Annotated in this window: 49 protein-coding genes (1 of these 49 only partly in view); 23 read left to right on the top strand and 26 right to left on the bottom strand. The window is 62.3% G+C overall.

Annotation, left to right across the window (positions count from 1 at the left end; genetic code table 11):
* Nucleotides 1–119 (top strand): transposase (locus tag TU75_RS27005; protein ID WP_156422791.1); only part of this gene is annotated, 119 nt, incomplete at its 5' end.
* A gap of 126 nt (nt 120–245) precedes the next feature.
* On the opposite strand, the gene TU75_RS21160 is transcribed toward TU75_RS27005, so the two are convergent.
* Nucleotides 246–632 carry a TIGR03067 domain-containing protein gene (locus tag TU75_RS21160; RefSeq protein ID WP_003234900.1) on the bottom strand — a complete coding sequence of 129 codons (387 nt, stop codon included), beginning with the start codon at nt 630–632 and terminating at the stop codon, nt 246–248.
* Between the two features lie 271 nt (nt 633–903).
* On the opposite strand from TU75_RS21160, the gene TU75_RS21155 reads away from it, so the two are divergent.
* Nucleotides 904–2,247, top strand: a complete 1,344-nt coding sequence (locus tag TU75_RS21155; protein WP_032870809.1) for an LPS O-antigen chain length determinant protein WzzB — start codon at nt 904–906, stop codon at nt 2,245–2,247.
* 252 nt (nt 2,248–2,499) lie between these two features.
* Nucleotides 2,500–3,399, top strand: a complete 900-nt coding sequence (lpxO, locus tag TU75_RS21150) for a lipid A hydroxylase LpxO (protein ID WP_015371927.1) — start codon at nt 2,500–2,502, stop codon at nt 3,397–3,399.
* A gap of 235 nt (nt 3,400–3,634) precedes the next feature.
* On the opposite strand, the gene ku is transcribed toward lpxO, so the two are convergent.
* Complete coding sequence (gene ku, locus TU75_RS21145) at nt 3,635–4,474, bottom strand: non-homologous end joining protein Ku (protein WP_003234906.1); 840 nt, start codon at nt 4,472–4,474, stop codon at nt 3,635–3,637.
* A gap of 185 nt (nt 4,475–4,659) precedes the next feature.
* Here ku and TU75_RS21140 point away from each other — a divergent pair, with 185 nt between their 5' ends.
* A complete protein-coding gene (locus tag TU75_RS21140) occupies nt 4,660–4,974 on the top strand; it encodes a hypothetical protein (RefSeq protein ID WP_060550018.1) in 315 nt (104 codons plus the stop codon).
* A gap of 13 nt (nt 4,975–4,987) precedes the next feature.
* Nucleotides 4,988–6,145, top strand: a complete 1,158-nt coding sequence (locus TU75_RS21135) for a PQQ-dependent sugar dehydrogenase (RefSeq protein ID WP_003234910.1) — start codon at nt 4,988–4,990, stop codon at nt 6,143–6,145.
* A 58-nt stretch (nt 6,146–6,203) separates the two neighbouring features.
* Here TU75_RS21135 and TU75_RS21130 read toward each other — a convergent pair whose 3' ends face one another.
* Nucleotides 6,204–6,683 (bottom strand): nuclear transport factor 2 family protein, encoded by a 480-nt coding sequence (locus TU75_RS21130; protein WP_060550017.1) that lies wholly within the window; start codon nt 6,681–6,683, stop codon nt 6,204–6,206.
* A gap of 150 nt (nt 6,684–6,833) precedes the next feature.
* Between TU75_RS21130 and pssA the strand changes: the two genes are divergently transcribed.
* Entirely contained in the window at nt 6,834–8,177 is a 1,344-nt protein-coding gene (gene pssA, locus TU75_RS21125; protein WP_060550016.1) for a CDP-diacylglycerol--serine O-phosphatidyltransferase, read from the top strand.
* Between the two features lie 62 nt (nt 8,178–8,239).
* Here pssA and efeO (TU75_RS21120) read toward each other — a convergent pair whose 3' ends face one another.
* From efeO (TU75_RS21120) to efeU, 4 genes are read right to left on the bottom strand one after another with little or no spacing between them, the layout of a single operon-like run.
* Nucleotides 8,240–9,058, bottom strand: a complete 819-nt coding sequence (gene efeO, locus TU75_RS21120) for an iron uptake system protein EfeO (RefSeq protein ID WP_060550015.1) — start codon at nt 9,056–9,058, stop codon at nt 8,240–8,242.
* 16 nt (nt 9,059–9,074) lie between these two features.
* Complete coding sequence (efeB, locus tag TU75_RS21115) at nt 9,075–10,379, bottom strand: iron uptake transporter deferrochelatase/peroxidase subunit (RefSeq protein WP_060550014.1); 1,305 nt, start codon at nt 10,377–10,379, stop codon at nt 9,075–9,077.
* A gap of 13 nt (nt 10,380–10,392) precedes the next feature.
* Nucleotides 10,393–11,595: an iron uptake system protein EfeO gene (gene efeO / locus TU75_RS21110; protein WP_060550013.1), complete on the bottom strand. Its 1,203-nt coding sequence runs from the start codon at nt 11,593–11,595 to the stop codon at nt 10,393–10,395.
* 10 nt (nt 11,596–11,605) lie between these two features.
* Nucleotides 11,606–12,451 carry an iron uptake transporter permease EfeU gene (efeU, locus tag TU75_RS21105; protein ID WP_015371932.1) on the bottom strand — a complete coding sequence of 282 codons (846 nt, stop codon included), beginning with the start codon at nt 12,449–12,451 and terminating at the stop codon, nt 11,606–11,608.
* Between the two features lie 168 nt (nt 12,452–12,619).
* Here efeU and TU75_RS21100 point away from each other — a divergent pair, with 168 nt between their 5' ends.
* Nucleotides 12,620–13,645, top strand: a complete 1,026-nt coding sequence (locus tag TU75_RS21100) for an AraC family transcriptional regulator (RefSeq protein WP_060550022.1) — start codon at nt 12,620–12,622, stop codon at nt 13,643–13,645.
* A 211-nt stretch (nt 13,646–13,856) separates the two neighbouring features.
* Nucleotides 13,857–14,240: a hypothetical protein gene (locus TU75_RS27470; RefSeq protein ID WP_141719162.1), complete on the top strand. Its 384-nt coding sequence runs from the start codon at nt 13,857–13,859 to the stop codon at nt 14,238–14,240.
* A 53-nt stretch (nt 14,241–14,293) separates the two neighbouring features.
* Here TU75_RS27470 and TU75_RS21095 read toward each other — a convergent pair whose 3' ends face one another.
* From TU75_RS21095 to TU75_RS21055, 9 genes are all read right to left on the bottom strand, one after another.
* Nucleotides 14,294–14,818 (bottom strand): hypothetical protein, encoded by a 525-nt coding sequence (locus TU75_RS21095; protein WP_060550012.1) that lies wholly within the window; start codon nt 14,816–14,818, stop codon nt 14,294–14,296.
* A 349-nt stretch (nt 14,819–15,167) separates the two neighbouring features.
* Nucleotides 15,168–15,692 (bottom strand): hypothetical protein, encoded by a 525-nt coding sequence (locus TU75_RS21090; protein ID WP_060550011.1) that lies wholly within the window; start codon nt 15,690–15,692, stop codon nt 15,168–15,170.
* Nucleotides 15,693–15,900: 208 nt separating this feature from the next.
* Nucleotides 15,901–17,316 carry an efflux transporter outer membrane subunit gene (locus tag TU75_RS21085; RefSeq protein WP_060550010.1) on the bottom strand — a complete coding sequence of 472 codons (1,416 nt, stop codon included), beginning with the start codon at nt 17,314–17,316 and terminating at the stop codon, nt 15,901–15,903.
* A complete protein-coding gene (locus TU75_RS21080; protein ID WP_060550009.1) occupies nt 17,313–20,492 on the bottom strand; it encodes an efflux RND transporter permease subunit in 3,180 nt (1,059 codons plus the stop codon). The genes TU75_RS21085 and TU75_RS21080 overlap by 4 nt, the downstream gene beginning before the upstream one ends.
* Nucleotides 20,493–20,507: 15 nt before the next feature.
* Nucleotides 20,508–21,749, bottom strand: a complete 1,242-nt coding sequence (gene mexE, locus TU75_RS21075) for a multidrug efflux RND transporter periplasmic adaptor subunit MexE (protein ID WP_060550021.1) — start codon at nt 21,747–21,749, stop codon at nt 20,508–20,510.
* 247 nt (nt 21,750–21,996) lie between these two features.
* Nucleotides 21,997–22,443: a response regulator gene (locus TU75_RS21070; protein WP_003234930.1), complete on the bottom strand. Its 447-nt coding sequence runs from the start codon at nt 22,441–22,443 to the stop codon at nt 21,997–21,999.
* Nucleotides 22,440–24,770 (bottom strand): ATP-binding protein, encoded by a 2,331-nt coding sequence (locus TU75_RS21065; RefSeq protein ID WP_060550008.1) that lies wholly within the window; start codon nt 24,768–24,770, stop codon nt 22,440–22,442. The genes TU75_RS21070 and TU75_RS21065 overlap by 4 nt, the downstream gene beginning before the upstream one ends.
* Nucleotides 24,767–25,420 carry a response regulator gene (locus tag TU75_RS21060; RefSeq protein WP_003234932.1) on the bottom strand — a complete coding sequence of 218 codons (654 nt, stop codon included), beginning with the start codon at nt 25,418–25,420 and terminating at the stop codon, nt 24,767–24,769. The genes TU75_RS21065 and TU75_RS21060 overlap by 4 nt, the downstream gene beginning before the upstream one ends.
* Entirely contained in the window at nt 25,417–26,595 is a 1,179-nt protein-coding gene (locus TU75_RS21055) for a sensor histidine kinase (RefSeq protein ID WP_060550007.1), read from the bottom strand. Before TU75_RS21055 ends, TU75_RS21060 begins: the two co-directional genes overlap by 4 nt.
* Before the next feature lie 155 nt (nt 26,596–26,750).
* On the opposite strand from TU75_RS21055, the gene TU75_RS21050 reads away from it, so the two are divergent.
* Nucleotides 26,751–27,269 carry an SgcJ/EcaC family oxidoreductase gene (locus TU75_RS21050; RefSeq protein WP_003234934.1) on the top strand — a complete coding sequence of 173 codons (519 nt, stop codon included), beginning with the start codon at nt 26,751–26,753 and terminating at the stop codon, nt 27,267–27,269.
* A 127-nt stretch (nt 27,270–27,396) separates the two neighbouring features.
* Here TU75_RS21050 and TU75_RS21045 read toward each other — a convergent pair whose 3' ends face one another.
* From TU75_RS21045 to TU75_RS21025, 5 genes are all read right to left on the bottom strand, one after another.
* Nucleotides 27,397–29,403, bottom strand: coding sequence for a TonB-dependent receptor (locus TU75_RS21045; RefSeq protein ID WP_060550006.1), 2,007 nt, complete (start codon nt 29,401–29,403; stop codon nt 27,397–27,399).
* A gap of 144 nt (nt 29,404–29,547) precedes the next feature.
* Nucleotides 29,548–29,928, bottom strand: a complete 381-nt coding sequence (locus TU75_RS21040; RefSeq protein ID WP_003234936.1) for a DUF2946 family protein — start codon at nt 29,926–29,928, stop codon at nt 29,548–29,550.
* Between the two features lie 208 nt (nt 29,929–30,136).
* Nucleotides 30,137–30,691 carry a cytochrome b gene (locus TU75_RS21035; protein WP_060550005.1) on the bottom strand — a complete coding sequence of 185 codons (555 nt, stop codon included), beginning with the start codon at nt 30,689–30,691 and terminating at the stop codon, nt 30,137–30,139.
* Between the two features lie 17 nt (nt 30,692–30,708).
* Nucleotides 30,709–32,175: an aldehyde dehydrogenase family protein gene (locus TU75_RS21030; RefSeq protein WP_060550004.1), complete on the bottom strand. Its 1,467-nt coding sequence runs from the start codon at nt 32,173–32,175 to the stop codon at nt 30,709–30,711.
* 281 nt (nt 32,176–32,456) lie between these two features.
* Nucleotides 32,457–33,833, bottom strand: a complete 1,377-nt coding sequence (locus TU75_RS21025) for an aspartate aminotransferase family protein (RefSeq protein WP_060550003.1) — start codon at nt 33,831–33,833, stop codon at nt 32,457–32,459.
* Between the two features lie 209 nt (nt 33,834–34,042).
* On the opposite strand from TU75_RS21025, the gene TU75_RS21020 reads away from it, so the two are divergent.
* Nucleotides 34,043–35,011 carry a helix-turn-helix domain-containing protein gene (locus tag TU75_RS21020; protein ID WP_060550002.1) on the top strand — a complete coding sequence of 323 codons (969 nt, stop codon included), beginning with the start codon at nt 34,043–34,045 and terminating at the stop codon, nt 35,009–35,011.
* A 255-nt stretch (nt 35,012–35,266) separates the two neighbouring features.
* Here the strand turns inward: TU75_RS21020 and TU75_RS21015 are convergent, their stop codons facing one another.
* Together TU75_RS21015 and TU75_RS21010 are read right to left on the bottom strand one after the other, a co-directional pair.
* Nucleotides 35,267–37,405, bottom strand: a complete 2,139-nt coding sequence (locus TU75_RS21015; RefSeq protein ID WP_060550001.1) for a methyl-accepting chemotaxis protein — start codon at nt 37,403–37,405, stop codon at nt 35,267–35,269.
* An 89-nt stretch (nt 37,406–37,494) separates the two neighbouring features.
* A complete protein-coding gene (locus TU75_RS21010; protein ID WP_015371942.1) occupies nt 37,495–38,970 on the bottom strand; it encodes an MFS transporter in 1,476 nt (491 codons plus the stop codon).
* Between the two features lie 308 nt (nt 38,971–39,278).
* Here TU75_RS21010 and TU75_RS21005 point away from each other — a divergent pair, with 308 nt between their 5' ends.
* The 3 genes from TU75_RS21005 (at nt 39,279) to TU75_RS20995 (ending at nt 43,572) form a co-directional block, all read left to right on the top strand.
* Nucleotides 39,279–40,727 (top strand): APC family permease, encoded by a 1,449-nt coding sequence (locus TU75_RS21005; protein WP_060550000.1) that lies wholly within the window; start codon nt 39,279–39,281, stop codon nt 40,725–40,727.
* Between the two features lie 82 nt (nt 40,728–40,809).
* Entirely contained in the window at nt 40,810–42,231 is a 1,422-nt protein-coding gene (locus TU75_RS21000) for an aldehyde dehydrogenase family protein (RefSeq protein ID WP_015371944.1), read from the top strand.
* 18 nt (nt 42,232–42,249) lie between these two features.
* Nucleotides 42,250–43,572, top strand: a complete 1,323-nt coding sequence (locus TU75_RS20995; RefSeq protein WP_015371945.1) for an alginate export family protein — start codon at nt 42,250–42,252, stop codon at nt 43,570–43,572.
* Nucleotides 43,573–43,580: 8 nt separating this feature from the next.
* Here the strand turns inward: TU75_RS20995 and TU75_RS20990 are convergent, their stop codons facing one another.
* Nucleotides 43,581–44,345, bottom strand: coding sequence for an IclR family transcriptional regulator (locus TU75_RS20990; RefSeq protein WP_060549999.1), 765 nt, complete (start codon nt 44,343–44,345; stop codon nt 43,581–43,583).
* Nucleotides 44,346–44,554: 209 nt separating this feature from the next.
* Between TU75_RS20990 and TU75_RS20985 the strand changes: the two genes are divergently transcribed.
* From TU75_RS20985 to TU75_RS20945, 9 genes are all read left to right on the top strand, one after another.
* Complete coding sequence (locus TU75_RS20985; RefSeq protein ID WP_060549998.1) at nt 44,555–46,096, top strand: acetolactate synthase large subunit; 1,542 nt, start codon at nt 44,555–44,557, stop codon at nt 46,094–46,096.
* 11 nt (nt 46,097–46,107) lie between these two features.
* The gene (locus TU75_RS20980) at nt 46,108–47,598 is read left to right on the top strand and encodes an aldehyde dehydrogenase family protein (protein ID WP_060549997.1); all 1,491 of its coding nucleotides are present in this window, start codon (nt 46,108–46,110) and stop codon (nt 47,596–47,598) included.
* A 27-nt stretch (nt 47,599–47,625) separates the two neighbouring features.
* A complete protein-coding gene (locus TU75_RS20975; protein WP_003234955.1) occupies nt 47,626–48,420 on the top strand; it encodes an SDR family NAD(P)-dependent oxidoreductase in 795 nt (264 codons plus the stop codon).
* A gap of 12 nt (nt 48,421–48,432) precedes the next feature.
* Complete coding sequence (locus TU75_RS20970; protein WP_015371948.1) at nt 48,433–49,473, top strand: WD40/YVTN/BNR-like repeat-containing protein; 1,041 nt, start codon at nt 48,433–48,435, stop codon at nt 49,471–49,473.
* A gap of 11 nt (nt 49,474–49,484) precedes the next feature.
* Nucleotides 49,485–49,943, top strand: coding sequence for a VOC family protein (locus tag TU75_RS20965; RefSeq protein WP_003234957.1), 459 nt, complete (start codon nt 49,485–49,487; stop codon nt 49,941–49,943).
* Nucleotides 49,944–49,958: 15 nt separating this feature from the next.
* Entirely contained in the window at nt 49,959–50,561 is a 603-nt protein-coding gene (locus TU75_RS20960) for an amino acid synthesis family protein (RefSeq protein ID WP_060549996.1), read from the top strand.
* A gap of 61 nt (nt 50,562–50,622) precedes the next feature.
* Nucleotides 50,623–52,230 (top strand): bifunctional 3-(3-hydroxy-phenyl)propionate/3-hydroxycinnamic acid hydroxylase, encoded by a 1,608-nt coding sequence (locus TU75_RS20955; RefSeq protein WP_060549995.1) that lies wholly within the window; start codon nt 50,623–50,625, stop codon nt 52,228–52,230.
* A complete protein-coding gene (locus TU75_RS20950) occupies nt 52,227–53,027 on the top strand; it encodes a 2-keto-4-pentenoate hydratase (RefSeq protein ID WP_060549994.1) in 801 nt (266 codons plus the stop codon). The genes TU75_RS20955 and TU75_RS20950 overlap by 4 nt, the downstream gene beginning before the upstream one ends.
* Nucleotides 53,028–53,059: 32 nt before the next feature.
* Nucleotides 53,060–54,001, top strand: coding sequence for a helix-turn-helix domain-containing protein (locus tag TU75_RS20945; RefSeq protein WP_003234965.1), 942 nt, complete (start codon nt 53,060–53,062; stop codon nt 53,999–54,001).
* A gap of 643 nt (nt 54,002–54,644) precedes the next feature.
* Here the strand turns inward: TU75_RS20945 and TU75_RS20940 are convergent.
* Nucleotides 54,645–55,553 carry an ABC transporter six-transmembrane domain-containing protein gene (locus TU75_RS20940; RefSeq protein WP_060549993.1) on the bottom strand — a complete coding sequence of 303 codons (909 nt, stop codon included), beginning with the start codon at nt 55,551–55,553 and terminating at the stop codon, nt 54,645–54,647.
* A 130-nt stretch (nt 55,554–55,683) separates the two neighbouring features.
* Nucleotides 55,684–56,511, bottom strand: coding sequence for an AraC family transcriptional regulator (locus tag TU75_RS20935; protein ID WP_060549992.1), 828 nt, complete (start codon nt 56,509–56,511; stop codon nt 55,684–55,686).
* Between the two features lie 184 nt (nt 56,512–56,695).
* Here TU75_RS20935 and TU75_RS20930 point away from each other — a divergent pair, with 184 nt between their 5' ends.
* On the top strand, nt 56,696–57,573 hold the 5' portion of the coding sequence (locus TU75_RS20930; RefSeq protein ID WP_003234971.1) for an ornithine cyclodeaminase family protein. It continues 262 nt past the right edge of the window; only the first 878 of its 1,140 coding nucleotides appear in the window; its start codon is at nt 56,696–56,698; the stop codon falls past the right edge of the window.

Genomic DNA, 57,573 nt, shown 5'->3' with positions numbered 1-57,573 from the left:
CGGGTCAGTTGGAAGGAATAAACAATCGAATAAAGGTCATCAAGCGGATGGCGTACGGTTACCGGGATAGCGAATTCTTTTTCATGAAGATCAAGAACGTCTTTCCCGGTAATCCGTGAAGAACCAAAAAAAAGCCCGCGAGGAGAGGCGGGCAAGTGATTCACTGGAGTAGGTAGGCCTCACCCTATAGGTCGTGAAGTGAAGGCTTTGTGAAAATCCTGTTGTGAATTCGGATGCTGTGGTGATCAGGATCTGCGCACAAAAGTGCGCATGGTTTGCCCTGGCCCGGTGCTGAATGAGGCAGGACGCGGCTGGCCCGCATCCGCAGCAATGAACACGAAGGTGTCGCCATCAAGGCGATAGCTGGCGGGAAGCGGCTTACCGGCGTCATCGCCGATGGCGTCTACCCAGGTAATGCTTTTGGGGCGCTGGCTGCTGTCCAGCGTGAATCGCCCAGCCAACAAGACCTCGCCATCAACGGTGACCACCTCAAAGCGATCTGCGGCGATTGTGGTAATTGCACCGGGTGCGCTGTGGGCATCCGCAGGGTTGAGCACGCCACTGTCTTCGAGCGAGGTCTGCTCCCAGGTGCCCTGGAGGGCGTGGTAATCCGGGTCGGTGAGGGTCTGCATATAAAGTCCTTTTAATTTTCCCTTTGTCGGCAACTATTTATCGATCTTTTTACTACGCTTGTGATTAGAATAATCCTACGTCGTGTGTGTCTTTGCTAACGTCTATTTAAATACGACGGAAAGAAACTACGGCGGCATGGGATTTTTCTTCTAGACCCGGTGGTCAGACCTCAATTGGCGAGCCTTGTTATCGGCGTCAGGGCGTTGTCTCTGATGGGTATTCGAGGTTGTCGTGATGGCTCTTTGATATTGGCTTTAAGGTGCATACATTTTGAATCGAACTTCCCCACCCAATACTTCCCCCGCGTCAGATGAAATTGACCTGTTTGAATTGATGCATGCTGTTTGGCGGCAGAAAAAGCTGGTATTGGGTTGTGCGCTGCTAACGGGCGTACTCGGGGCAGGTTATGCGTTTCTGGCGCCTAAAACGTACGAAGTCAGCAGCGTTCTGCGCCCGGCCGCCATTAACGAGCTGGATGCGCTGAACCGCTCCGAGGTCTACAAGCTGCCGCCGGCGGATGCGTTGGCCAAAGTCGGCGCGCAATTGGATTCCTACGAAGCGCGGCTTGGCTTCTTTCGCTCCCACGAGCAGTTGTTTACCGCCTTTCAAAAGCCGGGGCAGAGCCTTGAGCAAAGTTTTGAGGACTTCAACCGCAACTCGGTCAACCTGATCCTGCCGGACCCCAAGAAGTCCGACTCCTTGAGCAGCTACATCCGTCTGGAATTGCAATATCCCGCCGACGTGGATGGCGTGGCCATTCTCAACGGGTTTGTCGACTACGCCATTGCCTCCGAGCGTGAGCAGGTGGGCGCCGACCTCAAGGTAATCGTCAATAACCGCCTGAACGAGCTGAAGGGCAAGATCGACGCGGCGCGTGCCAATTATGAGACCGAGAAAGAATCCAAGATTGCCAAGCTGCTGGAGGATGACCGCCTCAAGCGTGCCCGGTTGCAGGATGAGCTGAGCGCCTTGCGCCTGCAGATGAAAATGGAACGTACCAATCGCCTGGCCGAACTGGCTGAGGCGATCTCGATTGCCAAGTCCATGGGCATCAAGACGCCGACCACGCCTTCCTCCATGGCTGACGCCACCCGAAGCGGTTCGAGCCAGGTGATGCGTACCGAGGTCAATAACCAGCAGATTCCCTTGTATTTCCTCGGTACCGAGGCCCTTGAGGCCGAGCGCACGGCGCTGCAGCAACGCACCAGTGACGACTTCACCAACCCGCGGATTGCCCAGATTGGCAAGGAGCTGCAGTTGCTCGAGGCCAACCGCGAGGTCGAAGTGCTGCGCAAGCGTGGCAACGAGGACATTTTCCTGCAGGACGTAGAGCCGTTGCGTGCCGAGGTCGCCAGGTTGCGCAATCTGAACATCGACATGAGCAACCTGAAGTTGGTCACGGTTGACCGCCGCGCCCAGGAACCACTGGCGCCGATCAAGCCGAAAAAAGCCATCATTCTGGCGGTGAGCCTGATCGCAGGTTTGGTCATCGGCACGCTGATCGCGCTGATCCGTCACCTGATCAGCTCGCGCAATCAGCCTGTGCCTTATTCGTCGCTTGAAGATGGACGCTTCGCCCGTCGCGAGCGCAAAGACGACGAGCCGGCGGCTTAACGCGCAGGGCCTGCCGCGTGGCAGGCCCTGACTTCTTCGCAGCACACGTCGTCGACGCTTTTTCACAATTCTTGGTTAACCTTTGGTTACAAAGTGTGGCTAAATAACGGCCAATGGCCGTAAAGCGGTTTGCCATCAAATCGCTGACTATCGCCTGTCTGTAAATTGTGAAATCAGATGCTGCTATCCAATCCTCGGCCGTCGTGGGCGCGCAGGAGCAGCCTGTTCTCTACTGACTTGTGACGAAATCCCTTGAAGCTCATCATTGTTGTTCTCTACGTCGTCTCCATTGCGTATGTCCATCTGCGCGGTCGGGTGCGGCACAAGCTGGGTCGCCAATTGAGTGATCACTCCACGTTCCTGGCGCCGATCAACTGCTTTCTCTATCTTTTTTCCAGGCTGCCGAGCCGGCCGTACCTGTCGCCCAGTGACTTTCCGGACCTGAGCCCGTTGCAGGAGCACTGGGAGGAAATCCGCCAGGAAGGTCAGAACCTGATGCGTGCGGGGGAGATCAAGCGGTCGGACCAATACAACGATGTGGGTTTCAACTCATTCTTCAAGTCCGGCTGGAAGCGCTTCTACCTGAAGTGGTACGGCGACAGCCATCCGTCGGCGATGAAGCTGTGCCCGCGCACTACCGAGCTGGTGCAGAGCATCGGCTCGATCAAGGCAGCGATGTTCGCCGAATTGCCGCCGGGCTCCAAGCTGGTGCGCCATCGTGATCCGTACGCCGGTTCCTATCGTTACCACTTGGGGCTGGATACGCCCAACGACCCGGGCTGCTACATCAATGTGGATGGCGAGAGTTATTACTGGCGTGATGGCGAGCCGGTGATGTTCGACGAGACCTACATTCACTACGCGCAAAACACCACCCAGCACAACCGCATCATCCTGTTCTGCGATATCGAGCGGCCGATGAAGTACCGCTGGGCGGCGGCATTCAATCGCTGGTTCAGTCGCAATGTGATGGCGGCGGCGGGCTCGCCCAATGATGCCGGCGATAAGACCGGCGCGCTTAACCGAGCGTTTACGCGCCTGTACACGATCCGCCTGCGCGGTAAAGAGCTGAAAAAGCGCAACCGTACGCGGTATTACTTGGAGAAGTGGGCAATATTCGCTGCGCTGGCGGCTGTTTTCCTGTTGATCTGACGCGGCGCCAGGCTTCGACGCCGTGGCGAGCGGGATTGCCCCAATGCCGTTCAGTTAAACGTAGAGTCCCTGTGGGAATGGCGATGGCGTCGGCCCAGCCAACATTGACGTTGACTGACCCACCGCTTTCGCGGGCAAGCCCGCTCCCACATTTGATCTGCATCGCTTTTTGCGTCGGCTTGACTCAACGGCGCTGTGCCCAGCCTGTTTGCCCCTGGGTGCCAAGGATAGTGACTCAGGACGCTTTTTTACCGGATTTCTTCGCCGCCGGTTTTTTTGCCGCAGGCTTGCCCGCCAGGCTGCGTTTGAGCAACTCGGTCAGGTCGATCACATCGGCGGACTTGCGCTCTTCAACGCCCTCAGCGCTCTCCACATCTTCGATCTTGCCCGCCTTGGCCTTCTTCTCCACCAGCGCCATGATCTTCTCCTGAAAGCTGTCGCGATACTCCTCCGGCTTCCAGTCCGCGCTCATGTCTTCCACCAGCCGCTTGGCCATGTCCAGTTCGCCCTTGGCCAGGCTCGGCTTGATGACATCGCTGCCCAGCTCCAGCTCGTCCAGGCTGCGCACCTCGGCAGGCCAGCGCAGCATCACCAGCACCAGCGCAGAATCGAGCGCCATCAGCGCTGCCAGGTGCTGCTTGGTGTGCAACACCACATTGGCCAGGGCGACCTTGCCGGTTTTTTTCAGCGTCTCGCGCAGCAAGGCGTAGACCTTGCCGCCGCGTTTATCGGGGGCGAGGAAGTAGGGCGTGTCGATATTCTGCAGAGGGATCTGATCGCTGGCGACAAACGCGATGATTTCAATCGTCTGGGTGGACTTGGGATGGGCCGAGCGGATTTCGTCTTCGCTCAGCACGACATAACGGCCCTTCTCGTAAGCCACGCCCTTGACGATATGTTCCTTGGTGACTTCCTTGCCGGTGGTCTTGTTGATGCGCTTGTAGCCCACCGGGTCCATGCTGCGCTTGTCCAGCCAGTCGAAATCGACGCCCTGTGAGGAGGTCGCCGAGACCAGTGACACCGGAATGTGGACCAGGCCGAAACTGATGGCGCCTTTCCAGATTGACCTTGGCATGGGGGGGTAGCTCCTTATGCGTTGACAGTCTTCTGGTGACTCGCCGGATCCTGCAAAAGTTTCGCCGCGCGGATGTGCGGACAGATCGTGTTACACCTGATGAGGAAGTATTTAGTGTCGAAATACGAACCCGGGGCGTAGCGTGTTATCGAAAGCAGGTACCACTCGCTCAGAGAGGCTTTGTCATGAACACTTGTGTGCGTCACCTTGCAGCGCTCGCATTGGGCCTTACGGTTGCTTCCATGGCCCAGGCGCAGAACCTGCCCGGCAACAGCAACACCAACCAGGGGCCGATCCATCGGGCCAACCCCAACAGCATGCAGGGCACCCAGCCCAATGCGCCAGCCATCCGTGGCAACCCGACCGGCCCCATCACGCCTGCGCCGACCCTGGAGAACCGCGGTATCGGTAACCGATACCCCCAGCGCGAAGCCGCGCCCAGCCGGCCTTCGACCGAAACCAAAGCCCCCACCTATGACGCCAACGGCAATCGTCGCTAAGGATCCGTGTCTTATGTCTCTACGCAAAACGTTGCTGGCTGCGCTGTGCGCATCCACTTTTGTCCCCGTCGCGGCGGTATACGCCGCCGATCAGCAACAGTTTCCCAGCGAACAGGGCAGCATCACCGCCACGCCCGTCGCCAGGGGGCTCGATCACCCTTGGGCAGTGGCATTCTTGCCGGACAAGCAAGGTTTCCTGGTGACCGAGCGTCCTGGCCATCTGCGGTTTGTCAGCCCCGAAGGCAAGCTTTCGGCGCCTCTGAGCGGCGTGCCCGAGGTCTGGGCCAAGGGGCAGGGCGGTTTGCTCGATGTGGTGCTCTCGCCGGATTTCAAGCAGGACCGCATGGTGTACCTGTCCTATGCCGAAGGCGGCGGCAAGGGTGGCACGGCCGGCACTGCGGTGGGGCGCGGGCGCCTGTCGGAAGACTTGAGCGGGTTGAAAGACTTCAAGGTGATCCTGCGTCAGGAGCCCAAGCTGTCCACCGGCAATCACTTTGGCTCGCGGCTGGCGTTCGACCGGGCCGGTTATCTGTTCGTGACCCTTGGCGAAAACAACGATCGGCCCACCGCCCAGGACCTCGACAAGTTGCAGGGCAAGGTGGTGCGGATCTTCCCCGACGGCCGCGTACCCGACGATAACCCGTTCGTGGGCCAGCCCGGCGTGCGTCCGGAGATCTGGTCCTATGGCCAGCGCAACCCGCAGGGTCTGGCACTGAACCCCTGGAGCGGCACGATCTGGGAAAACGAACACGGGCCGCGTGGCGGCGATGAAATCAACATTATCGAGCGTGGCAAGAACTACGGCTGGCCGCTGGCGACCCACGGTATCGATTATTCGATGACGCCGATCCCCGAGGCCAAGGGCAAGACAGTGGAGGGCACGGTGGCGCCGCACCATGTGTGGGAAAAATCGCCAGGCATCAGCGGCATGGCCTTCTATGACGCAGACCGCTTCAAGCCATGGCAACACAACGTGTTCATTGGCGCGCTGGCCACCCAGGAGCTGATCCGCCTGCAGTTCGACGGCGATAAGGTGGTGCATGAGGAACGCCTGCTCGGCCAATTGAAAGCGCGAATCCGCGACGTGCGCCAAGGGCCCGATGGCTACCTGTATGTGTTGACCGATGAGGCCAATGGCATGTTGTATCGCGTCGGTTTGAACGAGGACTGACTGATTCGATCACAGCCAACCGTGGAAGGGTGCAGCCCCTTCCACCCTTTACAGAGCGCTACAGACCCAACTCGGACAGCCCCGGATGAGCATCCGGGCGCCTGCCCAGAGGCCAGTGGAACTTGCGTTCGCTTTCCTTGATCGGCAGGTCGTTGATGCAGGCAAATCGATTAGTCATCAGGCCGTTTTCATCGAACTCCCAGTTCTCATTCCCGTAGGAGCGGAACCAGTTGCCCGAATCGTCGTGCCATTCATAGGCATAACGCACGGCGATGCGGTTACCGGTGAACGCCCACAGCTCCTTGATCAGCCGATAGTCGAGTTCCCTGGCCCATTTACGCGCAAGGAACTGCCTGGCGTCTTCCCGGTTGCAGGCGAATTCGGTACGGTTGCGCCACTTGGTGTCCAGGGTATAGGCCAGCGACACCCGCTGTGGGTCGCGCGAGTTCCAGCCATCTTCGGCCAGGCGGACTTTTTCGATGGCCGACTCGCGGGTAAACGGCGGCAGCGGTGGGCGGGTTTCAGGTGTGGATGACATCGGCAACTCCTCAGGATCGAACGTCGCCCCTGGCGGCGGCGACGGATTGACGGGTGTGTGACGGCAACGATGATAGCGCGGCTTTCGAGACCTCGGCAGCCTCATGGTGTAAGCTCGGGGCCTCTTCGGATTCGACCCATTGCGAGCCTTATGCCGTCGTTCTTCAAACGCTCCCTGTTGCCCAAACTGCGCGGTTTTCCGCTCTCCACCGATGCGATCCAGGTGCTATCCGGCGCAGCGGCCTTTCGGCACTGCCTGCTGGAAAAAATCCCCCAGGCCACCCGCCGCATCTACATCGTCGCGCTGTATTTGCAGCAGGATGAAGCCGGGCAGGAGATCTACGACGCGCTGCACGCCGCCAAGGCCGCGCGGCCCGAGCTTGAGATCGTGGTGGTGGTCGACTCGCTGCGAGCCCAGCGCGGCTTGATCGGCGCCGGCAAGCAGCCGGGCAACAGCGCCTGGTACCAGGCCATGACCCAATCCCATGCCAGTGAAGTGCCGGTGTACGGCGTGCCGGTGCAAACCCGCGAGCTGTTCGGCGTGCTGCACCTCAAGGGCTTCGTGATCGACGACAGCGTGCTCTACAGCGGCGCGAGCCTGAACAACGTTTACCTGCACAAGTTCGACAAGTACCGCTTTGACCGTTATCACCTGATTCACAGCCAACCACTGGCCGACTCCATGCAGCACCTGGTGGAGCATGGCCTGGTTGCCTCCCGTGCCGTGCACCGGCTGGACCTGCCGAACCCGCCGACCACCCGCAGCCTGCGCAACGACATCGGCGACCTGCGCAGCCGTCTCAAGCACGCCGCGTATGACACCACGGCCGGGCAGTTGCCCAACGGTCACCTGTCGGTCTGCCCGTTATTGGGGGTGGGCAAAAACAATCCTTTGAGCCGGGTGATCCTCGAATTGATCGCCAGCGCCCAGCAGCAGCTCACCATCTGCACGCCCTACTTCAACCTGCCGCTGCCGGTGACCCGCGAAATCAACCGGGCTCTGGCGCGTGGGGTGAAGATCGACATCATTGTCGGCGACAAGACCGCCAACGATTTCTACATCCCGCCCAGCGAGCCATTCAAAGTGATTGCAGCGCTGCCGTACCTGTATGAAATCAGCCTGCGCCGTTTCGCCAAGCGCCATCAGCCGATGATCGACAGCGGCCAGTTGAACCTGCACCTGTGGCACCACGGCGACAACAGCTACCACCTCAAGGGCATGTGGGTGGACGAGCGCTACACCTTGCTCACCGGCAACAACCTCAACCCAAGGGCATTTCGCCTCGACCTTGAGAACGCGCTGTTGATCGACGATCCGCAAGGCGAATGGCTGGCGCCGCGCGCGCAGGAGCTGGCGCAGATTTTCCAGCACACCACGCGTATCGATGGTTATCAGCACCTGCAGACGCTGGTGGATTATCCGGCGGCCGTTGGCAAGTTCCTGCGCCGTGTCAGCCGGGTGCGCATCGAGCGGTTGCTTTACCGAATCCTGTAAATCGATCGGTAAAAAAAGACCCAGGTCCTTCACAGGGCCTGGGTCTTTTTGTATCGCAGGGTTTAGTTCAAACCCAACTTGCCCCGCAACGTCGACAAGTCTTCGGCCAACGTATTGACCGGACCCACCAGGGCCTTGCGGTCGTTTTCCTTGACCTTGTCGTAGGTCTGGAAGCCACCGTCCGGTGTTTTGTATTTGGCGAGGATCTTGTCCACCGTCGCGAAATTCTTGTCGACCTTGGCCAGGAACACCTTGTCCTGTTTGTCGATCTGGCCACGGAACAGGTCGACGATTTTCTTCGCGCCGTCGATGTTGCCCTGGAAGTCGTACAGGTCGGTGTGGCTGTAGCGATCTTCCTCACCGGAGATCTTGGTCGCGGCGACTTCTTCGAGCAGCGCGGCGGCACCACCGACGACTTTTTCCGGCGGGAAGGTCAGGCCGTCGACGCGGGTTTTCAGGTCATTGACATCGGTGTTGAGCTTGGCGGTCAGTGCTTCCAGGCCCTGGGTGCTGTTTTGCGAGAACAAGGCGTATTCGATGCGGTGAAAACCGGTGAAGTCTTCGGCGGTCACGCCTTTTTCGTGGTCGTCGACACGTGAGTCGATGGACGCATCCAGGTCGCTGAACAGTTCGGCAATCGGCTCGATGGACTCGTAATGCACGCGGGTCGGTGCATAGAGCTTTTTCGCAGTGGCCAGGTCGCCTTTGTTGATCGCCGTGGTAAACGCCTGGGTCTGGGTGACCAGCTCAGCGATTTCTTCGGTGACATAGATCTTGTAGTCCGACACCGGACCGACCAGGTCCAGCGGTGCGGTGGCGGCAAACGCGCTCAGCGGCGACAGGGTCATCAGCAGCGACAGCGCAATAATCGACTTCTTCATGGAACGCTCCGGTGTTTTAGGTATTGGCAGTGGTTTGAGAGGGCGTTGCCGCCAGCAGCGTGCGCCCGATAAAGTCCCTGGGCCCGGTGACGCCCGGCAAGGTGAAGAAATACCCGCCGCCTACCGGCTTGAGGTATTCCTCCAGAGGCTCGCCATTGAGTCGGGTCTGCACGCTGATAAAGCCTTTTTCCAGGTCAGCCTGATAGCAGATGAACAGCAACCCCATGTCCAGCTGACCGTTTTTGTTGACACCGTTGGAGTAGTTGAACGGCCGGCGCAGGATCAGGTTGGCCTGGGTCTGCGGGGTGCGCGGGTTGGCCAGGCGGATGTGCGCATCGAGTTTGGTCAGCTTGCCTTCCGGGTCTTTGCTGTAGTCCGGCACCTGGGATTCGCTGTGGCCACCCATGGGGGCACCAGTGGGTTTGACACGGCCGATGATGCTTTCCTGTTCCTGCAGCGGCGTGCGGTCCCAGCGTTCGACGAAGTTGCGGATGATGCGCACCGCCTGGTAACTGCCATGAGCGGCCCAGGCCGGCTCATCACTGCCCGGCTGGACCCAGACGATCTGGTCCATGGTCTTGGCATTGTTGGAGTCGGGATTGGCCGAACCATCGCGAAAACCGAGAAAGTTGCGTGCGCTCTGCGCCGGTTCGCCGGGTTTGGCCGGCGCCTGGGGCGGCACGCTGCCTTCCTGTTTCCAACGCACCAGCAGCAGGTCGGGCAGGTTCTTCACGATGTCGCGCAGGGCATGGATATTGGTGTCCGGCGTGTTGGAGCAGAACTGCAGGCTCAGGTCGCCATGGCACTGCGCCGGCTCCAGCGCATCGTTGGGGAAACCGACCATTCGGCTCAGCCGCTTGGGCTTGACCGCTGCGAGGCCGAAGCGCTCATCGAACAACGACTCGCCGACCGATACGGTGACGGTCAAGTTGTCCGGCGTGACCACCGGGCCAAGGATGCCGGAATCGGTGGGCGGCAGCTTCGGGTCAACCTGGGGCACTGCGCCGCCGGTCATCAGGAAGCTGACGCGCTCGTTGAGGGTGCGAAACAGCCGCTCCAGGTCTTCGCGGTCACTGGCCAATACATCGAACGCCACCAGCATGCCGCAGGCCGGGCGTGGAGTGACGATGCCGCTCTGGTGCGTGCCGAAAAAATCGTGGTGGTCCTGGGTTTTGTCACTGCGCGGAGCCGTGGCGACCTGTTCGGCCGCCGCTGCCATCGCCGGACAGCTCAGGCTGCTGCCGGCAATCGCGGCACCGGTGGCGGCCATGCCCAGCAGGACGCGGCGGCGTTGTACGGAAAACTGCTCTGAATCACTCATCTATGCGTTCGTCTCACTGCAGGCCGGAAAGGCCAAGGGCGGGGTCGATTCCATCGAGTGCGGCGGCCAGTGCCTTGGCCTTGTCGGCGATCTGCTTGCGCTGATCAACGGTGATGCTGTCGTAGCGGGCGTAACCGTTATCCCCCTTGAACCCCTGGAGTTCGCTGTCGAAGGCGGCGAGGGCGCTGTCGATAGTCGGCAGCAGGGCGGCGGCGGATTTGCTCAGCAGAGGGCGCATCAGCTCGACCACTTTGTGCGCGACCTGGAGGTTGGCAGCAAATCCGTTGAGGTCGATATGGCTGTAGCGTTCTTCTTCACCGCTGGCCGCGCGCACGTCCGCCAGGCTGTTGAGGTTGCGCACCACAATGTTCACCAGCTGCTCCGGCGGCAGGGACTGGGCCAGCAACTGCTGCTTGAGGGCGGTAACGTCGTTGACCAGACGCTGGGCAATCGGCGCCAGCCCGTCGAGGCTGTGCTGCTGAAACAGGCCGTACTCCAGGCGATGGAAGCCAATAAAAGCCGGATCCTGCTCGCGGTGTTCGAAATAGTCGGCGCGGGCGTTGATTGCGTTGTCCAGTTCGGCCAGTCGCTGAGCGGCCGGCGCCAGGCGTTGGTAGGCCTCGCGGGCCGGTACATACAGCGTCTGCGCCTGGCCCAGATCGCCGGCGTCGATGGCGTGTTGCAGCGCTGTTGTCGTCTTGACCAGCGCGCTGCCTTGCCCGCTCAGGTACACGCGGAACTCCGACAATGGGCCGATAAAGGCCACCATCGACGGTTTGGCCTTGGCCTGGGCGTCGGATTCGGCGGTCGGTGTGACATGCAGGGTGCCGCGCGGGTTGCTTAGCAGCCCGCAGGTGATCGCGTAATCGCCGGGCAGCAGGTTAGCGTTGATCACCTGGCTCAGGCCCGGCGCGATGTTCTCGCGCTCCTCGACCACCAGCACACCGTCGAGGATTTCCCATTCCACAGCGCGATCCGAACGGTTGACGATGCGAAAGCTCGCACGTCCTGCCGGCACGCTCAGCGCATTGGGCTCGCAGGCATGGTCGTGAATGGTCACGGTGATTTCATTGTGGTTGGCCTGGCGTTTGCTCGCGGCCAATTGCGAGGCGTAGTAGAACAAACCACCGGCGGCGATCATCACGACCACCGAGCCCGCCACGGCCCAGCGCAAGGCGCGGGACGGCGGGGCGGGTTGAGGCGTTGGGCTGGACAAGAGACGGTCCTTACTGGCTGGAAGCGGAAGAAGGTTGAGCGACAGGCGCAGCGGGTGATGCGGGCAGGAAAAACATCACCAGCGCCACCACCAGGTAAATCAGGTAGGCGCCGAGGGTGCTCACGGTCGGCGCTTCCTGATAGCCGAACATCCCGGCCAGCACCGAGCCCAGCGGGCTGTCCATCGGCAGCGCGCTGCTGAAATCGAACAGCACGGTTTGCAGGTGGTTCCACACACCGGCTTCATGCAGGGCCTGCACCGAGTTGGCGAGAATGCCGGCGGCCACCACCAGGATGAACAGGCCGGTCCAGCGGAAGAACGCGCCGAGGTTCAAGCGCATGCTGCCACTGTAAATCAGGAAACCGACGATGATCGCCAGGATCAGGCCGAGCAGCGCACCGATCGGCGCGCCGGGGCCTTCGCTCTGCTGGAACACTGCCAGCAGGAAAAACACGGTTTCCAGGCCTTCGCGGGCCACGGCGAAAAACACCATCAGGATCAAGGCCGTGACCTGGTGCCGCGAACCTGCCAGGGCGTGATCGAGGGAGGCGTGCAGCGAGTGCTTGATCGAACGCGCCACCTTGCGCATCCAGAACACCATCGAGCTGAGGATACCCACGGCGACCAGTCCGACGATGCCTTCGAACAATTCCTGCTGCTTTTGCGGAAATTCCGCGCTGACCAATTCCAGTCCACCGCCCACCAGCAAGGCCAGCGCAGCGGCGAGGAACACCCCGATCCACACCGCCGGCATCCACTGGCCGCGGCCGGTCTGCTGCAGGTAACTGGCGATAATGCCAACGATCAACGCGGCCTCAATGCCTTCGCGCAGCATGATGAGAAAGGGGACAAGCATTCGGCACCACAGGGTAATTAGATAGGGTGCTAAGTTGTAACATAATGATACTCATTGCTAAACAGGAAATTTTGACGTTTGCTGAACCCCGGCTGAACGGTGGTGGCAAAGCGCAAGCGCCCTTATGATGCTCGCCATCTTCAGCTTGATCGGATTGCCCCGCAGCCCATGTCGGAAAAAGACACCATCTCCGTCCACCTCGTGCGCGAGGCTCTGCTGCAGAGCTGCGCGCCGGGCGTGGCCACGCTTGAGGCCCTGAGCAAGGTCGGCATCGACCCGGCGTTGCTGGAGCAGCCACTTGCCCGCGTTCCCGCCACGGCGTATGCGCGCCTGTGGCGTCTGCTCGCGCGGCGCAGCGACGATGAGTTCTTCGGCATGGACCCGCGCACGCTCAAATCCGGTAGCCTGGCGTTTCTGTGTCGCGCGTGCATGGCACAGCCCAGCCTCGCCGCCGGGTTGGAGACGGGCCTCGGGTTTCTGTCGTTGATGCTGGAATGCCTGCCGGCGCAATTGGTGCGCCAGCAGAGCCTGGCGGAAATCGTCCTGCTCGAACCCGAGTCCTCGCCCAGGCGAGCGTTTACCTATTTCACCTACTGGATGATCGTGCACGGCGTGGCCTGCTGGCTGGCCGGGCGGCGTATCCCGATTCTGGCCATCGAACTGCGCTGCCCGCAGCCAGATTTTTGCGATGACTACCGGGTGATGTTTTCCGACAACCTGCGCTTTGACCGTCCGCGAACGCGCATGATTTTCGCAGCCGACTGTCTCGATCTGCCGATCAAGCGCAGCCCGCAGGAACTGCAGCGTTTTCTGGCGCATGCGCCGGCCAATATCCTGGTCAAATACCGCGACCCGCAAAGCCTGGCCACCCGCATCAAGCACGACCTGCGCCAGCTGCCCCCCGACACCTGGCCGGAAACCGACGGCCTTGCAGCCTCGCTGTGCGTCTCTGCGTCGACCCTGCGACGCCGCCTGGCTGAAGAAGGGCAGACCTACCAGGGCCTCAAGGACAACGTGCGTAAAGAATTGGCCATCGTATGGCTGGCCGAACCGCAGATCAGCTTTGCCGAGATTGCCGCGCGGTTGGGATTTGCAGACACCAGTTCCTTTTATAAAGCCTTTCGTAAATGGTCAGGATCAAATCCTGGCCATTATCGAAGTTTGATCCTGAATGAAATAATGCCTGACAAGTAGTGCCCGTGCGGGACTAGGACGTCGCTGACAGCGTCCTTCTTTTAGGTATGACAGAGCGTTCCTTAGTGTTTTTAGGAAGCGGCTGGCTTACGTCGCATAAAAAGTCGTGCACAGTTTTCGTCACGGTCCTACCCAGTGGCTGAGACGTGCAGTTCAACCCTGAGTAATGCGCCGTAAACATAAAGCACATTAAACTTGCCAGGGTGAACTTATGAAAGGTTTTATTGCGTGGCCTGTTGCGGCGTTGATGTTCGTTTCTGTTCAGGTGTCGGCGCTGTGTTTGAATATTTCGGAGAGTTATATCGGGGTTGTACCATCTGATACCGAGGGCACTGCTTTCGGGCCTTTCACAATAGCGGGGGATAATGGCTGCCTAAATGCAAATATATCGGCAATGGTTTCTGCGGGTGGTGCCGGTAGAGCGCCGGAAATTTATATTCAGCAAGCCGTGGGGGCCACCTGGAAGATAGTAGCGGGCAATCCATTGTCGGCGAATGCGTCGTGGGTAGGCCCCTTTGGCACTTATCGCGTGGTATTGAGAAATCCCGACGCTGCGCCCAAGTCCTATTCAGGTACAGTCAGGTACGGTCGCTGAGCGTCTGCGGGCCACAGCGTACCGTAGCGTCGGTACACTGTGGCAGGCGGCCGTTATACATATTCATCAACCGATAGGTCATCTCTCGAAGAATTCACAAAATACGCCAATGCATTAATGGCGCGATTAGCGTCGAGCATGCCTTGTATGTATTCAGGAACTCCCTGTGATCTCCCGACATTTGGGTTGCTTTTAACAAACGAGAGATAATCCTCCAGCTGCTCATCGAATAATGCCAGTGCATTATATTTAACGTGCGTATTCGCTTGGCGACCTTGCGCATCAAAACCGCCGTCCCCGGATATGAAAATACCGAAAGCATTTGTGTCGATTACGCCACTTTCATATAACCGTCTCCCCACCACTTTAAGCTCATCGGTACTGATCGACGTCATGTCATAATCCTTCAAAAACGCCTTCAGCTCCGCAACCTGATCCTGTTGCGACAACTTCAGTTCGTCAGCGGCTTTGGCTTCCTCAGTAAAGGTGTACACATTCGTGGTCTTGGTCGGGTTCTTGATTAAAAAGCCATCCGATTGCTTCGATAGTATATTGACCGTTGTCGACGTGACGTTCATTTGTGTCTCCTCATAAAAAACGGTGGTACTTGATTTTTATCGGCGTTTGTCGGTTGATATTAAGTCGGGTTTTCAATTTAGGAGGACTCTGACAGAGCTTTTAACTTGCTCTGTAGGAGACTTCGCAATGCTTCGTGCACAGCTTTGTCACGGTCCTATCCGGTGGCTCAGACGTAAAGCTCAATCATGAGTGATACCCCGTAAACATAAAGTAGATTAAATTTGCCAGGGGTAAAATTATGAAAAATTTTATTGTGTTGCCTGTTGCCGCATTGAGACTGGTTTTTGTTCAGATATCAGCGCTGTATTTGAATATTTCAGAGATTTCTGGCACGTCGCATCACCGCGCTCAGGCATATTCATCCACGGACAGATCATCTCTGGAAGAGTTAACAAAATAGGCCAGCGCGTTAATGGCTCTATTGGCATCAAACAGGCCCTGTATATATTCAGGAATTCCCGGTGAGCGTCCAACACTTGGATTGCTCTTGACGAACCCGAGATAGTCTTCCAACTGTTCATCGAACAGTGCAAGTGCGTTAAATTTTACATCGGTGTTCGCCTGATGCCCGTCAGCACCAAATTCGCCATTGCCATAGGTGAAAACACCGAAGGCACTTACATCAATAATGCCGCTCTCATATAACCGTCTCCCCACCACTTTAAGCTCATCGGTACTGATCGACGTCATGTCGTAATCCTTCAGAAACGCCTTCAGCTCCGCAATCTGATCCTGTTGCCACAGCTTCAGTTCGTCAGCGGCTTTGGCTTCCTCAGTAAAGGTGTACACATTCGTGGTCTTGGTTGGGTTCTTGATCAAAAAACCGTCTGATTGCTTTGACAGTGTATTGGGTATTGGCAGCATCATGTCCATCTGCGTCGCCTCGCGGGAATTGACTGTACATACCGTTATCGACACTCCTGTGACCCACATTAAGTTGATTGTTTAATTTGAGAAGTGTCTGACAGAAGTTATAACTTGCCACGTAGCTTCTTTCTCAAACCCAAAAAAAGGCCCCGTGACCGAATGGACCACGGGGCCAAAATTGGCTGGATGCGACCAACCAAAGGAGCTCTTTACATTACTTCGCGGTCGCGATGACCGTATTCGGCTGCCAGCCACCGCCCAACGCCTTGTAGATCGCCACGATGCCGCGATACAGGTCCACTTCGGCCTGAGCCTGGGCATCTTCGGCGGCCAGGCGTTCGCGTTGGGCATCAAGCAATACCAAAAAGTCCACGGTGCCTTCGCGATAACGAATCGCCGCGAGGTCGGCGGCGGCGCGGCTGGACTCACTCTGACGGATCAACGACAGCAGGCGCTGTTGGCGTTTGCCGTAATCACTGAACGCATTTTCCGATTCTTCCAACGCCAGCAGCACCTGTTGCTCATAGGTCGCCAGCGCGCCATCGGCCTCGGCGTCCGCGCCGCGCAAGCGCGCACGCACGCTGCCCAGGTCGAACGCAGCCCAGGTAATGCTTGGGCCGAGCGCCCAGGCATTGGCTGCCGACGAGCCGATCTGCGAACCGCGCCCGGCGGTAAAGCCGAGGAAGCCGCTGAGGCTCACCCTTGGGAACAGGTCGGCCTTGGCCACGCCGATGCGGGCGGTGGCGGCGACCAGCTTGCGCTCGGCGCTGAGGATGTCCGGACGCCGTTGCAGCAGTTGCCCCGGGTCGCCAATCGGCAGCGCTTTGGCAATCGCGGGCAGGTCTTTGGGGCTCAGGTCGACGCTGAGCTTGTCCGGGCGCTGGCCGAGCAGGGTGGCGATGCGGTTGCGCTCGCGCACCTGTTCGGCCTGCAGCTGCGGCACGCTGGCTTCCACCGAGGCCAGGCGTGCGTCGGCGCGCTCCACATCGAGCTGGTCGCCCACGCCGGCATCGCGCAGGCTTACGGTGATGCTGCGTGAATCCTGCTGGTTCTTCAGGTTGTCCAGGGCAATGCGCTCGCGCAGTTGCGCACCGCGCAGCTGGCCGTAGGCATCCACCAGTTCGGCAATCATGCTCACTTGCAGCTGGTAAAGGTCGGCCTCGGCCGCTTGCTGGTCGGCGTCGCTGGCCTCCAGGTTGCGCTGGATGCGGCCGAACAGGTCCAGCTCCCAGGCCATGTCCAGGCCCAGGTCATAGCGCTCGCTGTTGACCCGCCGGGTGGTCTGGCCAGGGATCTGCCCTTTGGCCAAATCACTGCTGGCGCGACTGGTGATAGTTGGCATGGCGTCATTGCTGGCGTCATCACGAATCGCCCGGGCCGCCCGCAGACGGGCAAACGCCACGCGCAGGTCACGGTTGCCTTGCAGCGATTGAGTGACCAACTGATTGAGCGTTGGGTCCTCGAACTGCTGCCACCAGATGCCTTCAAATTTGGCGTGATCGTATTGTTTTGCATCCGCGGCAGCGGTGATGTTCGCCGCCTCCGGGGTCTGGGTTTTGTAGTCCGGGCCGACGGCACACGCGGCGAGCGCCAATACCAGCAGGCTCGGCAGGAAGATTTTCACGCTCATGGCTGTGTCTCCAGCTTCAAGGCCTTGGCCGCTTTGCGCGCCTGGCTGCGCTCCACATAGCGACGAATGAGTACGTAGAACACCGGCGTCAGCAACAGGCCGAAGAAAGTCACCCCGATCATCCCGGAGAACACTGCCACGCCCATGGCATGGCGCATCTCGGCACCGGCACCGCTGGACAGCACCAGAGGCACCACACCCATGATGAAAGCGAACGAGGTCATCAGGATCGGCCGCAGACGCAGGCGGCAGGCTTCGAGTACCGCAGCCAGCGGATCAAGCCCCTCCGCCTGTTTGTCCTTGGCGAACTCGACGATCAGAATCGCGTTCTTGCACGCCAGGCCCACCAGTACGATCAAACCGATCTGGGTAAAGATGTTGTTGTCGCTGCCCGAGATGATCACCCCGGTGATCGCCGACAGCAGGGTCATCGGCACGATCAGGATCACCGCCAGTGGCAGGCTCCAGCTTTCGTACTGGGCGGCCAGCACCAGGAACGCCAGCAGCACGCAGAGCGGGAACACGAACAACGCAGTGTTGCCCGAAAGGATCTGCTGATAGGTCAGGTCGGTCCACTCGTAGGTCATGCCGTTGGGCAGCTCATCCTTCAGCAGTTTTTCAATCGCCGCCTGGGCCTGGCCGGAGCTGTAGCCCGGTGCGGCGTTGCCGTTGATCTCCGCAGTGATAAAGCCGTTGTAGTGCATCACGCGGTCGGGCCCCGAGGTGTCGCTGACCTTGATGAAGGTCGCCAGCGGGATCATCTCGCCCTTGTTGTTGCGCACTTTCAGCTGGCCGATCTGGTCTTCGTCCTGGCGGAACTGTTGTTCAGCCTGCACGTTGACCTGATAGGTGCGGCCAAAGCGGTTGAAATCGTTGGCGTACAACGAGCCCAGGTAGATCTGCAGGGTGTCGAAGATGTCGCTGATCGCCACGCCGTGGGTCTTGGCTTTTTCGCGGTCGATGGCGGCATCGACCTGGGGCACGTTCACCGTGTAGCTGGTAAACAGACCAAACAGCTCCGGCACGCCACGGCTCTTGGTGATGATGTTCTGCACTTCCTTGTACAGCTCGTCGTAACCCAGGTTGCCACGGTCTTCGACCTGCAGGCGGAAGCCCCCGATGGTGCCCAGGCCTTGCACCGGCGGCGGCGGGAAGATCGCCATATAGGCTTCCTGGATGCCGGCGTACTGGCCGTTCAAGGCACCGGCAATCGCACCGGCGGACAGGCTCGCGTCTTTGCGCTCATCGAACGGCTTCAAGGTCACGAACACGATGCCGTTGTTCGGGCTGTTGGTAAAACCGTTGATCGACAGGCCCGGGAAGGCAATGGCGCTTTCCACGCCCGGCTGTTTCAAGGCGATGTCGGACATGCGCTTGATCACCGCTTCAGTGCGGTCCAGGCTCGCGGCGTCCGGCAGTTGCGCGAAGGCCACCAGGTATTGCTTGTCCTGGGCCGGCACGAAACCGGTGGGGGTGTGGGCGAAGCCGAACCAGGTCAGCACCATCAACCCGGCATACAGGAACAGCGCGATACCGCTGCCGCGAATCACTCGGCGTACGGTGCCGACGTAGCCATGGCTGGCTTTCTCGAAGAAGCGGTTGAACGGACGGAACAACCAGCCGCCGAACAGCTTGTCGAGCACCCTGGAGAAGCGGTCCTTCGGCGCGTCATGGCTGCGCAGCAACACGGCGGCCAGGGCTGGGGACAGGGTCAGCGAGTTGAACGCCGAGATCACCGTGGAAATCGCAATGGTCAGGGCGAACTGCTTGTAGAACTGCCCGGTCAAGCCGCTGATGAACGCCGCCGGAATGAACACCGCACACAGCACCAGCGCGGTGGCGATGATCGGACCGGTCACTTCGCTCATGGCCTTTTCAGTGGCCGGGAAGGGGTCCAGCCCCAGCTCGATATTGCGCTCGACGTTCTCCACCACCACGATGGCGTCGTCCACCACGATACCAATGGCCAATACCAGGCCGAACAGCGACAGCGCATTGAGCGAAAAGCCGAACAGGTGCATCACCGCAAAGGTTCCGATCAACGACACCGGCACCGCCACCAGCGGAATGATCGACGCACGCCAAGTCTGCAGGAACAGGATCACCACCAGCACGACCAGAATCAGCGCTTCGAACAGGGTGTGCACCACCGCCTCGATGGAGCCGCGCACGAACACCGTCGGGTCGTAGGCGATGCGGTAATCCATGCCTTCGGGGAAGCTCTTTTTCAGCTCCGCCATCTTGGCGCGTACTTCATTGGAGATGTCGATGGCGTTGGAGCCAGGGCGCTGGAAGATCGGGATCGCCACCGCCGGCTGGTTGTCGATCAGCGAGCGCAGGGCATATTGGCTGGAGCCCAGTTCAACCCGCGCGACGTCCTTGAGACGGGTGATCTCGCCGTTGTCACCGGCGCGGATCACGATGTTCTCGAACTCTTCTTCAGTGACCAAACGCCCCTGAGTATTCACCGACAGCTGGAAGCTGGTGTCGGTGGGCGCAGGCTGCGCACCCAGAGCACCGGCCGCGACCTGGCGGTTCTGCTCGCGAATCGCCGTCACCACGTCGGTGGCCGTCAGGTTGCGCGAGGCGGTCTTGTTCGGGTCCAGCCAGACACGCAGGGAGTAGTCGCCCATGCCGAACAGCTGCACATCGCCGACGCCGCCCAGCCGGGCCAGTTCGTCCTTGATATTGAGGATCGCGTAGTTGGACAGGTAGAGCATGTCGTAGCGCTGATCGGGCGAGGTGACGTGCACCACCATGGTCAGGTCCGGGGAGGCCTTGTCCACGGTGATGCCAATGCGCGTCACTTCCTCGGGCAGCTTGGGCTGGGTGCGCGTCACGCGGTTCTGCACTTGCACCTGCGCGTTGTCCAGGTCGGTGCCCAGGGCGAAGGTGATGGTCAGGGTCAGCTTGCCGTCAGCGGTGGATTGCGAGGACATGTACAGCATGTTCTCGACGCCGGTGATTGCCTGCTCCAAAGGCGCGGCCACGGTTTCACCGATGACCTTGGGGTTGGCGCCGGGGAAGTTGGCGCGTACCACTACGGTGGGCGGCACCACTTCCGGGTATTCGCTGATCGGCAATTGAAACAGCGAGATTGCACCCGCGATCAGGATCAACAGCGAAAGTACCGCTGCGAAGATCGGCCGCGAAATGAAGAACTTGGAAAAATTCATCTTGAGTCGTATCCCTTAACCGCGTGGAGTCGCGACAGCGGCGAGCTTGGGCGCAGTTTTTGCCGGCGCTACCTGTTCAAGGTTGCTGGCTTCAAGCGCTTGTCGTTGTTGGGCGAGGGCGGCGAGGGTTTCCTGGCTGGCCATCGGGATGGTCTCCGGGGAAACCGGCGTACCCGGGCGCACGCGCTGCAGGCCTTTAACCACAATGGTGTCGTCCTTGCCCAGGCCGTTGCGCACGATGCGCAGGCCTTCGATCTTCGGCCCCAGTTCCACCGCGCGATAGGCGGGTTTGTCACCTTCCATCACCAACACGAACTTCTTGCCAAGGTCGGTGCCAACGGCTTCGTCGTTGATCAGTACGGCCGAATAGGTGCCGCTGCCCACCAGCTTGAGGCGGGCATACAGACCAGGAGTGTATTCGCCCTTGCTGTTATCGAACACGGCGCGTCCGCGAATGGTGCCGGTGGCCGGGTTAACCTGGTTGTCGACGAAGTTCATCTGGCCCAGGTGCGGGTTGCCGGTTTCATTGGACAGGCCCAGGTACACCGGGGTGGTCGCGCCACGGCGGCCTTGGCGCGCCAGCTCGGTGTACTTGAGGTACACGCGTTCGTCAGCGTCGAAGTAGGCGTACACCTTGTCGGTGGAGACCACGCTGGTCAGCGCGGTGGTGTCGGCCGTCACCAGGTTGCCGGCGGTGATCTCGGCGCGGCTGACCCGGCCGCTGATCGGCGAGGTCACGCGAGTAAAGCTCAGGTTCAGTTTGGCCAGGTCCAACTGCGCCTGGATCCCGGCAACGGCGGCGCGGGCTTCCTGGGCGGCGGTGGTACGCGAGTCGGCCAGCTCGGCGGAAATCGCATTGCTCTGGCGCAGACGATCACCGCGCTGGGCCTCGTTATCGCTGCGGCTCGCGGCAGCCTTCGTCTGTTGCAACTGGGCTTCAAGCTGGCGCACTTGCGCCTGGAACGGGCGAGGATCGATCTGGAACAGCAGGTCGCCTTTCTTGACCAAAGCGCCTTCGGTAAAAGCGACTTGATCAATCTGGCCAGAGACCCGAGGACGAATCTGCACGGTTTCCGGCGCTTCGAGGCGGCCGGTGAATTCATCCCATTCGTTGACCGGTTGTTCCAGCACCTTGGCCACGCTGACTTTCGCCGGGGGCATGGCGGCGGCCTGATCGGGGGTCTTGCCGCAGGCGCTCATCACCACCACGGCCAATATCGCCAGGGGGAAGCGCAAGTGTTTGAGTGACTGTTCCATGAGGTGCATCCGCCAATGTATTTGAGATGGGCGGATCATGCGCGGGGTGGGGGTATGTCACGAATCGAATGAGGCGAAGGTGACTATCATTCGGAATGATATAAGCAAGGTGGGTGTGGGTGATGGTTGGGGCGTGGAGGCATCTGCGTGAGATCTCTGCATCGCTGGCAAGCCAGCGCCCGCAGGGATGCGGATGGTGGCAGATCCTGCCTTTGTCCCGCGTTTCGAGTGACGAGGCTGCCCGGCTTCAGGCGCGTTGCAGCAAGGCAATCTGCTCGGCTGGCACCAGGGTACGCAAGGTCTTGTAGAGCGCGCGGGTTTCCAGCAGGTTCCACACCCGCAGCATGGTTTCCAGCGCATCCAGCGGTTTGCTGATGAAATCCCGCGCGCCGAGGGCCAGGGCGCGCAGGCGCGTGTCGCGGGTGGCGTCGGCGGTGAGCACCAGAATCGGCAGGTATTCGCCGTGAGGAATGCGCCGGTTGAGCTGTTCGAGCACCGCAAAGCCATCGAACTGCGGCATGTGCAGGTCAAGAATCACCAGGTCCGGCTCGAAGCTGTTGAACAGCTCCAGGGTGCGCAGCGGCTCGGTGCTGCTCAGCACATTGGTCAGGCCTTCGCGCGCGAGCAGTTGCTCCACCAAATCGAGGTTCGGGCGTTGGTCGTCGATAATCAGAATGCGCAGGTCAAGGTTCACGCGGGCTCCGGAAAATACAGGTCGAGGTGGGCGAGAAACGCAGGCACGTTGATCGGCTTGTTCAACACGGCGGTGGCGCCCGCGTCCTGCAAGGCCGTGCGGGTAAGGTCGCTGGCGTCGGCAGTCAGCATCAGTACCGGTGTGTCGCGGGTCAGCGGCGCATAGCGCAGACGTTGCAGTACCTGCAGGCCGTCGATGTCGGGCAGTGATACGTCCAGCAGAATCAGCTGGGGCGCATGCTGCGCGGCCAGGTCCAGCCCGAGCTGGCCCTGCATGCTCGACAGCAGCTTGATGCCGGGCCTGCGCTGTAACAGGGTTTCGATCAGCGCCAGGCTGGCGAGGTTGTCTTCGATACACAGCACCTTGCCGTGAATTGCCTGCGCGCCGTGGGCAGGGGCGGCCAACGGCGCGTCGCTGCCCACGACAGCGCCGGCACGCTGCGCATCCTGCACCCGCACCAGCGGCAGCTCCAGGGTAAAGCGCGAGCCGACGCCGGGCTGGCTGTGCACCTGCAGGGTGCCGCCCATCTTCTCCAGCAGGCTCTTGCTCAGCGCCAGGCCCAGCCCGCTGCCTTCAACGGTCGGGTCGGCGCCCAGGCGTTCGAACGGCTTGAACAGTTGCCCAAGGTGCTCGGCCGCAATGCCCTTGCCGGTGTCGCACACCGACACGTCGATGCGTTGGCCGTCCAGGTTGACCTCGATGCTCACCTGGCCAGGGCACAGGTTGTACTTGATCGCATTGGACAGCAGGTTCAGCAGCACCTGGGTAAGGCGTTGGCGGTCGGCGACGATGCCCAGGTCGGGGGCGAGCGCGGGCAGTGGCTGCAACTGGATACCGGCGCCTGCCGCCATAGGCGACACCAGCGTCAGGCATTCCTGCAGCACCCCGGCCAATGGCAGTGGCTCGATGTTCAACGGCAGGCGCCCGGCTTCGATCTTGGCGATGTCCAGCACTTCATTGATCAGCGTCAGCAAGTGTTGCCCCGCACGCAGGATATGGCCGACGTTGGCTTTTTGCGCGGCCGGCGCGTCCATTTCCAGCAGTTGCGCAAAGCCCAGGATCGAGTTGAGCGGGGTGCGCAGTTCGTGACTCATGCGCGACAGAAACTCGCTCTTGGCACGACTGGCGCGTTCGGCTTCCTCGCGTGCGGTGCGCAGGGCGATTTCCGCCGCGCGGCGGTCGGTGATGTCCCGGGTGATCTTGGAGAAGCCGCGCAGGGCGCCGGTGCCGTCGTACTGCGCGGTGATCACCACGCTGGCCCAAAAATGGGTACCGTCCTGGCGGCAGCGCCAGCCTTCTTCGGTGTAGTCGCCGTTGCGTGTGGCTTCGCGCAATGCCATGGCCGGGTGCTGTGGGCATTCCTCGGGCAGGTAGAACACCGAGAAGTGCTGGCCGATGATTTCCTGTTCGGTATAGCCCTTGATGCGCTCGGCGCCGTTGTTCCAACTGGTGACGTGGCCCGCCGTGTCGAGGGCGAAGATCCCGTAGTCCTTGACCCCGTCAATGATCAGCCGCAAGCGCTCCTCGTTGTCGCGCAGCGCGCGTTCGCGTTCGGACAGCAGCAGGCCGGCTTCCACCAGGCGCGTGCCCAACTGGCCGATTTCATCGTGTTCCGGCGGTTGCGGCAGCAGCGGATGACCCAGTGCCAGGCGCTGTGCGTTGCGTTGCACGTTTTGCACTCGGGCGACGATGCCCTTGGACAGAAACAGCACCGCGACGATGGCGCCGAACAATCCGCAGACCGCCGCCAGCCAGGTGGACAGCAGCAGGCGCTCGCGGGTTTCGGCCGCGGCCTTGCTGCGTTCGGCCAGCAACGTGTCCTCCAGCCTGAGCATGGTGCTGATGTGTTGGCGCAACGCGTCGAGGATGTGTTTGTTGCTGATCAGAATGACGCTGATCGATTGCGCCGTGGCCTCGCGGTCATCGAGCATGGCTTGCAGGCCGTCGACCTTGTGTTCGATCAACGGCTTGATTGCGTTGAGTTGCTCGCGCACCCGTGGGTCGCGCACGTTGCTGTCGAGCCTGTGCAGGGCCGATTCGATTTGCGGTCCGGCCGTGCGGTAGCTGGGCAGGAAGTCCTCGCGGCGGGTCAGCAAGTAACCGCGCACGCTGCCCGCCGCTTCGGCCAGCAGGGTGTGCACGGCCTGGATATCGCGTTGCACGCGCAACACCCGACGCACGTCTTCTTCAGCGTGGGCGGTCTGGCGCTCGGTGATGTAGATCAACACCAGCGACAGCAGCAGCACCACCAGTGGCAGCGAAATCACCAGCAGCGCCTTGCCGCGCAATGGCAGGTCGGCCCAACGCTGTGCCTGCAAGCGCCTCATGCCTGGGTCACCAGGCCCAGGGCGATGCCGCGCACCGCCGCCTGGGTGCGGTCGGCGGCGCCCAGCTTGCCGATCACTCGCTCGACATGGGCCTTGGCGGTGCCGGTGGTAATGCCCAGCTGCGCGCCGATTTCGCGGTTGCTCATGCCCGTGGCGACCAGCCCCAGTACCTGGCGCTCCCGTGGCGTGAGGTGTTCCGTGGGGGCCGCGCCGCCGGCGTTGCGCTCGGCCATGCGCCGCAGCAGGCGGGTGCTGACCAGGCTGTTGAGCGCTTCGCCACCGGCGGCCACTTGCTGCAAGGCTGCGATCACCTCGTCACGGCTGGCGTCCTTGAGCAGGTAGCCGACGGCACCGGCATTGATCGCCGCTTCCAGGTGATCGGGGCTGTCGTCCATGGTGAACATCACCACCTTCAGTGTCGGCAGGCGTTGTTGCAGCAGGCGCGCCGCGCCGAGGCCGTTAAGCACCGGCATGCGGATATCGAGAATGACGATGTCCGGCAGCAGCTGCTCGCACAACTCCACGGCCTGCTGGCCATCGCGCGCCTGCCCGACCACCTCGAACTGCGGGTGGCCGGCCAGCAGGGCGACAAAGCCGGTGCGGGTGACTTCGTGATCGTCCGCGAGGACCAGGCGCAGTACATCGCTCATGAGCAGGTTCCGTCGAAGTGGGCAGGCACGCTGGCCTGCAAGCGGGTGCCGCCATCGACCGTGCTGGCGCAAGTGAAGCGCCCGCCCAGCAGGCTGGCGCGCTCCTGCATGGTGGCAAGCCCCAGGTGCCGGGCGTCATCGCGTGGCTGCCCTGCGGCAAAGCCCCGACCGTTGTCGTCCACCCGCAGAGCTGCCTCGGCGTCGCGCAGTTCCAGGGCCAGGTGCACCTGGCTGGCCTGAGCATGCTTGAGCACATTGTTGATTGCCTCCTGGCCGATGCGGAACAGGGCGATCTCCACCTGGCTGGGCAAGCGCGTGTCGCAGTGCGCCTGCCAGAACACGTGCACACCGGCTTCGCGCAGGCGATCGGCCTCCTTGTCGAGGGCCTTGAACAGGCCAAAATCGTCGAGCACCACGGGGCGCAGGCCGGCGATCAGTTGCCGGCCTTCACCGACCGAGTGTTGGGCCAGGGTGAGGATGGCCTGCAGGTCGGCGGCCAGGGCATCGGGCAACGGCGGGCAGCGGCCGGCGAACCCTTGCAGGCGCTGATGCAGGCCGGCGAGGGTTTGTGCCAGGCCGTCGTGCAGGTCGTAGGCCACGCGTTTGCGTTCGTCCTCCTGGGCGTGCAACAGCCGGTTGACCAGCTCGGAGAGATGTTTGTCGCGGGCCTTGAGGGTGGTCAGCAGGCGTTCGTTTTCCAGGTGCGCGGCCAGCAGCGTGGCGAGCAATTGCAGGGATTCGGCGTCTTCATGGTCCGGCGCGCGCAGGCTCACGCTATTGCCCAGTACCAGCACGCCAAAGGTGCCGCCGTCGCTGCCGCGCAGCGGTATGTGCAGCACGCTGGGCAGCGCCTCGCCCGGCAGTTCCTGCCAGTACGGCGCGCGCCGGCTGCGGTCGGCGAGGGTCGCCAGACGGGCAAGGTGGGCCGGGTTGCCTTGGCAGGCGCTGGTATGGGCGACGCCCCTGGCGTCCCATTCCTGCAGCAGCCCGTGGTCTATCGCCAGAAACGCACAGGCCCGTTCCAGCACGCGTTCGCGCATGGCGGCGGGAGCCAGTTGGGCCAGTTCCTGCCCGGTGTCGACCAGCAGGCGCAGGCGCGCGGTGCGGCTTTGCGATTGCCTGAAGTGCGCGCGCATGGCCAGGGCGCTGGCGGGGTCGTGAGGCGTGTTGTGCATGTTGAGTGCTCAGGGGCGCGAGGCAGCTATTAGACCTCGCCGGGCACCTTGGGCGCTATCTGCCAAATGGCATAGGCAAATGACTCCGGTTGGCCGATGGCGGGAGGAGGGCGGCTTGGCAAAGTGGGCTCAACGCACACAACCGGAGCATCGCCATGAAATCCAGAACCGCCGTCCTCGCCCTGCTGTTTGCCTTGAGCGCACCGCTTGCCCAGGCTGCCGTAACGGCCCCTTATGTGTACCTGGACGTGGCCCAGGCGCCTGTCAACGTGAAAGACCGCGAGATTGCCGGGCTGTTCGACCGCTGGAACAGTGCCCTGCAGACCGGCGATGCCAAATCGGTGGTCGAGCTGTATGCGCCGGACGCGGTGTTGCAGCCGACCGTATCCAACCAGGTGCGCACCACGCCGGATCAGATCAGGGATTACTTCGATCACTTCCTGGCGCTCAAGCCGGTGGGGCAGATCAACTACCGCGAGATCCGCCAGTTGGGCAGCAATGTGGCGATGGACAGTGGGGTTTATACCTTTACGTTGACCGAGGCCAATGGCGGCAAGCGGCAGGTGCAGGCGCGGTATACGTTTGTTTATGAGCAGGTTGGGGGGCAGTGGAAGATTCTTAATCATCACTCCTCGGCGATGCCGGAAGTGCAGGTTCGGCAGGCCAGGCAGTGAGCGGGTTTGTGGCCATATCCGTGGCTTTAGAACCGACCAGGATTGGCTGCCGAACGCTGTACAAACTATGGGAGGGGGCAAGTCCCCTCCCACATTTGGATCTCCATTTGTCTGATGGATGTCACACCTAAAAATCCAACGTCACCCCACTCATCACCGTCCTCCCATCCCCCGGCGAATGCAGCGATGCCCTGGCCCCATCCGGGTCATACCAGGCGTACTCGTAGTAACGGTTAGTGAGGTTCTTCACCTGCAGATCAACACTGACCGACTCCGTCACCCGGTAAACCGCGCCAAGGTTCATCAACACATAACCCCCGTAAGTACCCTGGGTATTTTCCCGCTCCAGATAATAGTGAGTCTGCCCATTCATCCACGCGCTGAGTTGCAGGGCCGGCGTAGCCTGATAACGAATGCCGGCGTTGTATAAATGATGGGGGATATGATCAATCTCGCGGCCTTTGCTGCCCGGCAACGTGGCGCTGGGCTGGAGGATTTTCGAGTATTGCCAGGCGTACGCCAGCCAGATCTCGGTGCGTTCGTTCGGACGCAGGTTGAGTTGCGCGTCATAGCCCCAGCGGCGGGTTTGGCCGACGTTGTCCGACTCGCCGCTGGGGTCGTTGAGTCGGCGGCTGACTTCGCCGCTGGCCTGCTGTTGCCAGTAGGCAATGCGCCCATCGACCCAATCGGCAGGCGTGAACTTGATGCCGGTTTCCCAGCCCTCGTTGATCGACGGTGCCAGGTCGGTGTCACGCGGCGGGATTTTATAGGCGGCTGCCCCGGTGCCCACCTGGAAGGTGCGCCCCCAGTTGGCGTAGACGCTGGCCACGTCCCAGGGCGAATACGTCACGCTGAGCTTGGGTTGCTTGATCAGCCCGTAGTCGTTGATGGCGTAATCCGTGCCTGTCATCTGATTGGTGAAGTCACCCTGGATCCGGTCGGCGCGGTACGCGGGAATGATCTTCAGCGATTCGAACGGTTGAATCTCGGCCTGCACGTACGCGCCCAAGGTGTCGAAGTCGAACTGCTGATCCCGGGTCTGCGCCAGGCGCGCGCGGTTCAGGGTGCGGTAGCGCTCGCTGGTGTTCTGCTGGCGCTGGATATCCGCGCCGCCTTCCAGGGCGAAGCGGTACAGGCCGCTGACGACGGGGCGCCAGGTCAGGGAGGTGAGGGCGCCGTACTGGGTCTCGTAAGCGTCCCGTTCCTGCTGGGCGCTGGTGCGCCAGTACTGGGTCCAGCGTCGGTCATCGAAGGTATTGAGGTAGGTTTTGGCCGACCACGAAAGCGTCTCGGCCAGCTCGGTATCAAGGTGCAGGCTGAGCTGATTCATTCGCCGCGTGCCTGTGTCGCTGGCGTTATAGACGTTGCTCATGCGTGGATGCTGGTGCGCATCGTCGGCGCTCAGATAACCGGGTTCCTGGGCCTGGGTTTCGTAATGGCGGGCGATCAGGCCGATACGGTAGCGATTGTCGTCCGGGGTGTAGAACCATTTGCCGGACATCGACACTTTGTCCGCTTGGGCATGATCGCGATAGCCGTCTGCTTTCTGGTAGGCGAAAAAGTAATTCTGCGTCCAGTTGCTGCCCTCGATGCCTTTGGCGAACTGGGTTTCACGGGTGTCATCGCTGCCGTAACGAATGCGCGCACGGGTGTAGTCGCCGCCAGTGCGGGTGAGCATGTTCACGTTGCCGGCGATGTTGTTCAGGCCATAGCGGGCATCACTGGTGCCGCGCACCACTTCGATGCTGTCCAGTTCCAGCGGAAAAACCATGTCCATGAAGGGCATGTTGCCGTCGTTGCTGTTGCTGGGGATACCGTCGATCAGCAGCTTCACCGCGTTCACTTCGCCTTCGCCGTTGAAGCCGCGAAACGAAATCTTGCCGGAGGTGGTGCCCTGGTTGAACTCGGTGAGCATCACCCCCGGCGCCCGGCTGAACAGCTCCCAGCTGTAGTTGACCGGCATTTTCTCCACGATATCGGCACCGAGGATGTCCACCGAACCGAGCACGCCGTGCGTGCCGAGCGGGCCGCTGTCAGCGCTTGTGCCCTGGATCGCGACCGCGCCGAGGGTGAGGGCGGAGCTTTCGTCCGCCGCGGCCAATGAAGTGAAAGCAAGCAGGCCCACCGAGAGCATCGGCCAGAGTGAGCAGGGCACAGCCACACGCTTTGCGCGCGGCAGAGTAGATGGAGCAGGCATAAGGCACGCTTCCTGAAACCTGAAAAACGTCAATGACGTTCAGCCACGCAAACGCGCGGCTGAAACATGAAGTTCGGTCAATCAGGTCACAGGAGAGGCGCGCGGACTCAGGCTCGGCCAGCGAATCCTGGGATGCAGCGCGGGCAGCAGCGGATCATCAAGGACGATATCCGGTGCATGACGCGGCAGAAAATGACGGTAATGGCTGGACGGCAACGCCGCCAGACCGGCATGCCCGCAGCAACAGTCACCGTGCTTCATCTCACCGGACGAGGGCGCCGACTTGAACGGCACGACCAGCTTGTCAAAGCCTGGCGGCAGCGCGTGCGATGAACAAAACCCACCCCACAGCATCAACCCGCCATCCGGCGCTTGCATCGCACGGCCGAGCGGCATGGCCAGCATATTCAGCAGCAAGGCCAGGCAGGCAATCCAGGGGCTGATGCGTGAAAACATGGGCATCAAGGCAGTCGACACAAAGGGGACGCTATTTAGCCGCAGTTAACCGCCCAAGTGAAAGCGCAAGGCATGCGCCATTTCGCCGCAGCTCAACGCTTGGCTTCGCTAGGGCGGAACCTACGCCGTAACCGCAGCAACGAATATGTACCCAGTCAGACCGCCATCGGGAGCAAGCCCCCTCCCACATTTGACCGCATCCCCCAGCAACACCTCAGAGCATCCGACGCAACACATCGTTACGCGGGTCCTTATCAAAAAACCGATGCTTAAGCGCCCCCATAACATGCACCACAATCAACCCAAGCAACGTATAAGCGCACACCTTGTGCAACCTCTGAAATACCACAAACCACTCATCATTCTTGCCCAGCAACTCCGGCAAGTTCACCCCGAAAAAAAACACCCCATCACTCATCGTGTAAGTGCTCGACATCGAGTAACCCATCAACGGCACCGCCACGATCAGCACATACATCGCCCGCTGCACCAGCCGTGACAAAAACCGCTCGTGGGCCGCCAAGGTGGCAGGCGGTGACGGCAGCACCGGCGTTCGCCAGCGCAACACGATCTGCACCAGCACCAGCATGAACGCCAGCACCCCGAAGGATTTGTGCCACGGGTAATACAACTCGTATTTGCTGGCCACTTCATCGTCCAGCCCGGTCATATGCCAGCCCGCCCAGAGCAGCCCGGCGATCAGCACCGCGCGCGCCCAGTGCAGAATGCGCAAAGAGGTTGGATATCGGTCAATCATTTCGCTGTTCATCGATATCTCTCCATTGATCAAGACTGCGAGCCACTGGGCAGCAACACCGTGATGACCTTCTCCTCGGTATAGGCCAGCGCGCCGCCAAACCCGCCTTCACGGCCGATGCCGCTGGTTTTGACGCCGCCCCACGGCAGGTTGGCGTCCAGCGGGCTCCAGCAGTTGATGCCCACCGCGCCGGCCTTCACCGCTGCGGCCACGCGATGGGCGCGCACCAGGTCGGCGGTCCACACGGTGGCCGCCAGGCCGTAGGCGGAGTCATTGGCCAGGGCCACGGCATCCACCTCGTTGTCGAACACAATGATTGTGCCCACCGGGCCAAAGATTTCGTCGCGGGCAATCGCCATGTCATTGCGCGCGTCGGCAAAAATGGTCGGGCGCACGAACCAGCCCTGATCCGGGGTCGACACGCCGCCAGCGAGCAGGGTGGCGCCTTCGTCAATGCCTAACTGGATGTAGCGATTGACCCGCTCCCATTGCGCCTTCTTGGCCACCGGACCCATCTGGTTACCGGGCTGACGCGGGTCGCCCACCTTGACCGCCCGCGCCGCCTCGGCAAGCGCCGCCGCGAAACGATCGGCGATGCCACGCTGCACCAGAATGCGCGACCCAGCCGCACAAATCTGACCCTGGTTGGCGAACAGGCCAAGGCTGCAACCGCGCAGCGCGTCCTCGAAGGAAGCGTCGTCGAACACGATCTGCGGGCTCTTGCCGCCCAGCTCCAGGGCGACATGCTTGAACAGCACCCCGGCGGTGCGCTGGATCTCACGCCCGGCCTCGGGGCTGCCGGTGAAGCTGATCTTGGCGATGCGCGGATGCTCACACAGCGCCCGACCCACCTCATTGCCGTAACCGGTGACCACATTGATCACACCGTCCGGAAAGCCTGCTTCCTGCGCCAGCATCGCCAGGTGCAGGGCCGACTGCGGGGTTTCTTCCGAAGGTTTGATCACCACCGTGCAACCTGCGGCCAGCAACGCCGCGAGCTTCCACACGGTGATCATCAGCGGCGAATTCCACGGCACAATAGCCCCGACCACGCCCACCGGCTCACGCACGGTATACGACAGGGTTTTGGTGCCGAAATACCCTCCGCCGGGAATGGTCCGCCCCTCCAACTGATTGGCCCAACCCGCCGCCGCGCGCAGATTGGCCAGCACATTGGGCAAATCCATCCGTCGCGGCTCCAGCGGTGAACGCCCGATAGCATCGGCGTCCATATCCGCCAGCAACTCACTGTCGCGCTCCACCAGATCCGCCAGCTTCAACAACACCCGAGCGCGCTGCGCCCCATCAAACCGACTCCACTCGCCGCGCTCAAGCTGCTCAAACGCCGCATTCACCGCCCGGTCCACATCCTCCACCGTACCCCGCGCAAAACTGCCATAAACCGCCTCCGTCACCGGATTCACCAACTCAACCCGCCCACCCTCCGAAGCCTCGGAGGCCAAGCCATTAATAAAATGCTTCAACTGCTGAGTCATACAGCCTCCATAAAAATTCGTTTTTGATCTGCTTTTGATTTTGATCTCAGGCGCCCCGTCAACCACGCTGGCCGCATACCGAGCCTGAGCGAGGTGCCGAGTGGTGGGGCAAGAGCCCTTTGGTTACTTTTGGCTGGGCCGGCATTCCGGCTCTTTCCAAAAGTGACCCGCCGTAAGGGCGGAACCAATCTCCGCCATCACCGCAGCAACGGATATGTAAACCGTCAAACCGCTATCGCAGGCAAGCCAGCTCCCACAATCCACACCCGGTGCGGCCCGGATCACTTCTCAAGCGACCCCAGCGCCTCCCGAAACACATCCAACGCCCTGAAAAACAACCCCCGCGTAATCGTCAACGAAGGCATCACCCGCATCACATTCCCGTACCGCCCGCACGGGATCATCAACACCCCATGACTCATCAGAAACCCCATCAACGCCCCAATTTTCTGCGGCGCCAACGGCGCTTTGGTCAGCGGATCCTCCACCAACTCAATGCCGATCATCAGCCCACGCCCACGCACCTCACCCACAAACCGGCTGCCAAACCCACGGATATATTCCTGCGCCTCCAGCCCCAGGCTATGCGCACGCCCCAGTAGGTCCAGCTGCGGGTCCTGCAGAATGGCGATATTGGTCAGCGCCACCGCCGCCGACAGCGAGTTCGCCGCGAAGGTATTGGGCATCGACCCATCAGGAATCTGCGCCGCCAGATCCGAACGCATGATCAACCCCGCCATCGGCAGGTCGCTGCCGATGCCCTTGCCAAAGGTGAGCATGTCGGGCTTGACCCCCGCGTGTTCCACCGCCCACATCTTGCCGGTGCGCCCCGCGCCGGACTGCACCTCGTCGACGATCAACAGCGTGCCGCTGCGGTCGCACGCCTGGCGCAGAATCTGCAAGAACTCCGGCGACGGCGGCACGTAGCCGCCTTCGCCCTGCACCGGCTCGACGATCACCGCCGCCACGTCATCGGCGGCGGTGTAGGGCGTGTTCAGGAGGTAATCAACGTACTCGCCGGCGATCTGTTCGGCGCTCTTGTGCGTGGTGTCGAACGGGAAGCGATAGGCGTAGGGGTAGGGCGCATGAATCACGCCGCCCATCTGCGCGCCGAAGCCCTTGCGATAGGCAGTGCCGGTGGTGAGCGAGCCCGAGGCGTTCCAGACACCGTGGTAACCGCCGTGGAAGGCGATGATCTGGTGGCGCCCGGTGATGCGCTTGGCGAACTTGATCGCCGCTTCCAGCGCATCGCTGCCGCTCTGGGTGAAGAAGGTGATGCAGTCACCACGCAGGCCGTCCGGCGCAATCTCGGAAAGCTTGGCCGCCAGCTCGGTACGCCGGGTGCTGTTGATTTCCAGGGCGTGCATCAGCACTTCGGACTGGTCGCGGATCGCCTGCACCACTTTGGGGTGGCAGCGTCCGACGCTGCTCACGCCGACGCCGGCGGAGAGGTCGATATAGGTGTTGCCGTCCGGGTCCTTGAAGGTGGCGCCAAAGGCGCGGTCCATGGCGATCGGCATGCGGCCGCCGCCGCGCGCCATCGACTCGGTGCTTGCCGACAATGCCAGGGCCTCGCAGGTTTTGGGGCCGGGCAGGGCGTCGGAAATGATGCGCGGGGCATCGGCGAAGTGGAGGGCTTCAAGCTGGGCTTCACTCATGATGGATCTCTGGCAGGTCTATTCAGGTGTACCGATCATCGGCGTGACCTGCCCGAGACCGGTATCCCGAATCGGCACATGGGTGCGCCGCGCAGCGGATTTTTGCCGACCTGAAATAATGCTGAAATATTGCAATATCCGGCCTTTGTGCGACTATCTGGCACGAAGCTGGCTTTAAAATAAAAAAATTGCGGAGAGCGTCGCGCATTATGAGAAGTCAAAGCATCGGCCATTTTCACGATGTGCATGTGCACGCGGCCAACGTTCAGCAGTGGCACCAGGACTACAGCCAGCTAACCGGTGGCTCGGCCGAGAGTTCGCTGATGCAGTTGACCACCGCCGCAAGCCACGTTTTCCTCGAGCAGATCAACCAGCGCGTGGTGCAGCACGGCGTGGCGCCACGCAACAAGATGTGCTTTGCGGTGCCGATCAATGTGCCGGGGTCGGTGCGGATGCAGGGGCGGGAGGTCGATGACAGCAGCCTGTTCTTCCTGCGCGGCGGCGAGGAATTCATGTTCCATATGCCGATGGGCATGCAATTGCTGTCCATCACCTTCGAGCGCGAATTGTTCGAGCAGGCGCTGGCACACACGGCGTCGCCCAGGGACCTCAGTCTGTTGCTGCGTCAGCCGGTGATCAGGGTTTCTCCCCAGCGCTTCGCCGATGCCCGCCGCCGTTTGCTCGCTCTGTTCGGCCAGGCCATGGCTGGCGAGCTGCGTGACTCACACGCGCGCTTGCTGGAGCGGGCGCTGCTCGACGAGCTGGTGCAACTGATGAGCGATCCGTCCTGCGACAAGCAACAGCGCACGCCCAGTTCCACGCGCAGTTTTATCGTCGAGAAATGCCATCGCCTGGCGACCACCGGGCAGTTCGACGTGCCCAGCGTCAACGACTTGTGCGAACGCCTGCAGGTAAGCCGGCGCACCGTGCAGAACAGCTTTCGCGCGGTGGCCGAGACCACGCCGCTGAACTACCTGCGCGCCATCAGGCTCAACGGCGTGCGTCGCACCCTGATGTCCACGCCCGCCGCGCAGCTTTCCATCGGCGATGCGGCAGCGCAGTGGGGGTTCTACCACCTCAGCCATTTTGCGGCGGAGTATCACGCGTTGTTCGCCGAGCTGCCGTCGCGCACCTCACGTGCTGCTTCTCATCAAACACACAGTAGCGTGTTGATTTAACACCCAACGTTTCAGACAGCGACATTCCTGTGGCGAGCGGGCTTGCTGTGGCGAGCGGGCTTGCCCCGCGTTGGGGTGCGAAGCGCCCCCACTCCAGCAAAAAGCGGTGTACCTGATACGGCTCAGCGCCTGGTTTTGGGGCTGCTGCGCAGCCCAACGCAGGACAAGCCTGCTCGCCACAGGGAATCTGCGCTTAACTGAACGGCATTAGTGCAAGCCCGCTCGCCACAGCTTCCCTCATTGGTACAGCGGTCGCTATACGCGGAACTGGTCCATCAGTTTCATCTGCTGAGTGGCCCGGGCGTTGAGTTGGCTGCTGATCTGCGCCGACTCGGCGGCCTGCTCCGTGAGCGTCTCGGTGACCCCCCGAATGGTCGCGACGTTGCGATTGACTTCCTCGGCCACCGCGCTCTGCTCCTCTGCGGCACTGGCTATCTGCAGGTTCATGTCACTGATCACCGTCACCGCCTCGCTGATCCTGCCCAGGGCTTGCACGGCCTGATGGATCTGCCCAGCGTTGTCCTGGGCCAGCGTCTGGCTGGCGTGCATGGTGGTCACCACGCCCCGCGTGCCGCTCTGGATGCGCTCGATCACCAGGCGTATTTCCTCCACCGAGTCCTGGGTGCGCTTGGCCAGGTTGCGCACTTCATCGGCCACCACCGCAAAGCCACGGCCGCTTTCGCCGGCACGCGCCGCTTCGATGGCGGCGTTGAGGGCCAGCAGGTTGGTCTGCTCGGCAATGCCGCGTATCACCTCCAGCACCGAGCCGATCTGTTCGCTGTTGACCGCCAGCGCTTCGACCTCGGTGACGGCCTTGCTGACCTCGCTGGCCAGGGCGGTGATGTCGCGGGTGCTGCGTTCGATCAGCATGATGCCATCCCTGGACGCTTGATCGGCCCCGCGCGCCGCCTGGGCCGCACTCGAAGCGCTATGGGCCACTTCATGAGCGGTGGCGCTCATCTCATTGGACGCGGTCGCCAGCTGGTCGATCTCGCGAAACTGCACCTGCATGCCTTCGCTGGTCTGCCGTGCGATGTGCGAAGACTGGTCGGCGGTGCCGCGTGCGTCAGTGATGCTCTGCTTGATCTGCGCGATGGTCGGTTGCAGTTTGTCGAGGAAGCGGTTGAACCAGCCCACCAGTTCGCCCAATTCGTCTTTTTTGCGGTAATCCAGGCGTTGGGTCAGGTCGCCGTCGCCGCTGGCAATGGCCTTGAGCATCTGCGCGACGCTGTTGATCGGGCGTGTCACGCCGGAGGCGGTGAGCCAGATCAGCAGCAGGCCCAGCAGCCCGGCGCCGATGGCCACCAGTGACGCCATGAGGGTGTCGCGGGTCTGCGTCTGATCGAGCAACGACTGCAAGGCCACCGAGTCGGCCAGCAACACCTGCTTGGGCAAGTCGATGACCACGCCCCATGGCGCCGCGTCGGGGATCGGCGTCACCGGGTAGACTGCGCGGATCAAGTCGTCCTGGGCCAGCACCTGCGGTTGTTTTTGCGCCAATGCCGCGAGCAGCGCCTTGCCCGCATCGCCCAAAGCGGCGGCGAGCGGTTCGCCGACCTTGCCGGCGTCCTTGCTGTAGGCGGCGAGCACGCCGCTGTCGGACACAATCAGCATGCTGCCCGAACCGTTGAACAGCGTGCGCTGGGCCTCGCTGGCGGCCGCTTGCAGCGCGCCGAGGGCAAGGTCCACGCCGAGGGTGCCGATGACCTTGCCGTCGGCAATCAACGGCATCGACAGCGTGGTCATCAGTTGCACCTGGCCGGCCTGGGTGTCGGCGTAGGGCGCCATCAGGCAGGTACGCCGCGTGTCACGGGGGCAGGTGTACCAGCTGTTGTAGGGGGCGCCGCTGATGCTCAGCTCGGTTTTCTGCAGATCGGTTTCGGGAATCAGGATGTTCACCGCCGGGCCTGCCCCCCGGTTCCAGGCGCTGGCGAAGCGTCCGGTTTCGTTGGAGGCGCGCGCGGCGTCGTTGACGAATTCGCTGTCCTGACCGCCCAGCGCATTCGGCTCGAACACCAGCCACAGACCCAGTACCTGGGGATTGCGTTCGAAGGTGGTGTGCAGGCTCTGGTTCAGTTCCTCGCGCAAGGCGGCCGCCGGCAACCCGCGCTGTATTGCCATGCTGCGCAAATGGGTCGCCTGGTCGGCGAGGCCGGTGATCAGCAGCAGGTTGTTGCCGAAGGCCCGCTGCAGGTTACTTGCCTGCTCGGCGGCCTTGGCTTGCAACAGGTTTTCACCGCTCTCGGTCAGCATCCTGCCGCTGGAGGTGCTGATCAGGCGGTTGTTCTGGCTGCTCTGGTAGAGGTTCATGCCGACGATCAGGCCGATCACGCCCAGAAGGCACATACCGGACAGCAAAATGATTTTCAAGCGGATGGAAAGGGCGTCGAGCATGGGAGGATCTCGCAAGTGAGCGTGCCGGTTGACCATCGGTTGGCCAGGGCCACTGGTTTCTTATTAGGTATGTCACTGCATCGGCCGAGTCAGCGCTGGCTGAACCTCACCAGCAGCGCTGCCACCAGCAACAGGGCTGCGAGCACCGCCAGCACGGCAATAAAACCTGCATCGAACGCGGCACGTGCCAGCCCCGTCAGCAGCGTAGCGTCGTCGCCCGGCAGCGTTGCGGCCACCAGCAGCGCATCGTCCAGGCTCTCGAACGTCAACGGGTTCAGGCCCAGCCTGGGTGGAATCGTCAGGCTCGTCGACCAGGCATACACCGCCGATAGCAGGCTGCCCGCCAGGGTTACCCCGGCGGCACCGCCCAGTTCAAAGGAGACTTCCTCGATGGACGCCGCCATGCCGGCCTTGTCGGTGGGCACGCTGAGCATGATGGTGCTGGAGGCCGCTGTGAGGGCCGCGCCCATGGCCATGCCCAACAGCGCCAGGCTGGCAATCTGCAGCGGCACCGCTGCGTTGCACAGCAACAGGTACGCCAACATCGCGGCGGCCGACAGCAGCAGGGTCCAGAACAGCATGCGCCGGCTGCCCAGGCGCGACAGGTAATAGCCGGCCACCGGCCCGGCAACGAAGGAGCCCAGTGGCAACGGCAGGATGAACAGCGCCGACGCCAGCGGCGACATGCCCAGCACCAGTTGCAGGCGCTGGCTGAACACCAGTTCCATGCCGATAAACGCCAGGGCCGAGGCGAGCGCTGCAATCACCGCATTTCTGAACAACGGCTCGGCGAACAGTGACAGCTCGAGCATCGGCTGCGCGGCACGGCGCTGGCGCCGGATGAACATCGCCAGAAACAACGTGCCCAGCAGTATCGCCACCAGCATGGCGGCGAAGGCGGGCGAGCGTTTGCCCAGCTCCTTGACGGCATAGGCGATGCTGATCAAGCCGATCATGACCTGCAACGAGCCCAGCCAGTCCCAGTGGCGCCGGGGATTGCCCGGATGCTCGGGAATCAGCGTCACTCCGAGCACCAAGGCCACCAGCACAATCGGCACGTTGATCAGAAACACCGAGCCCCACCAGAAATGCTCCAGCAGCAGGCCGCCGACCACCGGCCCCAGCGCCGCGCCGCCGGAGGCCACCGATGCCCAGATGCCAAACGCCATGGCCTGTTCGCGTTCGTCGTTGAACGTCAAACGGATCAGCGCCAGGGTGGCGGGCATCATCATTGCCGCGCCGACCGCGAGAAATCCCCGGGCGCCGATCAATACATTGGCTGATGGCGAGAAGGCCGCAATCAGCGAGAACACCCCGAACACGCTCAGCCCGCCGATGAACAGGCGTTTGTGCCCCAGGCGATCGCCCAGCGTGCCCATGCCCAGCAGCAGGCCGGCGGCGATCAATGCGTAGATATTGACGATCCACAGCTTCTGCGAAGCGCTGGCGCCGAGCTCGCGGGTCAGGGTGGGCAGCGCGGTGTATAACACCGTCATGTCGATGACGATCAGCAGCAAGGCGCTGGAAATAATCGCCAGGATCAACCAGCGACCCTTAGACGACATGGGACGGGCTCGATAATTGAATGGCCAACACGGGTAACTCCAGGTTCAGGCAGGCAAAGGGGGGCTGACCCTAGCATGCGCGGCGCCGAACCCGCACCGCTATCCCGAATCGGCCGGGAGTGCCGCGGCATTGACCTGTTTTGGGGCGCGGCCCGCGATGTTACCGATTTGGGATAGCGAGGTGCTCACGGCCGGGCATAGCATCGAAACCAGCGTGCAACCTCAACAATAAAAGCGCTACCCGGCACCGATAGCGCCTGGATCGGCGTCACCCCACAGCGACTGCCTCATACAATAAGGTCAACAACATGAGCGTATCTCTCCCGGTCAACAGCTCCACGGAGCTCAAGCGTGGCGCCCTGGGTGTCGGCTTCATCATTTTCTTCGTGATTTCGGCGGCAAGCCCCCTCAGCGTCATCGCCGGTGGCTTTCCCATCGGCATCATGCTGGGCAACGGTGCCGGCACCCCGGCATTGCTGATTCTGGCGTTGCTGGTGCTGTTGGCGTTTTCGGTGGGTTACACCACCATGTCGCGCCACGTCACCAACGCCGGCGGTTTCTACGCGTTCACCTCGCGTGGCCTGGGTGGCCTGGCCGGCGGCTCGGCGGCGGTGCTGGCGATGTTTGCCTACAACATTCTGCAGATCGCGCTGTATGGCATGTTCGGCGGCGTGGTCAGCGGCACCATGGAAAGTGTCGCGGGGGTAGTGTTGCCCTGGTGGTCTTATTCGCTGATGGCGATGGCCAGCATTGCGTTTCTCGGCTATCGCAAGATCGACCTGTCGGCCAAGGTGCTGTCGCTGGTGGTGGTCGCCGAGTATCTGGCCATCCTTATTCTCGATTTCGCCATTCTGAAGACCGGCGGTGACAGCGGTGTCAATCTCGACTCTTTCACCCATCAGCAGGTCTTCAGCGGTACGCCGTCCATTGGCCTGCTGTTTTGCTTCGCCGCGTTCATCGGTTTCGAGGCCACCACCATCTACGGCGAAGAAGCCAAAGACCCCAAGCGCACCATACCGATTGCCACCTACTGTTCGGTGCTGCTGATCGGCGCGTTCTACACGCTGTCGGTGTGGTCGATGATAGTGGGCGTGGGCGCCGACAAGATCGTGCCGCTGCTGCAAGCCATGCAGGACCCGACCACCCTGATCTACGGCATGTCCGACCACTTCGTCGGCCCGCACCTGACCCAGGTCATCCGCGTGCTGTTCATGGTCAGCATCTATGCCGGGCTGCTGGCGTTCCATAACGCGGCGGCGCGCTACTTCTACGCCATCGGCCGTGACGGCCTGCTGCACAGCCTGTTGGGCACCACCCACCGCGTGCACCAGAGCCCGCACATGGGCTCGGCCTTGCAGAGCCTGATCGCCGCGGTGGTGGTGCTGATCTTTGCTGCGATGGACGCCGATCCGATCCTGCAGTTGTTCGCCTGGTTCTCCAACCTGGCGACCCTGTGCGTGATTTTGCTGATGGCAATGACCTCGGTGGCCATCTGCGTGTATTTCCATCGCCATCCGGAACTCAAGGTCGGCCTGCTGCGCGGGCACATTTTGCCGGTGTTTTCGTGCGTGGCCCTGCTCTGCGTGCTGGTGCTGGCGGTGGCGCATTTCGATGTGCTCACCGGTGCCAGCCAGCTCCTGTCCTACAGCTTGTGTGCGGTGATCCCCGCCGCGCTGCTGGGCGGCCTCTACCTCGCCGCGCGCCTGCGCAAGGTGGCGCCGCAGCGCTTCCTGGCCCTGGGCAGCCACAAGCTCTAAGGCCTTGCTCGCGTCATCCCCTCTGTGAATTGATCGCCTGCCGGTGTTCGGCAGGCCTCATCTGCGTTAAAGGAAATTGCCCATGCACGCTTACAAGATGCTCATCAACGGTGTTCAGGTTGAAGGTGAAAACGGTCAGTTCGACGTGATCAATCCGGCCACCGGTAGCGCTTTCGCGCAATGCCCGGCCGGCTCGCTGGGCCAACTGGACGACGCGGTAGCCGCCGCCCAGGCCGCGTTCAAGACCTGGCGCCACAGCGCCCATGAACGGCGTTGCGAGCATTTGAATGCGATTGCCGATGACATCGAACAGGACGCCGACGCGCTGGCCCGACTGATCGTGCTGGAGCAGGGCAAACCGCTGGAACTGGCGTTTTCCGAGGTCATGGGCGCCGCCGCCTGGACGCGCTACGCCGCCGGGCAGGAAATCGCCGTGGAGCTGGTGGAAGAGACCCCGACCCAGCGCGTCGAGCTGCACCGCAAACCGCTGGGCGTGGTGGCGTCGATCACGCCGTGGAACTGGCCGTTCATGATTGCCGTGTGGCACATCATGCCGGCGCTGCGCGCGGGCAACTGCGTGATCAGCAAACCGTCGAGCCTGACGCCGCTGAGCACCCTGCGCCTGGTGGAGATCATCGCGCGGCACGTGCCCCACGGCGTGATCAACTGCGTGACCGGCGAGCAGGGGTTCGGCAGCGCGATCACCGCGCACCCGGGCATCCAGAAGATCGTGTTCACCGGTTCCACCGCCACCGGCCAGAGCGTGATGCGCGGCGCCGCCGGCAATCTCAAGCGCCTGACCCTGGAGCTGGGCGGCAACGACGCGGCAATCGTATTGCCCGGCACGCCGGTGCACGAGGTGGCCGAAGAGATCTTCCAGGCCGCCTTCCTCAACATGGGCCAGACCTGCGCCGCGCTCAAGCGCTTGTACGTTCACCAGTCCCAGTACCAGGCGTTCGCCGAGGCGCTGACGCAGATTGCCGAGCGCCAGGTGGTCGGTGACGGCCTGGAGCCGGGCGTCAATTTCGGCCCGGTGCAGAACCTCGATCAACTGGAACTGGTGCAGGCGCTGGTCGCCGATGCGCGGGCCCAGGGTGCACGGGTGTTGTGCGGCGGCGCACGGCTGGATCGGCCAGGGTTCTTTTACCCGCCGACGCTGGTCGCGGATGTCACCGATGGGCAGCGTCTGGTGGACGAAGAGCAGTTTGGCCCGGTATTGCCGCTGATCGCTTATGAGGATGTGGAAGACGTACTGCGCCGCGCAAATGCCGGCGACATGGGCCTGGGTGGCTCGGTCTGGGGACCGGACAGCGAGCAGGCGCAGGCCCTGGCCAGCCGCCTGGAAAGCGGCGTGGCGTGGGTCAACTGCCATGCGCGGATCCAGCCGAACACGCCATTCGGCGGCAGCAAGATGTCCGGCTTTGGCGTCGAATTCGGCCTTGAGGGACTGCTGGAGTTCACCGGCCAGCAATTGTTGTTCGTCAATAAACGCGCTGCTGAATAACCTCAAGGAGCTTCGACCATGCGTCATTCATCCCCTTCATTTCTCTGCGGCACGCTCGCCTGTAGCTTGACGCTCTGCGCCATCAGCCAGGCCCAGGCCTACGAGCTGTACAGCGACGACAGCCGGCACCTGAATGCCGACATGACCGCCGTGTTCGGCCTGTTCAACAGCCGCAAGAACTACGACGGCACGCCGGGCGGATCGAGCTGGCGCGAAGGCTATATCAAATATGGGCTGAGCGGCGACCAGGCGCTGGCGGGCAACGGCACCGCCTACGGCGCTTTCGCGCTGGTCAGCTCGGCGACCTGGGGCGAGGGCGACCCATCCGGCAATACCCTGGGCTCCGAGCGCACCACCAAGATCGAAGACGCGTACCTGGGCTGGCGCTCCGGCGACCTGTTCCCGGCCCTGGGCAAGGATGGCGTGGACATTTCCGGCGGGCGCCAGGTGGTCAAGCTTGGTAGTGGTTTTCTGATCAACGACGACGGGCCCAATCTGGGCAAGGGCCCGGCCAATGGCACGATGAACCGTGGCGGTGCGTATTACCTGGCCGCGCGGCATGCCTTCGATCAAACCGCGTTGCTGCGCCTGGGCGGCAAGGATGGCCTGCATGGCAGCCTGTTATGGCTCAAGTCCGACAACCGCGCCCAGGCAGAAACCGAAGTGGCCGCCGGCACCCTTGATTACACCGCCAAACCCGGCACCCTGGGCCTGACCTGGGTGCACGGCATCGATGTGAACGAGCGCTGGGCCAGTGATGCGCAGCGCCAGCGCAAGGGCATGAACGTGTACAGCGTGCGCGGTGAAGGCGATGCCGGCCTGCCCAACGTCAGCCTGGCGTTCGAATACGCCTGGCAGGACAAGGACAGCGGCCCCGAAAAAGCCTGGTACGGCGAAGCCGGCTACACCTTTGCCGACGTCGCCTGGACGCCGAAGGTCAGCTACCGCTACACCCGCTATTCGCAGAAATGGGATTCGCTGTTCACCGGCGTGAGCGGCGGCTACGGCACTTGGCTGCAGGGTGAAGTCGCCGGCAACTACACGGGGCCGTTCAACAGCAACACCCGCATCCAGCATGTGGCGCTCAAGGCCACGCCCCTGGAAAACCTGACCCTGGGCGCGCTGTACTTCGACTTCGACACCGTACGCAAAAGCAACGCGCTGAACCTCGATGCGCGCGAGCTGGATGTATATGCCGAATGGGCCGTCAACCCGCACCTGATCATCACGCCGCTGATCGGCCTCTATAAGCCCAAGCAGGACGCCACTACCGGCGGCAATCAGGTCGGCGGCAACGGCACCAACGTTTACAGCCAACTGACCGTCGCCGTGCCGTTCTAGCTATTGACTCAGGCGTCGGCTGCGCCTGACGGCGGCGGGTTGCGCAGGTTGTCGGCGATGCGCCGCGTGGTGTCCATCACCATTTCAATCACGGTCTCCTGACGCAGCAGCTTGAAGCTCTGGGTGCTGCCCACGGCCGACAGGCTGCCGATCACCTCGTCGATATCCGGCTGGATAATCGGCGCGGCGATACCGGTGAGGCCCAGGTTGAGTTCATCGTGGGTCATGCAGTAGCCGTCCTTGCGGATCTTTTTCGTGGCCTTGGCAAACCCCGCCCAGTCGTAGGGGCTGTCCGGGTCGCCAGCCAGGTGTTCGTCGAACAGGCGTTGCAGGCGACGGCCTTTCTGGAAGGCGATCAGCACCTTCGATTGCGCGCCGCGAAAGAATGGCAGCGGGTGCCCGCGCCCGAACGAGAAGTGGTAACTGTCGGTGGGTTCGGCGATGTAGGTGTTGATGATGCGCCCGTCGTAGAAAACGCTGGCGAACACGGCCAGGCCAGTCTGCGCCGACAGCTCATGCATCAGTTCGCGCCCCGCCAGGAGGATGGGGTCGTACTGGCGCATCATCCAGTCCAGCTCGATCACGCGGGGCCCCAGGCCGTAGTGGCCGGCGTCCACGCGGGTGAGCAGGCCGGCCTCGCACAGTTCCTTGACGTAGCGATACGCGGTGGCGCGCGACAGGCCCATGCGCTCGGCAATCGTGTCCGGGTCGATCTTCAACGTCGCCGGACCGAACAGGTCCAGCACACTCAGCAATTTACTCAGGCTGCTCATTTCGTTCCTAGAGAAGGGATGGCTCGCGGGTAAGCACTATAGGCGAAAACGCCAGGGATCCAAGGCGGGGGATCCCGCAGGTAATTGTAAGAGGGATTATTATTGCATAAATCTCAAATTAAGAGATAAAAAGTAAAAAACACTTGTTTGGTGTGTTTTTGTGTGTGATAAATCTCACCAAAGAAAACGCTCAAGCGAGAGGGCTGACAATGAATGGCGCGCAACTGATAGTGAATGCGGCAGCGGCAAGCGGTATCGAGTACTGCTTTGCCAACCCGGGCACCACCGAGATTCCACTGGTGGCGGCCATGGCCAGTGCACCTGCCCTCAAACCCGTGTTGTCGCTGTTCGAAGGCGTCTGCACCGGCGCCGCCGATGGCTATGGCCGCATCGCCGGCAAACCGGCCATGACCCTGACACACCTGGGCCCGGGCTTTGCCAACGGCATTGCCAACCTGCACAACGCACGGCGCGCCAATACCCCCATCGTCAACGTGATCGGCGACCACGCCTCGTGGCACGTCAATTACGATCCGCCGCTGGCCAGCGACATCCAGGCCCTGGCCGGCACGGTGTCCAGCTGGGTGCGCACTTCGCGCACCGCCTCCGGCATCGGCGAAGACCTGCAGGAAGCCATGCGCGCCGCCTGGCAAGCCAAGGGCCAGATCGCCAGCCTGATCCTGCCGATGGATCTGCAATCCAATCCGGTCACCCATCACGGCCAGTTCAGCCCACTGCTTGCACCGGTGCGACGCTTTGCCGGCGATCGCATCGAAGCGGTGGCCCAGGCCCTGCGCGATGGTCAGCGGCTGGTGTTTATCGTCGGCGACCAGGGCCTGTCGGTGGCCGGCCTGGAAGCGGCGGGGCGCCTGGCGCAGTTGCCTGGCGTGCGGCTGTTCGCCGAGACCTTCCCGCGCCTGAGCTACCGGGGCGGCGGCTTGCCCGACCTGGACCGCCTGCCGTACTTCCCGGAAGTGGCCATCGAGATTCTTGAGCAGTACGACAAGGTGGTGTGCGCCGGTGTCGTGGAGCCCATCAGTTATTTCGGCTACGAAGGCATCCCGTCGCGGCTGGCCGAGCGTGAGCGCCTGCTGTCGCTGGCCGAGGTCGGCGATGACGTGGCCGGTGCGCTCACCGCGCTGGCCGACGCGTTGAACGCGCCGGCCTATGTACCGACGCCGCAGGCTATCCAGCTGCCGCCGGGCGAGGCCGCTCTGAGCCCGCAGTCGGTGGGTCAGGTGTTGGCCGCCGCGCTGCCCCACGACTGCATTGTCTCGGTGGAAGGTGGCACCTGCGGCTATCCATTTTTCACCGCCTCAGCCGGCGCTGCGCGCCACCGCGTATTGACCAATACCGGCGGCGCCATCGGCCAGGGCATTCCGGTGGGGTTCGGCGCTGCACTGGCCGAGCGTGGCAACCGCGTGTTCTGCCTGCAATCGGACGGCAGCGCCCAGTACACCATCCAGACCCTGTGGAGCATCGCCCGCGAGCAACTGCCGGTGGTGATCCTGATTGCCGCCAACCACCGCTACGCGATCCTGCAGAACGAACTGCGCCGCTTCGGCATGACCGAACTCGACCCGCAGGCGCTCAAGCTGACCGTGCTCGACAGCCCGCGCATCGACTGGAAGGCCCTGGCCACCGGTTACGGCGTGCCGTCCTGCACCGTGCACACCAACGCCGAATTGCAACGGGCGCTGGCCAATGCCGCCGCCGACGCCGGGCCTTGCCTGATCGAAATGGCGCTGTGAAGGAGACGACCATGAGCACGTTCCACTTGTTACCTGCCGTTCAGGCATTCCTCGCCCAGCCCGGCCGCCTGTTTATCGGCGGCACCTGGCAGGACGCCGCCAGCGGTCGCCGTTTTGCCGTGGAAAACCCGGCCACCGAGCAGACCCTCACCGAAGTCGCCCAGGGCGATGAGCGCGATGTGAATGCGGCCGTGGCGGCCGCACGCGCCGCCTTTACCGGCACCTGGGCCTTGCAGTCACCGGCCCGGCGTGGCCTGTTGCTGTTGCACCTGGCCGACCTGCTGGACCAGCACCGCGAAGAGCTGGCGCAACTGATCACCCTGGAAAACGGCAAGCCCATCGCCAACGCGCGGGGTGAAGCGGCCAGCGCGGCAAACATCATTCGCTACTTCGCCGGCTGGCCGAGCAAGATCGAAGGCAGCACGCTGCCCGTATCGCCGGCCAGTGGCGCGCCGATGCTCAATTACACGCTGCGCGAGCCGGTGGGCGTGTGTGCGCTGATCGTGCCGTGGAACTTCCCGCTGACCATGTGCGTATGGAAGCTCGGTCCGGCGCTGGCCACCGGCTGCGTGGCGGTGCTCAAGCCCGCCGAGCAGACGCCGCTGGTGGCGATCCGCCTGGTGCAACTGATCGAAGCCGCGGGCTTCCCGGCGGGGGTGGTCAACCTGATCACCGGCCTGGGGGCCGACACCGGCGCGCCGCTGGCCCAGCACCCGGACGTGGACAAGATCGCCTTCACCGGCTCCACCCAGGTCGGTCGGCTGATTGCCCAGGCGGCCACCGGCAATATGAAAAAGGTCTCGCTGGAACTGGGCGGCAAGTCGCCGAACATCATCCTGCCCGACGCCGACATCGTGCGCGCCGCCAAGGGTGCCGCCGACGGCATTTTCTACAACCAGGGCCAGGTGTGCACCGCCGGTTCGCGCCTGTATGTGCACGCCAGCGTGCTCGACCAGGTGCTTGAAGAACTGCAGCGTCACGCCGCCGCCCATGTGCTCGGCAACGGGCTGGACCCGGCCAGCAGCATGGGCCCGCTGATGTCCGGCCGGCAGTTGGACACGGTCAAGGGCTACCTGCAGCGCGGCCAGGAAGAGGGCGCCGAGCTGGTGTGCGGCGGCGGTCGTCCCGCGCACCTGGAGCGCGGCCACTTCATTGAGCCGAGCATCTTTCTCGACCGCGCCGAGCGGGCCTGCGTGGCCCGCGAAGAAATCTTCGGCCCGGTGCTGACGGTGATGAGCTGGAGCGAAATCGACGACCTGGTGCTGCGCGCCAACGATTCGCCCTATGGCCTCGCCGCCGGCCTGTGGACCCGCGACCTGCGCTCGGCGCACCGAGTGGCCGCGCAGCTCAAGGCCGGCTCGGTGTGGATCAACTGCTGGAACGTGGTCGATCCGGCCTCGCCGTTTGGCGGCTACAAGCAATCCGGCTGGGGCCGGGAAATGGGCAAGCACGTAATCGACGCCTACACCGAGACCAAAAGCGTCTTTGTCGATCTGGCCTGAAACCAATAATCACAAGAGGAAATGGCAATGGATCTGGAATTGAAAGGCCGTGTGGCAATCGTCACCGGCGGCGGTATGGGCATTGGCAAGGAAGTCGCACGGTTTCTCTCCGAGGAAGGCTGCAAGGTGGTGATCTGCGCGCGGCGCATGGCGTTCCTGCAACTGGCTGCCGAAGAGATCACCGCACAGACCGGTAATGAAGTGCTGCCGTTGTTCTGTGACACCAACGACATGAAGGCCGTGTCCGAGATGGTCGATGCGGCGTACAAGCATTTCGGCCGTATCGACATCCTCGTCAACGGTGCTGCCGCGCCATCGGGCGTGGTGCGCAATGACATCGAACACGCGGGCGACGATGAGTTGCTGTCGGACCTCAACACCAAGGTGATCGGCTACTTCCGGTGCGCCAAGGCCGTGACCCCGCACATGAAGGCTGCCGGCTTCGGTCGCATCATCAACATCGGCGGTCTCACCGGGCGCAGCAGCAAAGTGCTCTCGGGCATGCGCAACCTGGCGATTGCCCACATGACCAAAACCCTTTCCGACCAGCTCGGCGCTTCGGGCATCACGGTCAACCTGATTCACCCTGGCGTGGTGGATACCCCGCATATCCAGGAGCTGTACGAGCGCGAAGCGGTCAAGCAAGGCAAGACCGCGCAACAGGTTGAACAGGCCTACATCGACGCGACACCGATTCGCCGCACCCTGGCACCGATTGAAATGGGCTGGCTGATCGGCTTCCTGGCGTCGCCGAAGGCTGGCGCGGTGACCGGTGAGTCCATCGGCATCGACGGTGGTTTGACCCGTGGCATCTATATCTGAGGAGCATCAGAGATGAGTAACGGCACCCTTTTAGTCGCCACTGTTGGCCAGGCGGTGATCCGCAGCGCCGACGATGGCAAGACCTGGCACCGCCTGGGCCTGGGGCAGGACCTGGAATTCGATGCGATCACTCGCTCATTGAGCGTGCACCCCGGCACGCCCGAGGTAATCTACGCCGGCACCGACATCGGCTTGTGCGTCAGCCATGACACCGGCGGGCACTGGCAGCAGGTCGATGCACCGTTCAACGGTGAAACCGTGTGGAAAGTGGCGGTGGACCCGCAGGACGCCCAGCGGATTTTCGTCGGCACCGGTGCGCCCTCGCGCGCCGTGCTGTGGCGCACCCTGGACGGCGGCGTGAGCTGGGACCGCGCGCCGGTGGAGATTCCGGAATTCTGCGACGGCGTCAGTCGCCCGCGCCTGCTGGCTTTCGCCTATGACCCCACCGACCGCAACCAGGTGTGGTTCGGCCTGGAGGAGGGTGGTCTGTTCCACTCCCGCGACGGCGGCGACAGCTGGACCCGCGTCGACGACCGCCTGCTGTGGGACTTCAACTCGGACATCCACAACATCGTGGTGCTGCCCAACCATGGCCATAAGGTCATCGTGGTGGTGTGCGTCAACGCGGTGTACCGCAGCGTCGATGAAGGCCTGACCTGGACCGGCATCGTCGGCCGCGAAGCCTTCGGCCTCTACTACCTGCGCGCCATGAACGCGCCGCCGGGCAGCGAGGACACGCTGTACCTGAGCATTTCCGACGGCACCCCCGGCACCACCAGCAAGGTGCTGATCTCGCGCGACGCCGCCGTCAGCTGGGAAGTGCTGCCGCTGCCACAGCAGCCCAATTCCTGTGTGTGGGCCATCGCCTTCAACCCGGCCGACCCGCGCCAGATCGTCGCCGGCACCAAGTACGGTCACCTGTTCACCTCCGACAACGGCGGCAACAGCTGGCAGAAGCACTGGCGCGAGTTCAGCGAGATATCCGATGTGCTGTGGACGCCGGCCGTGGCGCAGATCAAGGCAGGGCATCAATCCATCGTCAAACAACACTGAGGTATGCGGTGATGAAAGTCGAAATCCTTCGGACCCACTTATCGCTATTTGTGAGTGATCCTGATGTGTCGGCACGCTGGTACGCCGACATCCTGGGCATGCACGAAAGTGCCCGGGGCGAAAGCTGGGTCATGATGGCGTTTGGCACCAAGCATCACGACATCGCCTTGATTCGTGCAGAGCCCGGCGCCCATCAGGGCGGGCTGGGCCTGCAACACTACGGATTGGAAATCGACGGTGACATGACTACCTTGCGCCAGCTCTACGGCATGTTGCTGGAGAAGGGGGTGGAGGTGGTGAAAATTACCGATCATGAAATCGGCAACGGTCTGTATTTCAACGACCCCGATGGCAATCGCATGGAATTCTTTCTCGAGACCGAGCATGACGATGCGTGCGGCAAGGCCCGCTTCAAGGCAGCCGGTGCGCCGAGTCGCAATATCACGCTTGACCCCCTTGACCCGATTTGAACCGAGGTTCACCTGATGAAAACTGCAAATTTCGCCAGCTATCACATCCGCAAATGGTACAGCTTCGTCGAAGAAACCCTGGCCAATGAAACCGGCCAACTGGCCGATGGCGAGCCAGTGTTCAAATACGCCGTGGCCGCCGTGATCGCCAACCCCTATGCCGGCCGCTACAGTGAAGACCTTTCGCAATTGATCGAGCCGTCGCCGCTGCTGGGTGAAGAGTTCGGCCGACGCATCCTGGCACTTGCCGGTTCACGCCGGATTGAAAGCTATGGCAAGGCTATCCTGGTGGGCAGCGCCGGTGAGTACGAACACGGCAACGCGTTTCTGACCAACCCGGCGGCCGACCCGATTCGCGTGGCGATGGGCGGCGGCAAGTCGTGGGTGCCATCCACCGGCAAGCGCGGCGGTCCGGGCTCGACCATCGACGTGCCGCTGGCCCACAAGGACGCGCTGTATGTGCGTTCGCACTACGACAGTTTTTCCATCACGTTCGGTGACGGACCTTCGCCGGATGAGCTGGTGGTGATCTGGGCCTTCGCCACCCGCGGACGTCTGCATGCGCGGCTGGGCGGCCTGCGCGCCGAAGAGGTGAAGGGCCTTGACGGGCTGCACTGATAACGGTGCAGGCGTGAGCGCTGGCGTACCCCAACCACAACAAGAACAGCGGTGAATAGCGATGAAGCAGGAGAAGACCCAGGTTGTCATCGTCGGCGGTGGTCCCAACGGGATCACCGCCGCGCATTACATGGGGGTGTACGGCATCGACTGCGTGGTCCTCGAACTGGCCGACGGCATCCTGCCGTATCCCCGTGCCGTGGGCATGGACGACGAAGCATTGCGCGTGTTGCAGGGCATCGACATTGCGGACCTGGCGGTGCGCGACATGATCTGCGACGTGCCGCTGCGCTATTACAACGCGCGCGGCGTGTGCTTTGCCGAGGTCAAGCCGAGTACCGCGCATTACGGCTGGCCGATGCGCAACATTTTCATGCAGCAGTTGCTCGAAGGCACCCTGCGTGAACACCTCGGCCGTCACCCGGGTGTCGAACTGCGCGAGGGCCACGAACTGCTTGAGCTTGCCCAGGACGGGCAGGGCGTGACCCTGCAGGTGCGCGGCGCCGACGGCGAGGTCTATCAGTTGCAGGCTGACTATGTGATCGGTGCCGATGGCGGGCGTTCCACGGTGCGCAAACAACTGGGCATCGAACTGCTCGGGCTGACTCACCCGCGCAAATGGGTGGTGGTCGACACGGCCAACGACACCCTCGATGCGCCGTTCACCGCCTTGCATGCCGACCCGCAGCGGCCCTTCGTGTGCATCTACCTGCCTTACCAGCAACGACGCTGGGAATTCATGCTGATGGAGGGCGAAGACGAAGCGAAAATGTGCGAAGAGGCGACCATTCGCCGGCTGATCCACGGGCATATCGGCGATGCGGTCGACGACCTCGATATCATCCGCATTCGGGCCTACACCCACCACTCACGGGTCGCGGCGCGCTTTGTCGAAGGGCGCGTGGCGCTGGTCGGCGATGCAGCGCATATCTCCCCGCCGTGGGCCGGGCAGGGCCTCAACTCGGGCCTGCGCGACGTGGCCAACGTGGCGTGGAAACTCGCGGCGATCATCCAGGGCCGCGCGGCACCGTCGATCCTTGGCAGTTACGATCAGGAACGCCGTGGTCACGCGACCGAACTGGTGGCCCTGGCCGACAACATGGGCGCCGTCCTCGGTTTGACCAACCCGCTGATGGCCGGGGTGCGCGACTGGCTGTTCCAGGCAGTCAACAGCGTCGATAACCTGCGTTCGCACTTGCTGGAATTCAAGTTCAAACCCAAGGCCACCATCACCAGGGGCCTGGTCCACCATGAGCGCGCCGAATTGCGCGAGGACGACCTGGTCGGCCAGCTGTTTATCCAACCGTCCATCGAAGATGCCCAGGGTCAGCGCCGGCGCCTCGACGAAGTGCTTGGCAATGGCTACGCGGTGCTCGGCTATCGGCTGAACCCGCGTGAACACTTGAGCGATGCCATGGCCGAGTATTGGGCCGGGTGGAGCACGCGTTTCATTCAGGTCAACCGTTCACGCAGCGGTGTGGGGCGCAACCAGCCGCTGACCGCCAGCGACGCCTTGAGTGTGGAGGACGTGGATAACCGTCTGGGCGAATGGTTTTCTCGGGTGCGTGATTGCATCGTCGTGGTGCGTCCGGACCGTTTTGTCGCCGCCATCACCACGCCTGAGCGACTCGACGGTGTGTTGCGCAAACTGGCGGAGCAACTGTCATGAGCAACGTCAACGATGTGCTTGCGCACTTGCAGCAGGCCGGGCGCGCTGTCCAGGCCATTGCGCCGTTGCCGCCCGAGGCGCTCGACAAGCAGCAAGGCTATGCGCTGTTGCGCCAGGGCCTGGTGCGCCGCAGTGCAAACGGCGAGCGCTTGAGCGGCTGGAAAGTGGCGTTTGCCGGCCGCGCCGCGCAGGCGCGCTTTGGCCTGGATGAGCCGGTGTATGGCGCGCTCACCCAGGCCATGGCGGTGGCGCCGGGCAGCGCGGTGGCGTGCGAGCAGCTGATCCAGCCCAAGCTGGAGGTGGAACTGGCCCTCGTGTTCGGGGATACCCTGGCGCCGGGTGAGTACAGCGACGCGCAGATTCTGGCGGCGATTGCCGAGGTGGCGCCGGCGTTCGAGATCGCCGATTGCCGCTGGCAAGGCTGGCAGTTCGGGCTTGGTGCGTTTCTGGCCGATAACGCCGCCGCCGGCCTTTACTGCGTCGGAGCACGCGTACCGTTCGACCCGGCGCGACATGCCTGCGTGGCCTATCGCCTGGAGCACGGGGGCGTGTTGCTGGGCAGCGGCGATACCCAGGCGCGTGAGGACAGCCCGCTATTCAACCTGTGCTGGCTGGTGCGGCGTCTGCTGGCCGATGGTCACCCGGTTGAGGCCGGGCAGGTGGTGTTGTCCGGTGCGTTGCTGGCGCCGCTGGCGATAGAACCGGGAGCGTATCGTTTGCACATGCTTGGCACGGAACTGGCTTTGGATTTTCACGCCGGCATTGCGCCAACGTCCGCTGCCGCCAGGGATGACTGAGCCCTGCTTCAGGCCGCCGAGGAATCACACTTATGTTCGCCCAAGTGCGCACCTTCAATGACTCCCAACAGCATGCCGGCTCGATCCAGGGCTGGCAGCAGGTCTACGACCAGCTCGGTCGCGGTTGCCTGAACAGCGAGCTGCACCAGCTGTCCGGGGATCGTTTTCAGATTTTCCAGGAGGTGCTCGACAAGCGCGTCGTGCAGCATGGCCGCTCACCCAAGGGCCGCCTGTGTGCGGCGATGTCGCTGGGCAGCCCGCCGGTGGTGCAGGGCCAACAGGTGAGTGCGCAGAGTGTCGTGCTGCTGCGCGATGCCGAGGAATTCGTGCTGCATGCTCCCCAGGGCACGCATTTTTTCTCGCTCAACGTCGATGCGGTGCGCTTTGCCAAACTGGCGGCGTTCGAGTTGTCCGCCGAGCAGCTCAAGCGTTTGACCAGCGTGTCGGCCCTCAGTGTCGATGAAGCGTTACTGCTGCGCATTCGCCAGCGCATCCACCCGCTGTTTCGTCACTTTCTGGAACATGCCCACGCCATCAGCCCGGCCTCGGAGAAGATGCTCGAAGATGAACTGCTTGGAGCGTTTCTGGATCTGTTCAGCCACGCCGGCGATGAAGTGCGTGGTCGCCGTGGCAATTTCGCGGTCAGCGCGTACCTGGTCCGGCGCAGCCAGGAGTTGATCATCGCCAGTGGCGATACGCCGTTGAGCATTTTGGATCTGTGCGAACAACTGCGCGTGAGCCGCCGAACCCTGCAGAACAGTTTCCAGGCGGTGACCGCCATGCGCCCGGTCGAGTACCTGCGTAATCTGCGCCTCAACGCGGTGCGGCGGCGCTTGATCGCGACGTCGGCGAGTGACAAAAACGTCGGCGAGATTGCCGTGGCCATGGGCTTTTTTCACCTGAGCCACTTCGCCACCCATTACCGCGAGCTGTTTGGCGAGTCGCCCTCGGAAACGCGCCGGGCCTCGAGCTGAAGTTTTACCTGGCCATTGCTACCGATCTGATGCACCGCAGTCCATACGTGGGAGCGGGCTTGCCCGCGAGGGCGGTGGGTCAGTCAACATCAATATTTGCTGGACTACCGCCTTCGCAGGCAAGTCGAATCGTCGCACCGCAGCTCTTATCAAACACAAAATAACTTATTGATTTTAAAACCTGACGTTTCAGGCAGCCACATTCCTGTGGCGAGCGGGCTTGCCCCGCGTTGGGCTGCGCAGCAGCCCCAAAACCATGTTCTGCGTAGTGTCAGGTACACCGCGTTTTCGTTGATTGGGGGCGCTTCGCGCCCCAGCGTGTTTGACGGGGCGCCTAAGATCAAAAGCAAAAGCGCGGCGGCCTGAGAGCCGACCTGAATAGGGAATGTGAGCGCGATCAAATGTGGGAGCTGGCTTGCCTGCGAAGGCGTCGGCCCAGCAAACATTAATGTTGACTGACCCACCGCTTTCGCAGGCAAGTCGCAGCGCCGCTCCCACAGGGGATTTACGCTTAACTGAACGGCATTAGGGCAAGCCCGCTCGCCACAGCGGCCCCCGTTTGCTGCGCGACAGCGCTAAGTCGAAGACTTGGCGGAGCCTCCCACATTTGGATTGCGTCCGGCCTGCGTTATAAGTCAGGCGTTCACGCCAGGCCCGGATCCACGCGTTTGCCGATGTCCTTGAGGCGCGCCAGTTGGTCGATCATCGACGGCGCCTCATCCAGGCAACTGACGAAGGTCCACAGGTAGGTCATCACCGCATAGATATGCCCGGCTTTGACCGCGGGCGCCAATGCCAATTGGCTGATGGCGACCACGAACAGCAGCGCCGAGACCACGCCGATACACAGAAAGGCCACGGCTTCACGGTCCGACAGCCGGATGCGCAGGCGCGACAGTACGTGGTAGTGACGGTGCAGCGTGTGTTCGCCCACGGCTTCGACCAGGCCGATTTCCTTTTCCAGGCGATTGTTCAGGCGCTCGTGCAAACGCTGGTTGCGTCGGGCGAAGCCGGGCATGACAGTGAGGCACAGCAGCAACGCCACCAAACACGCCAGGCCGACCCACGGCTCGATCACCAACAGCATGCCCGCCGCGCCGATGATCGAGACCAGCGCGGTGGCGATGATCGGCACGTGCTTTTCGAAGAAATCCACGAAGTCCCGCGCCAATACCACCCGCGCCGCCGCCTTGGAGGTGCTGTGGCGTTGCAGGCGCTGGTTGAGAATCACCGGCACCGCAAGGTCTGCGTAGATGCGCGTGAAGGTGCGTGTGTCCAGGGCCCGGCGCGCCGCGCCCACCACCCAGAACCCCAGCACCACACCGGCATACAGCGACGCACTGGCGGCATCGCCACGGATGATCGAGTCCACCGCAAAGCCGGCGAACAGCGGGTAGGCCAACAGCAGCGCGTTCTCCAGCGCGACCAGCGACAAGGTGGCGAATAACTTGCCGGGGTAGGCCCTGGCGATGGCCTTGAGGGTCTGGCTGGCGGACTGTTGTCCGAGTTTTTCACTGTCTACGAGCAGGACTGGCGGTGTTACGGAGGGCATGGGGCACCTGTGGCGCGTATTGGGTATTTCAACGGGTGCCGATAATGCCTGGCAAGCGTGCAGGGTCAGTGAAGGGATTGTGGAGAACGCGTGGAGGCCGCAGAAAAAGGGTTGCGCAGGGAGGGAGGGTTCAGGCGAAACGGATGCGCTCGTTGTAAGCGCTCTGCAGCATTTTGCGCTGGTAATCGCAGGGCGTGGTGCTGACCAGCTTCTTGAAGTCGCGCAGGAAGTGCGACTGATCGGAAAAGCCCAGGTCCAGCGCCAGGTCCGAGAACGACACGTCGCGCTGGTTGTTCAACGTGTCCAGGGCGGCCTGGCAGCGAATGATCCGAAAGAAGGCCTTGGGCGACACGCCGGTGTCCTGGCTGAACTGGCGATGAATCGTGCGGCTGGTGTAGCCACTGAGGTCTTCCAGGTGCTGGATGCGCAGATCGCCACGATGGGCCAGCGCCTGCTGGATCACCAGGCTGGTCAGCTTCGAGGTGCGGCCCATCAGGCGAGGCGCCAGGTAGTCGTTGAACAGCTTGATCTGGTCCTGCAACAGCGGGGCGTTGACGATGTTCTCGAACATGCTCTGGGCAAATGCCGAGACTTGCAGCAGGTCCCACTCCTGTTCGGTCAGGTCCTCGGCCATGACATTGATGAAACCTGGAATGACCCCCGGCGCAAAGCGTACGCCAAAGTAATGATGGCCCTGGAGCAGTTCGACCCGCTGGGCTTGCAGCGGCGTACCGCAGATTTTCACGCTGGGGCGCGTGGCATCGCAGTCGAACACGATGTCCACGCAGCCATCCGGCACCGCCAGCAGGTCAGCCGAGTGGGCGACATCGAAGGCATAGAAGTGCGATATCGCCGGATGTTCGCAGGGCACTACCGCATACCGCGATGAGTTGAGCACGAACCAGGGTTGTTCATAAGCGGTGTGCTGCCGCGACAGCGGTGAACACAAGTTGAGCATGTCCGGACCTTGCTATGGAAATAGGCACGAATATTCACGCACGTATCGCGCCAACTTCTGGCTGTGCGCCGAGCCGTGATGTCCGAAATTTACAATACCGGCGCGCAACACCGCCCGATACTCGACCTCGATAGCGTGGGAGCCGCGCCTACCGCAGCGATATCACCTTCAGCCGAGAATAATAATGTCCACTACTGCAAAAATAGACTTCGTCTACCTGTCCGAACAGGACATGATCCGCGCCGGCGTCACCGACATGCTCGCCTGTGTGAATACCATGGAAGAAATGTTCGGCCTGCTCTACAGCGGCGACTACCGCATGGCCGGGCCGAACAACGATTCCCATGGTGCGATGGTGATATTCCCGAAGGATTCGCCGTTTCCCAACATGCCCAAACCCACCGCCGACCGCCGCATGATGGCGATGCCGGCCTACCTGGGCGGCAACTTCTGCACCGCAGGCGTGAAATGGTACGGCTCCAACATCGCCAATCGCGAGAAAGGCCTGCCGCGTTCGATCCTGATGTTCACCCTCAATGACCCTGACACCGGCGCTCCTTTGGCGCATATGTCCGCCAACCTGCTGTCGGCGTACCGCACCGGTGCGATCCCCGGCGTCGGCGCGCGGCACCTGGCCCGCAAGGACGCGAAAGTGGTCGGCCTGCTCGGTCCGGGGGTGATGGGCAAGACCACGCTCGCCGCGTTCATCGCCGTTTGCCCGCATATCGACACCTTGAAGATCAAAGGGCGTGGCGAGAAAAGCCTGAATGATTTTATTGGCTGGGTGAAGCAAACCTATCCGCAGATCACCACGATCAAGGTGGTCGACAGCCTCGAAGAGGTGGTCCGCGATTCTGACCTTGTTACTTATTGTAGCTCCGGTGAGACCGGCGACCCCTCGACCTACCCAATCGTGAAGCGCGAGTGGGTCAAGCCGGGATGCTTTATGGCGATGCCCGCGTCCTGCTCGCTGGACGAAGGCATGGAGCGTGCCGACGTGCGCAAGGTGCTGGACAACACCCGCCTGTACGAAGCCTGGTTCGACGAACTGCCCAAGCCTGC

Source organism: Pseudomonas poae, assembly GCF_001439785.1.
Taxonomy (GTDB): Bacteria; Pseudomonadota; Gammaproteobacteria; order Pseudomonadales; family Pseudomonadaceae; genus Aquipseudomonas; species Aquipseudomonas poae.
The sequence above is the reverse complement of the archived record's forward strand: the minus strand, read 5'-3'. Positions and strand labels throughout refer to the sequence as shown.

Bases quoted from the DNA above. Each gene is read 5' to 3' on its own strand.
- TU75_RS21060 (WP_003234932.1), bottom strand. From the start codon at position 25,420: ATGAGCGATGTACTGCGCCTGGTCCTCGCGGACGATCACGAAGTCACC.
- TU75_RS21140 (WP_060550018.1), top strand. From the start codon at position 4,660: ATGAACACTTGTGTGCGTCACCTTGCAGCGCTCGCATTGGGCCTTACG.
- TU75_RS20950 (WP_060549994.1), top strand. From the start codon at position 52,227: ATGAGCAACGTCAACGATGTGCTTGCGCACTTGCAGCAGGCCGGGCGC.
- efeB (WP_060550014.1), bottom strand. From the start codon at position 10,379: ATGAGTGATTCAGAGCAGTTTTCCGTACAACGCCGCCGCGTCCTGCTG.
- efeU (WP_015371932.1), bottom strand. From the start codon at position 12,451: ATGCTTGTCCCCTTTCTCATCATGCTGCGCGAAGGCATTGAGGCCGCG.
- TU75_RS21130 (WP_060550017.1), bottom strand. From the start codon at position 6,683: ATGTCATCCACACCTGAAACCCGCCCACCGCTGCCGCCGTTTACCCGC.
- TU75_RS20990 (WP_060549999.1), bottom strand. From the start codon at position 44,345: ATGAGCAGCCTGAGTAAATTGCTGAGTGTGCTGGACCTGTTCGGTCCG.
- pssA (WP_060550016.1), top strand. From the start codon at position 6,834: ATGCCGTCGTTCTTCAAACGCTCCCTGTTGCCCAAACTGCGCGGTTTT.
- TU75_RS20970 (WP_015371948.1), top strand. From the start codon at position 48,433: ATGAGTAACGGCACCCTTTTAGTCGCCACTGTTGGCCAGGCGGTGATC.
- TU75_RS21030 (WP_060550004.1), bottom strand. From the start codon at position 32,175: ATGACTCAGCAGTTGAAGCATTTTATTAATGGCTTGGCCTCCGAGGCT.
- TU75_RS21020 (WP_060550002.1), top strand. From the start codon at position 34,043: ATGAGAAGTCAAAGCATCGGCCATTTTCACGATGTGCATGTGCACGCG.
- TU75_RS21025 (WP_060550003.1), bottom strand. From the start codon at position 33,833: ATGAGTGAAGCCCAGCTTGAAGCCCTCCACTTCGCCGATGCCCCGCGC.
- TU75_RS21090 (WP_060550011.1), bottom strand. From the start codon at position 15,692: ATGGACATGATGCTGCCAATACCCAATACACTGTCAAAGCAATCAGAC.
- TU75_RS20975 (WP_003234955.1), top strand. From the start codon at position 47,626: ATGGATCTGGAATTGAAAGGCCGTGTGGCAATCGTCACCGGCGGCGGT.
- TU75_RS21080 (WP_060550009.1), bottom strand. From the start codon at position 20,492: ATGAATTTTTCCAAGTTCTTCATTTCGCGGCCGATCTTCGCAGCGGTA.
- TU75_RS21045 (WP_060550006.1), bottom strand. From the start codon at position 29,403: ATGCTCTCGGTGGGCCTGCTTGCTTTCACTTCATTGGCCGCGGCGGAC.
- TU75_RS21160 (WP_003234900.1), bottom strand. From the start codon at position 632: ATGCAGACCCTCACCGACCCGGATTACCACGCCCTCCAGGGCACCTGG.
- TU75_RS20945 (WP_003234965.1), top strand. From the start codon at position 53,060: ATGTTCGCCCAAGTGCGCACCTTCAATGACTCCCAACAGCATGCCGGC.
- TU75_RS21095 (WP_060550012.1), bottom strand. From the start codon at position 14,818: ATGAACGTCACGTCGACAACGGTCAATATACTATCGAAGCAATCGGAT.
- TU75_RS21085 (WP_060550010.1), bottom strand. From the start codon at position 17,316: ATGAGCGTGAAAATCTTCCTGCCGAGCCTGCTGGTATTGGCGCTCGCC.
- TU75_RS21065 (WP_060550008.1), bottom strand. From the start codon at position 24,770: ATGAGGCGCTTGCAGGCACAGCGTTGGGCCGACCTGCCATTGCGCGGC.
- TU75_RS20965 (WP_003234957.1), top strand. From the start codon at position 49,485: ATGAAAGTCGAAATCCTTCGGACCCACTTATCGCTATTTGTGAGTGAT.
- TU75_RS21035 (WP_060550005.1), bottom strand. From the start codon at position 30,691: ATGAACAGCGAAATGATTGACCGATATCCAACCTCTTTGCGCATTCTG.
- TU75_RS21005 (WP_060550000.1), top strand. From the start codon at position 39,279: ATGAGCGTATCTCTCCCGGTCAACAGCTCCACGGAGCTCAAGCGTGGC.
- TU75_RS20980 (WP_060549997.1), top strand. From the start codon at position 46,108: ATGAGCACGTTCCACTTGTTACCTGCCGTTCAGGCATTCCTCGCCCAG.
- TU75_RS21100 (WP_060550022.1), top strand. From the start codon at position 12,620: ATGTCGGAAAAAGACACCATCTCCGTCCACCTCGTGCGCGAGGCTCTG.
- TU75_RS27470 (WP_141719162.1), top strand. From the start codon at position 13,857: ATGAAAGGTTTTATTGCGTGGCCTGTTGCGGCGTTGATGTTCGTTTCT.
- TU75_RS21050 (WP_003234934.1), top strand. From the start codon at position 26,751: ATGAAATCCAGAACCGCCGTCCTCGCCCTGCTGTTTGCCTTGAGCGCA.
- TU75_RS21015 (WP_060550001.1), bottom strand. From the start codon at position 37,405: ATGCTCGACGCCCTTTCCATCCGCTTGAAAATCATTTTGCTGTCCGGT.
- TU75_RS20940 (WP_060549993.1), bottom strand. From the start codon at position 55,553: ATGCCCTCCGTAACACCGCCAGTCCTGCTCGTAGACAGTGAAAAACTC.
- TU75_RS20955 (WP_060549995.1), top strand. From the start codon at position 50,623: ATGAAGCAGGAGAAGACCCAGGTTGTCATCGTCGGCGGTGGTCCCAAC.
- TU75_RS21000 (WP_015371944.1), top strand. From the start codon at position 40,810: ATGCACGCTTACAAGATGCTCATCAACGGTGTTCAGGTTGAAGGTGAA.
- TU75_RS21010 (WP_015371942.1), bottom strand. From the start codon at position 38,970: ATGTCGTCTAAGGGTCGCTGGTTGATCCTGGCGATTATTTCCAGCGCC.
- efeO (WP_060550015.1), bottom strand. From the start codon at position 9,058: ATGAAGAAGTCGATTATTGCGCTGTCGCTGCTGATGACCCTGTCGCCG.
- mexE (WP_060550021.1), bottom strand. From the start codon at position 21,749: ATGGAACAGTCACTCAAACACTTGCGCTTCCCCCTGGCGATATTGGCC.
- TU75_RS21055 (WP_060550007.1), bottom strand. From the start codon at position 26,595: ATGCACAACACGCCTCACGACCCCGCCAGCGCCCTGGCCATGCGCGCG.
- TU75_RS21040 (WP_003234936.1), bottom strand. From the start codon at position 29,928: ATGCCCATGTTTTCACGCATCAGCCCCTGGATTGCCTGCCTGGCCTTG.
- TU75_RS20995 (WP_015371945.1), top strand. From the start codon at position 42,250: ATGCGTCATTCATCCCCTTCATTTCTCTGCGGCACGCTCGCCTGTAGC.
- ku (WP_003234906.1), bottom strand. From the start codon at position 4,474: ATGCCAAGGTCAATCTGGAAAGGCGCCATCAGTTTCGGCCTGGTCCAC.
- TU75_RS20985 (WP_060549998.1), top strand. From the start codon at position 44,555: ATGAATGGCGCGCAACTGATAGTGAATGCGGCAGCGGCAAGCGGTATC.
- TU75_RS20960 (WP_060549996.1), top strand. From the start codon at position 49,959: ATGAAAACTGCAAATTTCGCCAGCTATCACATCCGCAAATGGTACAGC.
- TU75_RS21135 (WP_003234910.1), top strand. From the start codon at position 4,988: ATGTCTCTACGCAAAACGTTGCTGGCTGCGCTGTGCGCATCCACTTTT.
- TU75_RS20935 (WP_060549992.1), bottom strand. From the start codon at position 56,511: ATGCTCAACTTGTGTTCACCGCTGTCGCGGCAGCACACCGCTTATGAA.